This is a genomic window from Amycolatopsis suaedae (genome assembly GCF_004214935.1).
Classification (GTDB): domain Bacteria; phylum Actinomycetota; class Actinomycetes; order Mycobacteriales; family Pseudonocardiaceae; genus Amycolatopsis; species Amycolatopsis suaedae.
Genome location: NZ_SFCC01000018.1, coordinates 1 through 57,671 on the forward strand (window position 1 = coordinate 1; position 57,671 = coordinate 57,671).

A 57,671-nucleotide genomic window follows, 5' to 3' on the forward strand; every position below is an offset into this window, starting at 1 on the left:
CAACAACGGGCGTCAGTGGCTTTACGAGCCAAGCCCTCCACGATCTCCGTCCACACACATCATCACTGTGGCCTTCACGACCTTCCCGCCCGGCGGTCGCGGCCTCACCAGTCACATCCGGCCCAACAGACCCAGCAACCTCCCCCAATGTGGCATTGGGGAACTTGAACTCCCCCAATGCCACATTGGGGGCACACAGCACCCGAACTCTCCCGGGCCCTGCGCCCGCATGCCGTGAGTGCCCCCTTCACGGCATGGCGAGGACCGCGGTCGTCTGGGCGGCGTGCAGCCGGGCGTAACGCCCGCCGGCCGCGAGCAGTTCGTCGTGGGTGCCGCGTTCGACGATGCGGCCGGACTCCAGGACGAGGATCAGGTCCGCGTCCCTGATGGTGGACAGCCGGTGGGCGATCACGAAGCTGGTCCGCCCGGCCCGCACGGCCTTCATCGCCCGCTGGACGTGCACCTCGCTGCGGGTGTCGACCGAGCTGGTCGCCTCGTCCAGCACGAGGACCGGCGGATCGGCGAGGAACGCCCTGGCCACGGTGATCAGCTGCCGCTCCCCCGCGCTGATCCCGGCCGACTCACCGAGCACGGTGTCGTACCCGTCGGGCAGCGTCCGCACGAACCGGTCCACCCGGGTGGCCCGGGCGGCGGCCTCCACCTCCGCCCGGGTCGCGCCCTGCCTGCCGTAGGCGATGTTGTCCGCGATGGTGCCGTGGAACAGCCAGGTGTCCTGCAGTACCAGGCCGATCAGCCTGCGCGCGTCCTCGCGGCGCAGCGTGGCGATGTCGGTGCCGTCGACCAGGATGCGGCCACCGTCCACTTCGTAGAACCGCATCAGCAGGTTGGCGAGCGTGGTCTTTCCCGCACCGGTCGACCCGACGAGCGCCACCGTCCGGCCGGGCTCGATGGTCAGCGACAGGTCCTCGATCAGCGGTGTGTCCGGTGTGTACCGGAACGACACCCGGTCGAACACCACCCGGCCGCGGCCCGGTGACGGCCGAGGCGGATCGGGCGGATCGGGTTCCTGCTCGGCCGCGTCCAGCAACGCGAAGATCCGCCCGGCGGCGGCGAGTCCCGCCTGCGCGTCGCCGACGATGCCGGCCGTCATGCCCACGTCGGTGCCGAACCTGCCGCCGTAGAGCGCGAACGCCTGGACGTCGCCGATGGTGAGCGAGCCCGCCACCACCCGCAGCGCCCCGACGACGGCGACCACCACGTAGGTCAGGTTGGTGATCAGGTACATCACCGGCTCGGCCGCCTCCGCGGCGACCTCACCTCGCAGCCCGGCGGCACGCACGGCGTCGTTGTGCCGGTCGAACTCCCGCTTCACCCGGCCCCGGCGGCCGAACGCGGCGATCAGCGAGTGCGCGGTGTAGGACTCGTCGACGTGTGCGGTCAGCGCACCGGTGGCCGTCCGCTGCTCGTCGAACCGGGCCCGCGCGTGCCGGGTGATCCGCGCGGTGAGCAGGCCGGCCAGTGGCAACGAGCAGAGCACGAGCACGGCGAGCAGCGGCGAGTAGACGAACATCATCACCGCCCCGCCGACCATCGTGAACGACCGCACGGTGAACTGCTCCACCACCTGCTGCAACGACTGCTGGAAGGTGTCGACGTCGTTGGTCAGCCTGCTCATCAGGTCGCCACGGGAGTGCCCGTCGAAGTACCGCAGCGGCAGCCGGCCGAGCTTCGCCGACGCGTCGCGGCGCAGGTCGAACACCACCCGCCGGACGACCACGGCGGCCAGCCACGCCTGCACACCAGTGAGGATCGCGCCCGCCGCGTACAGGACGAGCAACAGGACCAGCACGTCCCCGAGCGCGCCGAAGTCGACCCCGTCCCCGCGTGCACCGGCGACGACCAGGTCGGTCGCCCTGCCGAGGATCGCGGGTGCGGCCAGCGCGCTCATCGTCGCGCCCCCGATCCCGGCGACGACCAGCACACCCAGCAGCCACCGGTACGGGGCCAGCCGGGCCAGCACCCGACGCGCGGTCACGGGGCACCCAGCCCGGCGTGCTGCGACGACGCGATATCGCGGTAGGTCTCGCAGGTGGCGAGGAGTTCCTCGTGCGGGCCGCAGCCGACCACCCGGCCGTCGTCGAGCACGACGATCCGGTCCGCGTGCCGGACCGTGCTCACCCGCTGGGCGACCACGAGCACCGTGGCCGCCGCGGTCTCCGCACGCAACGCCGCCAGCAGGGCGGCTTCGGTGTCCGGGTCGAGCGCCGAGAAGCAGTCGTCGAACAGGTAGACCGCCGGCCGGCGCACCAGCGTCCGGGCGATGGTGAGCCGCTGCCGCTGCCCGCCGGAGAGGTTCGCGCCGCCACCGGCGATCTCCGCGGCCAGGCCGCCGGGCAGGTTCTCGACGAGTTCGCGGGCCTGCGCCACGCCGAGCGCACGCCAGAGTTCGGCGTCGGTGGCGTCCGGGTCGCCGAACCGCAGGTTGGCGGCGACGGTGCCGGAGAACAGGTGTGCCCGCTGCGGTACCACACCGACGGTCGCCGTCAGCTCCGCCGGGTCCAGCTCCCGTACGTCGACCCCGTTGACCAGGACCGCCCCCTCGGTGACGTCGGCTCCGCGGAGGACGAGGTTGAGCAGGGTGGTCTTGCCGCTGCCGGTACTGCCGATCACCGCCACCGTCTCCCCCGGCCCGGCCCGCAGGTCCACCCCGTGCACCGACGGGAGTTCCGCGCCGGGATAGCGGTAGGTCACGCCACGCAGCAGCAGGGTGCCGCGGGTGCGGCCGGGCCGGGCGGGTACGGGCGGCGTCAGGTCCGCGACGGTGTCGAGCACCTCCCGGATCCGCCGTGCCGAAACGCTCGCCCTCGGCACGACCAGGAACACGAACGTCGCCATGGTGATCGACCAGGTGATGTACACCAGGTACTCGACGAACGCGTTCACCGTGCCGATCCCGATCTCACCGCCGTCCACCCGGACCGCGCCGAGCCACACGACGGCGACGGTGCCGGCGCCGGAGGCGAGCGAGACGGCGGGGAACATCACCGCGAACAGCCGCCCGGCCCGCAGTGAGTGACCGAGCAGCTCGGCGTTGGTGCGCCCGAACCGCTCGCGTTCGTGGGCGTCGCGGGCGAAGGCCCGCACCACCCTGGCCCCGGACACCTGCTCGCCGACGATCCGGTTCAGCCGGTCGACCGCGGGCTGGATCCGGCCGTAGACCGCGGTCAGCCTGCGCTGCGCGGCCCAGACCAGCACGGTGATCACCGGGATGAACGCCAGCAGCACGAACGACAGCGGCACGTCCTGGGACAGCGCGAGCGCGACGCTGCCCAGGCAGATGGCAGGCACCGCGGCGAGGGTGGTGAGCCCGTCGAGTGCCACCGTCTCCACCTGCTGCACGTCGTTGGTGCTGCGGGTGGTCAGTGACGACCCGCCGATCCGCTCCACCTGCTGGGCGGACAGGCTCTGGACCCGGTGGAAGACCTCCGCCCGCAGGTCGCGGCCCAGCGCCAGGGCCGCCCGTGCTCCGCAGAGGACCGAACCGAGCCCCGCCCCCGCCGCCGCGGCGGCGACCAGGACCATCAGCGCGCCCATCCACAGGATGTGCCCCTCGTCGCCGGCGACCACCCCGCGGTCGATGACGCTGGCGTTCAGCGTGGGCAGCAACAGCATCGCCACCACCTCGACCAGCTGGAGCAACCCCGCGAGGACGACCATTCCCCGGTAGGGGCGCAGGTAGCGGCGGAGCAGGCTGATCAGCACGGCGTCACTCCACGCCCGCGGCGCCGGTCACCGGCGCGATGCCGGCCAGCGCGGGCAGCGCGAGGACGGCGTCGGCGGCGGCAACGCGCCCGCCCGCCTCGCGCAGGAGGGTGGCGAGGCGGCTGGCGCGGCGGCGGTAGGAGTCGTCGCCGAGCACCGTTTCCAGCTTGCCGGTGATGTCGTCCGGTTCGGTGCGGTGCGGCCGGTCCAGCGTCAGGCTCACCCCGGCACTGCGGCCGCGGGCCGCCACGTCGTGACAGTCCGTCCACAACGGACGGATGACCATCGGCTTGCCGAAGTACAGCGCCTCGTGGAAGCCGTTGCTGCCCCCGTGGGTGAGGAACACCTTGATGCTGGGGTGGGCCAGGACGTCGAGCTGGGACGGCAGCCAGGACTCGATCCGCAGGTTCGCCGGCAGGTCGCCGGCAGGGGGCAGCAACTCCTGCTGCCGCTCGCTCAGCCGCCAGAGCACGTGGTGCCGGCCGTCCAGCCGGCGGGCCACCTCGACCAGCGCGTGTACGTCGTCCCTGGTGAGCTGCGTGATCGTGCCCAGCCCGACGTAGACCACCGAGGGATGCGCGTCGAGCCAGGCGGTGACGTCGTCGTCGCCTGCCGATTCCGGCAGCGGCGGAAGCATGGCGCCCACCAGGCGCATCGTCGGCGGCAGGTCGAGCGGGTACTCCAGCTCGGCGACCGAGTAGGTCAGCACCAGCTCCGCTACGTCGGCGGACACCCGGGGGCGCTGGGCCTCCGGTGAGATGTCCAGCTCACGGCACAGCCGGGTGTACGCGCCGAACCGGTCGCGCATCGTGGAGCCGAACAGCATCGTCAGGCAGCGCAGCTGGAACAGCCGGTTGGCCAGCCGCTGGCGAGCGGTCATCGGGTACGGCAGGCCGGTGTTGGGCGCCGGGAAACCCTTGGGCAGGCGTGATCCGAACGGCAACGGCAGGTGCCAGCTCATCGCGTGACTGGGCAGGAACGGGTTGCTCACCACGAACGGGATCCCCCTGCTGACCGCGAGCGCGATCGGGACCATGCTCATGGTGTCGATGACCATCAACGCCGGGCGCAGCTCGTCGACCGCCGCGCGCAGGGCCCGCATGCCCTCCGCCTGCCGGCCGGGCTGGTACATCAGCTCGACACCGGCACGCAGGGAGCGAAACCGGTCCGGCTGCGCGGCGGCACGGAAGGTCTCGGCATCCATCGTCGACGGCGTCAGCCCGGCCGGCGCGCGGCCCATGGACACGAACTCCACCCCGCCGAGCCGTTCCACGTCCGCCCGGCGGGTCTCGTCGGTCGCGAAGGCCAGGTCCGGCACGCCGCGCCGGGCGAACTCACCGGCCAGCACCAGCAGCGGGTTGAGCAGGCCGCTCTCGGGCATGCTGACGAACAGGATCGGACGCCGAACGGAGTTCATGAGCCACAGCGTCGCGCCGCCGGTGCTGGGAAAACCCCAGTTGCCCGGGCGGTGTGGGAAAACGCCCAGTCACCCTCGGCTAACGTGAAGCGCGGACGCTGTCCGGCAGGACGGCGCTGCGCCGCAGGATGCTCCGCCCGCAGGAAGGGGAGACGTGGCCAAGCGCGCGTTGATCACCGGGATCACCGGCCAGGACGGCTCCTACCTAGCCGAACACTTGCTCGGCCTCGGGTACCAGGTGTGGGGCGTGCTCCGGCACGACAGCGACCCGGCGGCCTCCCGGATCGCGCACCTCGTCGGCGACCTGTCGTTCACCAGGGCGGAGTTCGACGACAGCGCGAGCCTGCTGTCCGCGGTCGAGCGGGCGCGGCCGGACGAGATCTACAACCTGGCCGGAACCTCCTACGTGCCCACCACCTGGCGGCACGCGGAGCTGACCACCGAGGTCAACGGCATGGGCGTGCTGCGCATGCTGGAGGCCATCCGCGTCGTCTGCGGGCTCGACGAGTCGACGGCAGGCGGCGGCATCCGCTTCTACCAGGCGTCCTCGTCGGAGATGTTCGGCAAGGTCACCGAGACACCGCAGCACGAGACGACCATCTTCCACCCGCGTAGTCCCTACGGGGTGGCCAAGACCTACGGTCACCACATCACCCGCAACTACCGGGAATCCTTCGGCATGTACGCCGTGTCCGGCATTATGTTCAACCACGAATCACCCCGGCGTGGCAGCGAGTTCGTCACCCGCAAGATCACCCTGGCCGCCGCCAACATCAAACTCGGCCACCAGGACAAGCTGCACCTGGGCAACCTCGACGCCCAGCGCGACTGGGGCTACGCCGGCGACTACGTCAAGGCCATGCACCTCATGCTCCAGCAACCCACCCCGACCGACTACGTGATCGGCACCGGCACGTTGCACTCGGTCCGGGAGACCGCCCGCATCGCGTTCGAGACGGTCGGCCTGGACTGGCGCGACCACGTCGTCGTCGACCCCGACCTGATCCGCCCCGCCGAAGTCGAGACCCTGTGCGCCAACCCCGCCAAGGCCCACGCCGAACTCGGCTGGAAACCCAGCCTCACGTTCGAGGAACTCATCCAGACGATGGCAGAGGCGGATCTACGCAGGCTGAGTACCGGCTGAAGCACGAGGTCAGGACAGGGCACGCGATCCGAGGATGAGGTCGGCGGCCGCCCGCACCCCACCGGTCCGCCGCTGCAGCTCGCTGAAGTACCCGGCCCGTTCCCGGAACGAGTCTTCCTCGAGCAGGCGGCGCAGCTTGTGGTGCACGTCGTCCGGATCCACGGTGTCCGGGCGGTCCACGGTGAGCCCGGCACCGCTGTCCACGGCACGCACGGCGTGGTCGTAGCAGTCCAGCCACAGCGGGCGGGACAGCAGCGGTTTGCCGAAGTACAGGCCCTCGTGGAAGCTGTTGCTGCCGGCGTGGTTGAAGAACACCTTCACGTTGCGGTGAGCGAGCACGTCGTACTGGGAGGGCAGCCAGCTCTCGATGCGGAGGTTCGCCGGGAGTTCACCGGCCGGCGGCAGGAACGCCTGCTGCTCCCTCGGCAGCTTCCACAGCACCTGATGCCGGTCCCCCAGCCTGCGGGCCACCTCCACCATGGCGGCGACCTCGTCGCGGGTCAGCCGGGTGATCGTGCCGAACGCCACGTAGACCACCGACTCCTGGGCGTCGAGCCAGCGGGTCAGGTCGTCGTCCCCGGACGTCTCGGGCAGCGGGGGCACCATGGTGCCGAGCATGTGCAGCTTGTCCGGTACCGGGAACGGGTAGTCGAGCTCCAGCAGCGAGAAACACAGGATCATCTCGGCCGCGTCGAACGGGGCGTTCTGCGGTCGCGCCGCCCGGTCGACGCCAAGCCGGTCCATGGCCTTGCCGTACGCGACGGCCTTGCGCAGGATCACCGGGTCCAGGACCAGCGTCCGCATCCGCAGCCGGAACAGCCAGTGGGCGAACCGCTGTGCCCGCGTCATGTCCCGGGGCATCCCGGACTGCGGCACCGGGAAACCCTTCGGCAGGTTCGCCTGGCACAGGTCGCTGGGCAGGAACGGGGCCGTGATGACGAACGGGATCCGGTGTGTGATGGCGACCAGGAACGCGTGGTGGCACAGGCTGTTGATGACCATCAACGCGGGCTTGATCCGGGCGACGGCCTCGCTCAGCCTGCTGTACTTGTCGGCGACGTACCCGGCGTCCATCCCCGCCCTGACCCTGGCCCGGTAGGCGACGAACCGGGACCTTCCGGTGACGGCCCGGTAGGTGGGCTCGTCCCACATGGTGGCGGCCAGAGCCGGATCGACGTCACCGAGCGACACGAACCCGACCTCGCTGCGGGCGGCGAGCTTCTCCACCTCCACCCTGCGGTTCTCGTCCGTGGCGAACCACAGGTCCGGCACTCCCCTCCTGGCCAGCTCGCCTGCCACCGACAGACTCGAGTTCATCAGCCCGGTGGACTGGGTGCAGCAGAACAGAATCGGCTTGCGGGTCATCGCGGCGCCTTCCCCGTGGCTGTCCGGTGCGGGTAGAAACCCCGGCCGCTCTTGCGGCCGAGGTAACCGCCCTCGATCATGCGCAGCAGCAACGCCGGTGGTGCGTGCAGCGGTTCCCTGGTCTCGTCGTACATGGCCTCGCCGACGGCGGCGATGACGTCCAGTCCGATCAGGTCGATCAGCGCCAGCGGCCCCATGGGGTGCCCGCACCCGAGGGTCATGCCGCGGTCGATGTCCTCGGCCGTGGCCACGCCGGACTCCAGCATCCGGACCGCCGACATCAGATACGGCACGAGCAGCGAGTTGACCACGAACCCGGCCTGGTCCTTGGCGTAGATGACCTTCTTGCCCAGTACCTCGGTGAGGAAGGCGGCGGCACGGGCGAGCGTCGCCTCACCGGTCGCCAGCGAGGCGGTCAGTTCGGCCAGCGGCATCACCGGAACCGGGTTGAACAGGTGTACCCCGACCACTCGTTCCGGGGCGCTGGTCGCCCTGGCGAGCTTCATGATCGGCAGCGCGGACGTCGTGGAGGCCAGCACGGCGTCCCGGTCCGGCACGACCTCGTCGAGTACCGCGAAGACCTCCAGTTTGGTGGCGAGCTGCTCGGTCACCGCCTCCAGCACGAACTGCCGGTCGGCGAGGTCCTTCGGGTCGGTGGAATAGGTGACCCGCGCGATGGCTGTCGCGCGCTCGTCCTCGCTCAGCTTTCCCTTGCCCACCAACCGGTCCAGTGAGGACTCCAGGCGGGCGGCGCCACGCTGCGCGGACTCCGCGCTCGACGCGACGACGAGCACGTCCAGCCCGGCACGCGCACACACCTCGGCGAACCCGGTACCCATCTGGCCGCAGCCGACGACCCCGACGCGTTCGACGGTCATGCCGACCACCGTGCCAGGCAGGCGCCGACGGACATGCCCCCGCCGAACCCGGCGAGCAGGACGACGTCACCCGCCGCGACCCGGCCGGACCGGACAGCGTCGTCCAGTGCCACCGGAACCGAGGCGCTGCCGACGTTGCCGTAGCGATCGACCACGAGGTGGGTGTGCGCGCCGCTCAGCCCGCACCGGTCGACCAGCTGACGCAGCAGCACGCCGTTGGCCTGGTGCGGCACGAACGTGTCCACATCGGCCAGTGTCAGCCCGGCGTTGGTGACCAGCTTGTCCAGCAGCGGCGGCAGGGTGTCCATGACGAAGTCACGCACCTGCCTGCCGCGCATGGTGAAGTAGTGCCCGCCCTCGGCGACGGTCCGCGCGGTCGTGGGTACCCGGCTGCCGCCCGCCTCGACCTTGATCAGATCCTGGGCCTCGCCGTAGCTGCTCAGGTCGACCGCGAGGATCCCGGCGGGCTCGGGCACTTTGCCGAGCACCGCGGCACCGGCCCCGTCGCCGAGCAGGACGGAGGTGCGGCGCTCACCGAAGTCGAGGATGCGGGAGTAGACGTCGGCGCCGATGACGAGTGCGTGTGTCCCGGGACGGGCGGCGACCAGGGAACGCGCCAGTTCCACGGCGTAGACGAAACCGGCGCAGACGGCGTTGACGTCGAAGCACGCCGCGGCGTGCGCCCCGATGAGGCGCTGCACGAGGCACGCCGTCGGCGGCTGCGGGAAGTCCCCGGTCGACGTCGACACGATCAGGTAATCCACGCGGTCGGCCGGCAGGCCCGCGTGCTTGAGCGCACGCCGGGCCGCGGCGGCCGCGAGGTCGGAGGTCGCCTCGTCCGGCGCCGCCCAGCGGCGGGTCTCGATCCCGGTACGGCTGAGGATCCACTCCGGGGTCGCGTCGGTGACCAGTCCGGCGATCTCGGAGTTGGTGACCACCCGCTCCGGCAGATAGGACCCGGTACCGAGGAATCCGACGGCCATGCGTTCACACCTCTCCGGGGCCGGGGCTGCGGCCCCGCAACGGGTTGAGCCGGTCCTCGCCGATCCGCGCGCGCAGCCGCGGGTCGGTCACGCCGAGCCCGGTCCGGGGTGCGCCGCACAGCACCGCGATCTTGCCGATGTGCTGGTTGGTCTGCACGACGCGGGCGGCCTCGGCCACGTCCGACAGCGGGTACACCGCGGACATCGTCGGCACCACGGCGCCCAGTTCCAGCAGCCGGTTGGTATCCCACTGCTCCTGCAGGTTGGCGACGTGACTGCCGATGATCCGCTTGAGCTTCATCCACAGGTACCGGTTGTCGAACAGGTGGTGGTAGCCGGTGCTCGACCCGCAGGTGACCACGACGCCGCCGCGGCGCACGACGAACACGGAGACGCCGAACGTCGCGCGCCCGACGTGTTCGAAGACGATGTCCGGGTCCCTGCCGACGCGCTCGCGGATGATCCCGCCGAGCCGCCTGCCGACCTCGATCACCCGTGCCGGGTCGTCCGCCACGTCGGCGGTGAGCCCGATCTCCGACCGGTCGATCACGATCTCGCAGCCGAGTGCGCGCAGCGCTTCGGCCTTCTCCGGGGAACCGACCACCCCGACCGGGATGCCGCCGCCGTTGCGGACGAACTGGACCGCGTAGCCGCCGAGGCCGCCGGCCGCGCCCCAGACCAGCACGACGTCGCCCTGCTTCATCCGGGCGCCCCGGTCACTGACCAGCATCCGGTAGGCGGTGCCCGCGCACAGGGTGTTGCACGCCGCCTCCTCCCAGGTGAGGTGCGCCGGCTTGGGGACGAGCTGGTTGACGCGGACCACGGAGTACTCGGCGAGGCCGCCGAAGTTGGTCTCGAAACCCCACGCCCGCTGCTCGGCGCCGAGCATGCCGTCGGCGTGGCTGGCGGGCTCCTGGTCGTCCACGTAGGCGGGGCTGACCACGACGTGGTCGCCGACCTTCCAGTGCCGCACACCGGATCCGACGCGGACGATCACGCCAGCCCCGTCCGAGCCGACCACCTGGTGCGGCAGGTCGTGCCGGGACGCCCAGCCGCCCTGCCGGGCGAACTGGCTGAGGAAGCGGAAGGTGGGGATCGGCTCGAACATGGCCGACCACACCGTGTTGTAGTTGATCGAACTGGCCATCACCGCGACGACGACCTCGTCCGGCGCCAGCTCCGGCATCGGCACCCGGCCGACGCGCAGCGACTTGCGGACGTCCTTGTCCTCGACCCCGCGGAACATGTCGGCGTCCTCGGCCTTCAGGTGGGCCGCCAGAAACTCCGCCGGCAGGGGAAGGCGTTCGATCCGCTCGGGGCTCGCGCCCGTGAGCAACGCCTCGGACAGTTCGCTCGTGGTGGCCTCCGACAGAACACCCGGCATGTGACAACTCCTCGCCTGGTTCGACTCGCCTGCATCGGCACAGGGCGAACTCCGGTTCCATGAGGATGACCGCTGATGCCTGGAGGAATCCCTAGTTTCGATCGCGTTCAATCATGGCAGTGGCGTACCGATGAATGTACGCAGTCGGTGTCTTCACCCGAGGTCGGCAAGCTGGCCCGCGGTGCCGGAAGGGGAAAACCCGTGTCAAAACGTGCGTTGATCACCGGTATCACCGGCCAGGACGGCTCATACCTCGCCGAGCACCTGCTCGGTCTCGGATACCAGGTATGGGGCATGATCCGCGGCCAGGCGAATCCGAGGAAATCCCGTATCAGCCAGCTCATGGCGGATCTGTCCTTCGTGGACGGAGACCTGATGGACGAGGGCAGCCTGGTGTCCGCGATCGATCAGGTACAGCCCGACGAGGTGTACAACCTCGGGGCGATCTCGTTCGTTCCGCTGTCCTGGCAGCAGGCGGAACTGACCACCGAGATCAACGGCATGGGCGTGCTGCGCATGCTGGAAGCGATCCGGCTGGTCAGCGGGCTGGACAAGTCCCGCACCAGCAACAGCAGCGACATCCGCTTCTACCAGGCGTCCTCGTCGGAGATGTTCGGCAAGGTCGCCGAGACACCGCAGCACGAGACGACCATCTTTCACCCGCGTAGTCCCTACGGGGTGGCCAAGACCTACGGTCACTACATCACCCGCAACTACCGGGAATCCTTCGGCATGTACGCCGTGTCCGGGATCCTGTTCAACCACGAGTCGCCGCGCCGCGGCACCGAGTTCGTCACCCGCAAGATCACCCTGGCCGCCGCCAACATCAAACTCGGCCACCAGGACAAGCTGCACCTGGGCAACCTCGACGCCCAGCGCGACTGGGGCTACGCCGGCGACTACGTCAAGGCCATGCACCTCATGCTCCAGCAACCCACGCCCACCGACTACGTGGTGGGCAGCGGCACCATGCACTCGGTGCGCGACGCCGCCCGCATCGCGTTCGAGACGGTCGGCCTGGACTGGCGCGACCACGTCGTCGTCGACCCCGACCTGATCCGCCCCGCCGAAGTCGAGACCCTGTGCGCCAACCCCGCCAAGGCCCACGCCGAACTCGGCTGGAAACCCAGCCTCACGTTCGAGGAACTCATCCAGACCATGGTCGAGTCGGACCTCCGCCAGGCCGAGCGGGAACAGAAGTACGCCGAGCTGACGCTGAGTTCGGCCTGGTAGCCCTGCCGGCTTCCCCGTGCCCCCGGGGAGACAGAGAGCCCGCCCGTTGCCCACCGGGTGGGCTCTCTGTGTGTGGCGCCCCGGTTCACCTGATGCCGGGCCATGACTAGTGGCCCGCACCGGAAATCCGCTGAATAGTTCGCCGGTCCAGCTTCCCGCTGGCGGCGTTGCCGGTCCGCCCGAGTACGGTCCAGTACGAGGACGAACCGGCGCCTTGCCAGCGGAAACCTGGACTCGCCGACTTATGCACCGGATTTCCGGTGCAGGACACTAGGGTTTTGCCCGCCGTGCGGCGGCTTCACTGGGATCGTGACGATCACCGAGAACACGACGACCTGGCTGCGCCGCTACCACCCCGCGCCGCGCAGCACCCGGCGGCTGGTGTGCTTCCCGCACGCCGGCGGATCCGCGAGCTTCTTCCACCCCGTGTCGGCCCGGTTCGCCCCCGCGGTGGACGTCGTGGCAGTCCAGTACCCGGGTCGTCAGGACCGCAGGCACGAACCGTGCGTCGAGGACATCCGGCTGCTGGCCGACCTGATCGCCGAAGAGCTGCGGGCACAACCGGCCAAGCCGACGGCGTTCTTCGGCCACAGCATGGGCGCAGCGGTCGCGTTCGAGACGGCCTGGCGGCTGGAACGGGCCGACCACGGTCCCGCTGTCCTGCTGGCGTCCGGCTCGCGGGCCCCGTCGCTGCCCCGCGACGACGGCGTGCACGACCTCGACGACGACGGCGTGCTCGCCGAGCTGCGCCGGCTGGAGGGCACCCACGAGGCACTACTGGCCGACGAGGACCTGCTGCGGATGGCGCTGCCCGCCATCCGTGGCGACTACCGGGCCATCGAGTCCTACTCCACCACCGCCGACCGCGGTCTCAGCTGCCCGATCACCGTGCTGGTCGGCGACCGGGACCCGAACGTGAGTCTGGCCGAAGCCGCCCGGTGGCGCGAGCACACCACCGGCGAATTCCGGCAGCACGTCTTCCCCGGCGGCCACTTCTACCTCGTCGAGCACGCCGCCGAGGTCGGCGACCGGATCGGCGACGCACTGGCGGAATGCTGACGACGCCGATCCCGCCGGGCGATCAGGCCAGGTGTCCCGCCGCGGCCGTCCGGACGTCCTCCACCAGCCGGGCGGTCTCCAGGGCACCGGTCAGCCAGCCCTGCTCCTCGCTCGCCACCGCCCCGCGCAGCGCCGCGTCGGCGAACGACGAGACCGACAGCCGGAACTGGTGAGCCGGCGGCAGGAAGAACCGCTCGTCGTGGTCCTGTTCCTCGACGACGACGGCGGGCCGGTGGTCCGGCGGCGGGGTGAACGCCCTGTCCAGGCTGAGCGACGCGGTGCTCCCCCACACCTCGTACCGGCACCGGTACGAGTGCTGGAAACCGAACCGCAGGTCGACGAACACGCCGCCGCGGGAGACCAGCATGGCCTGCCCCGCCACGTCTACGCCCAGCCGCTCGTCCACCCGCAGCGCGGCGCCCGCGACCGACAGCCCGTCGCCGAACAGCAGCCACGCCAGCCGCAGCGGGTAGACCCCGAGGTCGAGCAGTGAGCCGCCGCCCAGTGCGGCGTCGTAGCGGATGTCGTCGGACGGCAGCGGCGGGATGGTGAACGCCACGCTCAGGGTGCGGACCGCGCCGAGCCGTCCGGCCGCCATCAGCTCCCGTACCCTGGCGTGCTGGGGATGGTGCAGGAAGGCGAAGTTCTCCCGCAGCACCAGGCCCCGCTCGGCAGCCAGGTCGATCAGGTCCTTGGTGGTGGCCGGGTCGCCGGTGAGCGGCTTCTCGCACAGCACGTGCTTCCCGGCCAGCAACGCCCGCCTGGCCCACTCGTGGTGCAGCCGGTTGGGCAGGCTGAGGTACACCGCGTCGACGTCCGGCCGCTCGATCAGCTCGGCGTAACCACACGGCTCGGCACCGAACGTCGCGGCGAACCGCTCCGCCTTCTCCGCCGAGCGGCTGGCGACCGCGGCCAGCCGGACGTTGCCGAGCGAATCCAGTGCGGGAATCGTGCGCCGCCGGGCGATGGCCGAGCAGCCCAGCACACCCAGCGACAGCCGCCCGGTCACCGCAGGCCCCGCAGGCAGGCGACCAGGGTCCTGGCCTGGACGTTGACGTAGTTCGAGTGCATCAGCAGGCTGTTGAGCTGGTGCAGGGTCAGCCACTGGAAGTCCGGCCGGCCGCCGTCCGGGAAGTCCTCCGGTGTCTCGATGATCTGGTACCGGTTGCGGGCGTGGTAGAAGCGCCCGCCCTCCTCGGACAGCTCGGCGTCGAACCACACCTGGCCCGGATCACGTTCGCGGACGTAGTCCAGGAACGGCGGGTGCAGTTCCCCGGGCAGTCCCGCGTAGTTGGCCGGAATGCACTGCACGGTCGGCGCCAGCTCGATGGTGCCGCGATACCCGGGCTCGACCCGTGCGCTCACCAGCGCGTGCAGCACCCCGGCGACGCGTTTGACCAGCAACGCGATCGAGCCGACACCGACGGGTTCGATCAGCGGCTGGGTCCAGCCGGCCACCTCGCGGCTGTCCGCCCGCACCGAGACCGCCATGACCCGGAAGAAGCGGTCCTCCTGGTGGCGGATGACGTCCTCGGTACGGCGCCACTCCCGCACCTCGTTCAGCCCGAGCAGCTCGGTCCGCACGTCGTGCTGCGCCTCCCGCGACGTGATCCAGCTCATCGCCTCGGTCCTGGTCCGCAGTCCACCGCGTGCCGGGTCGCAGGAACTGACCAGTGCCGACATGAACTCGCCCCGGTCGCCCCGTGCGCCTTCGAAACCGCCGGGCAGGCAGGCCAGCACGGTCCGGGTGTCCATGTTGACGGTGTTGTCCTCGGCGAGCAGGACGTGCAGCTGGCCGAGCGTCATCCAGCAGAAGTCGTCGCCGACCTCGACCGGCCCGTCCACCTCGACGATCATGTTCCGATTGCGCTTGCGGTAGAACCAGGCGCCCTGCTCGGACTGCAGCACGTCGGCGAGCACGTTGCCGTGGTGCAGGTTCTGGAAGTACTCCAGGTACGGCACGGTGTTTCCGGCGTGCACCCTGAGGTAGTTGCTCCGGGTGGCCTGCACCGTCGGGGAGATCTGCGCCCCGTTGACGTTGCCCGGCTCGGCCTTCGCCTGCATGAGGCAGTGCGGTACGCCGTCGATGTCCCGGATCAGGATGCCGAGGATGCCGATCTCCGGCTGGTTGATGATCGGCTGTGTCCACTGCCGGACGTGCCGGTAGTCCGAGTGGACCCGCAACCCCTGGATGCGGAAGAACTTGTGGCTGTCGTGACGCAGGTCGCCGGAGCCGTCCTCGAACCGCCAGGATCGCAGGCCGGCGAACGGGATGCGCTCGACGTGGTGGAGCTGACCGGCGCGACGCCGCGCGAGCCAGGAACGGATGTCGGCAAGGGAGTTGACGCCACTGTCCACGGTGCACGCGGACAGTGCCAGCCGGCCCGCCAGTGTGTCGTCGGGTACTCGCAGGACGGATCCTTCGACCGTTGCCATGAATCCACCTCCCGTCAGCACCAGTTGTATCGGGAAAGATGTAGGTTTAACCCCAGCTTGTCGCGCCGTCCACACCGGACTCGACGCTGTGGTTCACCGGGTGGAGACGAGCGATTCCAGCTGACCGGCCACCGCGGCCGGGGCGGGCATGGCGTGTGCCGCGGCGGCGAGCCCGCGGGCCGACTCGGCGAACGCCGGTTCGGACAGCAGGCGGCCGAGCTTCGCCTTGATCGCGGGGACGTCGGCTTCGTAGTTGCGCACGGACAACCCGCATCCGGCGCGTTCCAGCCTGCCCGCCGACCACTTCTCGGCGTTCTCCGCGATCGTCAGCATGAGCTGGGGAACCCCGCAGACCATCGACGTCAGGATCGAACCTCCGCCCGCCGCGTGGATCACCGCGTCACAGGTGGGCAGCACCAGGTGCAGCGGCACCTCGCTGAGCCGGTGCACCTGCCCGGGCAGTTCCGCCGTGCCCACGTCGGATTCGGCGGCCAGCAGCAGCACTTCCGCGCCGAGTTCGGTCGCGGCGGTGACCGCCTGTTCCACCTTGTTCGCCACCGGGCCGAAGCCACGTGTGGTGGTGCGCCCCCACACCACGCACACCCGGGGGCGGCCGCCACGCTCGGGCAGTTTCTCCGGGACGGTCCCCGGCCCGTTGTACGGAACGAACCGGATCGGCAGCCGGGCGCCGACGCTGTTCAGCCCGAACTCGCCGGGACACGGGTCGAGAACGTGGGTGAGCTGCCGGTCCAGCACCGAGGCGATCTCCGCCGACCCGAACGGGCTGTCCGGGCCGAACGAGTCCCTGGCGCGGGAGTTCCGGCTCGGGTCGCCCTCACCGAAACCACCCGTGGTGCACAGTGGTTCCTCGGTGCCGGTCGGTCCCCACAGGTGCACCACGCTGAGGGTCCCGGCCGCGTGCGCCGCCAGCGGTCCCTCGGCGCTGAGCGGGTCGTGGACCACCAGGTCCGGCCGCCACTCCCGGCCGTAGGCCTCGGCCGTCTCCGCGTCCTGGCGCCACCGCCTGCCGTAGGTGTCCACGGCGGCCGGCCACCAGCTGCCCATGTCGAAGGTGTCCAGGTCCAGCGGTTCCCCGGTGTCGGGGTGCAGTGGCCGGGCCGGGTAACGCCAGGTGCCGTGGTAGGCGCTGAAGAGGTTCATCAGCCTGGTGGACCACACCATCGGTGAACCCAGCAGGCGCGGGTCGGGGTGCAGGCCGGTCCGGAGGACCGTGTCGGCCTCCTGCGGGCTGCACAGCACTCGCACATCGTGTCCGGCACTACGCAGAGCCCAGCCCAGCGGCACCATCGGCATGAAGTGTCCCGGCCAGGCGGAGATCGCGATCAACACTCGCATCCTGTGATGCTAGGTAGCCCGAGTATGGGAAAAACCCAGTCCTGCGCACGGAAGCATGAGGGCATCGTATCCCGCCACCCGGGGAGGAAGTGCTGATGAGCGACCACGGCGCGGAGCTGAAAGCCCGGGTGCTGCAGCTCGTGCGCGACTACGACAAGGAGGTCGCGGAGCGACCGTTCCAGCCGGGTGTGACACCGATCTGGCCGTCGGGGGCCACACTGGACGCCGACGACCGGGTGGCGATGGTGGAAGCCGCGCTGGACCTGAGAATCGCCGCGGGAACGTCGGCGAGAAAGTTCGAACGGGACTTCGCCAGAACCCTCGGGCTGCGCAAGGCGCACCTGACGAACTCGGGGTCGTCGGCGAACCTACTGGCGATGACCGCCCTGTGCCAGCCGGAGCTGGGCGAGCGGCGGCTGCGGCCCGGGGACGAGGTCGTCACCGTCGCCGCGGGATTCCCCACCACCGTCAACCCCATTGTGCAATGTGGACTGAAACCGGTCTTCGTCGACATCGAGCTGGGTACCTACAACACCACCGCGCAACGGGTGGCGGACGCGATCGGGCCGAGGACCAGGGCGGTGATGATCGCGCACGCACTGGGCAATCCGTTCGAGGCCAGGGAGATCGCCGACCTCTGCGACGAGCGCGGCCTGCTGTTCGTCGAGGACAACTGCGACGGGGTGGGGGCCAGCTACCGGGGCGAGCTCACCGGAGGCTTCGGCGACCTGAGCACGGTCAGTTTCTACCCCGCCCACCACATCACGGCCGGGGAGGGTGGCTGCGTGCTCACCGACAACCTCGCGCTGGCGCGACTGGTGGAGTCGCTGCGTGACTGGGGCCGGGACTGCTGGTGTGAGCCGGGCGAAAGCGACACCTGCCACAAGCGGTTCGGCTACCGGCTCGGTGATCTGCCGCAGGGCTACGACCACAAGTACATCTTCTCCCACATCGGCTACAACCTGAAGACCACCGACGTCCAGGCGGCGCTGGCGTCCTCACAGCTGACCAAGCTGACCGAGTTCGGCGAGGCCCGCAACCGGAACTGGAACCGGCTGCGCCGAGGCCTTGAGGGCGTGCCGCACCTGCTGCTGCCCGAGGCCACCCCGGGCAGCGAGCCGAGCTGGTTCGGCTTCGTGCTCACCGTCGCCGAGGACGCCCCGTTCGACCGGGCCGAGATCGTGCGGTTCCTCGAATCCCGCAGGATCGGCACCCGGCTGCTGTTCGCGGGCAACCTCACCCGGCACCCGGCCTACCTCGGTCAGGACTTCCGGGTGTCCGGCACGCTGGCCAACAGCGACGTGGTGACCGAGCGGACCTTCTGGATCGGCGTGTTCCCGAAGATCACCCCGGAGATGACCGACTACATGGTCGCCACCATCCGCGAGTTCGTGGGAGGTCACCGGTGACCGCGGTGGTCCGGCCGCTGGCCGTACTGGGCGGCACGCCGGCGTTCGCGGAGAAGCTGCACGTCGGCAAGCCCAACATCCTGAACCCGCAACGGGTGCTGGACCGGATCAGGCAGGCCATGGACAGCTACGTGCTGACCCACTCCGGGCCGCTGGTGACCGAGTTCGAGCGGCGGATCGCCGACGCCGCGGGCGTGACGCACTGCGTCGCGCTGTGCAACGCCTCGATCGGCCTGCAGATCATGGCCAGGGTGCTGGGGCTGCACGGCGAGGTGATCATGCCGTCCTACACGTTCGTCGCCACGGCGCACACCATGCGCTGGGAGGGGCTGACCCCGGTATTCTGCGACGTGGACCTGGCGACCGGGCAGCTCGATCCGGAGGAGGTCCGGCGGCTGATCACGCCGCGGACCACGGCCGTCCTCGGTGTACACCTGTGGGGCAACCCGGCGCCGGTCGACGCACTGGCGGACATCGCCGCCGAGCACGGGCTGGCCCTGTTCTACGACAGCGCGCACGCCTTCGGCAGCGCGCACCAGGGCAAGCCGATCGGCGGATTCGGCCGCGCCGAGGTGTTCAGCTTCCACGCGACCAAGTTCCTCAACGCCTTCGAAGGCGGCGCGGTGGTCACCGACGATCCGGACCTGGCCGCCCAGGTGCGTGCCATGCACAACTACGGCCGCGACAAGGCCGGTGCGGTGCGAGGACTGGGAACCAACGCCAAGATGACCGAGCCGGCCGCGGCGATGGGCCTGGCATCGCTGGAGGGCAAGGAAGAACTGATCCGGGTGAACACCGAACGGCACGCGCACTACGCGGCCGGGCTGGACGGCGTACCCGGCATCAGCCTGCGCCGCCCGGAGCCGGGCGACCGCGTCAACCACTCGTACGTGGTGATGGAGGTGGACAGCCGCGCCGCCGGGCTCTCCAGGGACCAGGTGATCACCGCCCTGCACGCCGAGAACGTCCTGGCCCGCGACCATTTCCACCCCGGCTGCCACCGCACCCCGCCCTACGCCGAGGCCGGGCGGCTGCACACTCCCCGCCCGTTGCCCCGCACCGAGGCGCTCAGCGCGCGGGTGGTGCTGCTGCCGACCGGCCTGGGCGTCTCGGTGGAGCAGGTCGACGAGGTCTGCGCGGTGATCCGCGCCCTGGTCGACCAAGCGCCGGCCGTGCGCCGCACCCTAGCCCGCTGACGTGGGCCTGGTGTGATGCCGTGAAGGGGGCCCTCACGGCGTCTCATGCCGTGAGGGCCCCCTTCACGGCATGTTCGGGTGTCGGCCGGGCGAGTTGATGGGCTCGAGCGCAGAACTCACGACGTGGACCGGATTCTCAGCGGGTGCCGGTCACCCGTTCCGGGGCGCGAGTCGTACGTTCCGGGGCGCGAGTCGTAGGTTCTGACGCGCGAGTTGTACGTTCCCGTTCGCCTGGTTCCGCTGTCCGGCACGTCGGTTCCAGATCGCCGTACTCGCCTGGCGAGCGGGGCTACTCGCGGCGACCTTGCCGCTCCCCCGTAGCCTCTCGAGAAAGCAACACAAAACCACGGGCGACGAGCCGGGGTGGTTACTTCACGTAGTCGGGGAGCACCCTGGGTGGCCAGGCGCCGACCCCGAACAGGCCCATGGAGTAAGCGCGGGAAACCAGCGACGGACGATTCTTCGCTTTCAGCTTGCGCAGCAGGTTCGTGACGTGGTATTCGACGCCGCCGCGGCTCAGATAGAGCATCGATGCCAACTGGACGGTCGACACACCGGCAGCCACGCCTTCCAGAATCCGCGCGTCGATATCGGTCAGAATCTTCTTTCCGCTCGAAATCATATGACCTTTGTGATCGGTCTTTTCCGGGCGGAGTATCACCATGACCTGCTGGACACGACCGACCTCACCGGACACCGCGATGCCGACCAGTTCGGCGCCGAAGGTACAGCTGCCCGGGCGCAGGCCGATGACCTTGTCGGAGAACCGGTTGCGTTGCCCGTCAACAAGTCTGCGCAGCTGGTCGACCATGGTGCCGCGCACGCTGGGGTGCAGCAGAGCACCGAGCTGCAGACCTCCGATCTTCGCCTTGTCACTTCCGAAAAGACGAAGGAAATCCGCGTTGGCGTCCGTGATCCGGAGCGCGCAGTCGAGCGTCGCCACGCAGAGCCCGGACTGGTCGAACAGTGAACGGACAATGTCGCGGGCGTCGACTAGTTCGTGAACAGAGGAGGTCCGCCGGTCGGATTCAGGCAACGCGACATCGGTCATTTCAGTGGACATAGCAAGCAGTCCCCTCTGCGTGGAGTTGACGATCTGGTTCGATCGCCGGATCAGAAAGGCGAGAACGTGTTAGGAGCTTATGAACCCAGTCACAAACAAGTCAACAATATACCAACACAAACCCTTAAGACCGGGGTCGACCCCACATGCGGTTCGGAGGGTGCGGTCCTCCATACCACCGAGGTTCGGTCCCGCCGGGCAGCCGCAGCCGTCCGAACCTGCTGGAAATGGGCAGACACCGGTCAGTGCCGGGCGCCGAGCTTCGCGACCAGCTCCCTGCGGCCGCTCACGGCCAGCTTGCGGTAGGCACTGGTGAGGTTCTTCTCCACCGCACGGCGGGTGACGCCGAGTTCGTCGGCGATCCGCTGGTTCGTCCAGCCCCGCACGACGAGGTCGACCACACCGTCCTCGGCCTTGGACAAGCCGGCCCGGCCCGACCGGGAGACCTCGAGCACCGGACCGCACAACTCGGTCTCCACCTCGGCCCACCGGCAGTCCAGGTCGGCCGCGACGGCGTCGGCCTCGGCACGGATCTCCCCGGCCTCCCCGGTGCCGGGCAGCCGCCGGGCCAGCAGGATCCCGGCCCTGGCGTACTCCAGCCGGTCCGCGGATCCGGCCAGCGTTCGCCGGGCCGCCCGGAGCAGGCCGGTGCCCTCCTCGCCGTCGGTCAGCATCCCGAGCAGGCACAGTGCCTTCCCGTGCGCGGCCGGTGCGCCCCACGCGCGGGCGTCGTCGAGTTCGGCCCTCGCCAGTGACAGCGACGCCTCCCGCTCACCCTGGCGGTGCAGCAACGCGGCCGCCCACGGCCGCCACGGGTACAGGGCCGGGTTGATCCAGCCCCAGCGGGCCAGCCGCTGCCCGCAGTCGAGGAAGCGGTCCACCGCGCTGGCCAGGTCGCCGCGGACGGCGTCGAGCAGCCCGCGCAGCATCCGGTCCAGCAGCGCCGCCCGCGGGTCAGCACAGTCCCGGATCGCCGCCAGCACGGCGTCAGCCAGCTCGGTGTCCTGTGTGGACAGTGCGACGGCCGCCCTGGTGCGGGCGGCCAGCAGGGTGACCTCCGGCCAGGACTCCCCCGCCTGCTCCTGCGCGGTCGCGGCCAGGTTGACCGCCTCGGCGGAACGTCCGGCGGCGTGCAGCGCGGCCGCCAGCGACGCGGCCGCGGACGCCCGCTCCCCCGGGTACGGGCGACGCTCGGCCGCCGTCCAGGTGTGCCGCAGCCAGGGCAGCAGGTCGTCCAGCGCGTCGGCCGCGACCAGCGCGGGCACCAGCAGCGGCATGGCCGTGTAGGCGTTGTCCGGCGCACCCGGCTCGTATTCGAGCACCTCGGCACCGAGCCTGGCGACCTCCGCGGCCGGGAGACTGCCCCCCACCGCGGCGGCGAACACCAGCACCGACACCAGCTCACGCCCAGCCGGGTCCGCCAGCGGCAGCCCGCCGGCCTCCAGCTCACCGAGCCGGTGGACCGCGTCGGTCAGCCGGGTGGCCCGGTGGATGTCCAGCGCCCGCAGCCGCGCCTCCAGCCGCAGCGCACGGGACCCGGTCACCGGGCCCGCCCGGCCCGCGGCCGAGCGGACGAGGTCGCCGAGGGCGGGGACCGTGCGGGCGAGGGCGGGCGGGATACGCAGCACGGCGTCGACCCGGTCGTCCGGCGACTCGGTCTCCAGCAGCGCCTGCGACACGTGGGAGACGGCGGCGCCGAGATCCAGTCCGCGCTCGGCCGCGGCCAGGTCGACCAGCAGCCGGGCGCGCCGGGTACCGCCGTGCGGGCAGGACAGCAACGCGCAGCGCAGGTACCGGGTGGCTGCCTCCGGGTCGCCGCTGTCGAGTGCCGCGCCTGCGGCCAGGCGCAGCACGTCGACCTGCCACTCCTCGGTGACCGAGGTCAGCGCCACGAGCTGGTCGGCGACCTCGGTGGCGCCGGCGCCCGCCTCGTGCAGCAGCAGCGCCGCCCTGCCGTGCAGGCGCCCGCGCTCGGCAACCGGGAGCGTCGCCGCGATCGCGTCGGCGAGACCGGCGTACGCGAACCGTGGCGGGCCGCCCGGGGCCAGCAGGCCGAGGCCGTCCAGCGTGTGCAGTGCCGACTTGAACTCGATCTCGTCCAGACCGGCCAGCTCGGCCAGCAGCGCGGGCTCGGCCGGCGCCGCCCCCAGGACGGCCATGGCCCTGGCCAGCTCGCCCGCGTGTTCGTGCTGGGTGGCCAATGTGGACAGTCGATGGCCGGTCAGCAACCGCTGGATGTCGCCGGCCGGCTCCACGCCGGCCAGGCCGTCCGCCACCGTCAGCACGGCGGCCGGGTTGCCGCCGGTGATCCGGTGGCAGGTGGCCGCCAGCTCCGCGGAACCGTCGCCCAGCAACGCGCCGACCGCGTCCACCGACAGCGGGCCCGGCCGCACGTGGCGGGCCGCCGCCAGCACGTCCTGGAGCAGCGTGGAGTCCGCGCACGGCACGCCCTCGGTCACGGTGCAGGCCAGCAGCACCGGCGTCCCGGTCAGCCGTTTGGCGAGAAAACCCAGTGCCGTCAGCGACAACCGGTCGGCCCACTGGAGATCGTCGACGAGCACCCGCACCGGGCGGTCCTCCCCGAGGTGGCCGAGCAGGGCGGACAGGCCGGCCAGCACGGTCTCGGCAGCCGGTGTGCCGGGTGAGTCGAGGTCCCGCAGCGGTGCGGCGGGTCCCCGGAAGTAGTGCCTGAGCCGGCTCTCGCCCAGCCCCGCCAGCAACGGCCCGCAGAGCTGGCTGACCACGCCGAGCTGGTAGTCGCGTTCCAGCACCGTGCAGTCGGCACGCAGCACCCAGGCATCGGCGTCGGCGAGCGTGCCGAGCAACGCCGACCGGCCGATGCCGGGCGGGCCGGTGATCGCCAGGGCGGACCCGGAGCCCGCGGCGGCGAGCAGCGCGAGCTCGGATTCCCGTTCGAGCAGCACGCCTCAATCCTCCCGCGTGCCGTTGACCAGCCGGGCGAGCTGTTCCCGGCCGGCCAGCCCCAGCGCGCGGTAGACACCGGTCAGCCGGGACTCGACGGTGCGCCTGCGCAGTCCGAGCAGGTTCGCGATCTCGGCGTTGGACCGGCCCGCCGCGACGAGCGCGGCGATCCGGTTGTCCTCGCCGGTCAGCGCGGGAGTGCCGTCCCCCTCGCTGGCCCGCGCGGCCCACAGGCTGGTCTGCGCCAGCACCACCGGACCGCCCCACCGCCGGGCCAGCCGCACCGCGCGGCGCACGGAAGCGGCGGCGGCTTCCCGGTCACCGGTGGCGTGCTGCGCCGCCGCGGTGAGGATCTGCCACGGCAGCAGCGCCGGGTTGGTCCAGCGCAGGGTGGTCAGCACCCGCCCGGCCTCGGCGAAGTGCCGCAGGGCGGTGTGCGGGTCGGCGACCTCGACGGCGAGCATGCCCCGGACGAACAGCAGGCAGGCCCAGCCGAATCCGCGTTCGGCCTCGTCCGGCGGTTCGGCACGCAGGGCCGACTCCGCCTCCGCCGTCCGGCCCCGCGCCAGGTGCACGGCGCCCTCCAGCGCCCGCGGCCACGCCCGCGACCGGGGCAGCTCGGCGAGTACCTGCTCCAGGTGTTCCTCCGCCCGTGCGGCGTTGCCTGCCCGCAGGTCGTGCCAGCAACGTTCGCCCAGCGCCAGCGCGGCGACCGCGGGCACGCCCGCCCGGCGGGCGTCGGCGGCCAGCTCGTCGAGTGCCGCGCCGCCCTCGGCGAGGTCGTCGCAGTACAGCAGGGCCCGGCAGGCATGCAGGCGGGCTCCGAACAGGCCGTCCCGGCCACCGCAGACCGCACTGCGCGCCAGGTCCCGCGCCCGCGTCCGGTCCCGTCCTGCGGTGACCAGCCGCCACGCCACGGCGGTCCGGGCCACGCCGGCGGGCTCCTCCGGCAGGGCGGGCAACGTGGGTACGGGCAGTGCCTGCTCGCCGCCGCAGTGGCTCTCGGCGAGGGTGCCGAGCGCGGTCAGCGCGTCGTCCGGCTCGCCCGACCGTGCGACGGCGGTGGCGATCACCCGGTGCGCCGTCGCGGGGTCGGTGTGCAGCAGCAGCCGGTCGGCGGCGACGAGCACGGTGTCCGGCGCGACCTCCGAGGACGACAGCACGACCCGCTGGAGGCGCCGGGCCGCCGCGGCGACGTCGACCGCTGCCTCGACGCCGGCCAGTTCGACGAGCAGGCGGGCCTGGACGTCGGCCGAGCACGGTTCCCGCAGCGCGCGGCGCAGCAGCGCCGCCGCGTCGGCGTGACGGCCTGCCGCCCGGTGGGCCGCCGCCACCACGCTCAGTGCCTCGGGCGCCCACGGCTCGCCGACGGGCGGGGCGGCCAGCAGCAACTCGGCCTTCGTACGTGCGGGCAGCGCGGCCCGGTTGGCCAGCGCGGCGGCCCGGCCGGCCAGCCGCGCCCGCTCGGCAACATCGAGCGCGGCCAGCGCGGCGGAAGCCACCGCGGGGTCGGCGACCCGCGGCCGGGGGTCGCGCACGACCAGCCCCAGCCGGACCAGTGCGTCCAATGTGGACTCGGAACCGTCGGCGAGGCGGAGCACCAGTTCGCTGTCCAGGTGCCCGGCGGCGACGGCCACCGCCCGCAGCAGGGCGAGCACGTCCGGCGGCAGCCCGGCCAGCAGCGCCGACTCGACGTCGTGCGCGTACCGCTCCAGCCGCGGCAGGTGCTCGGGACTCGGGTGCAGCCGTCCGACGGAGAACCGGTCGAGGACCTGGTGCAGCACCGCGGGACTGCCCTTGCTGGCGGCCGCGGCCCGTTCGATGAACGTCGGCGCCACCGGGCCCCGGTAGCGTGAGGTGACGAGCTCGCCGACGCCGCGGGTGCTCAGCGGCCGCAGCTCGACGTGGATCCCGCCGCGCTCGCCCGCCGTCCCGGCGGGTGCGCCGGTGACCAGCAGGATCGGTGCCTGCCGGACGCGGCTGGTCATCGCGGCGAGCCAGGCCCGCGAGTCCTCGTCCGCCCAGTGCGGGTCGTCGACGGCCAGCAGCAGCGGGTGGGTACTGGCCAGACCGACGAACTCGGCACACAGGCCGGGCAGCCCGGACGCGTCGGCGCGGACCGGGAACCCGGCCGCGGTGAGCCCGGCGGCGAACTGCGAGACCACCCCGTAACGCAGCCCGCGCTCGGCGGGCGAACAGCGGGCGGTGGCGGCGGCGAGGCCGAGTTCCCTGCCGTGGGTCACCATTTCCCGCAGCAGCGTGCTGACCCCGCTGCCCCGCGGGCCGGTGACCAGCACCGTTCCCGAGCGGCCGAACAGCAGCGCGGTCACCGCCTGGTGCAGTCGTTCCAGCTGGGTGCCGCGTTCGACGAGCGCGCAGGATTCCCTGCCGGTCCACCGCGGGGTTCGTTCGCCCGGTGCGGCGGCCGCACCGGGAGGATCCAGGACGGTGACGCGGACCACGCGCTCAACCGTAGGAGTGATCGTGTGGCTTTGCAAGCCGGTCTATTGGTTTTGCGTGCTTTTAATTGCGACTTTCGGTGGTTCTGACTAATCCTGGAGGATTCCGGCATTCACCAGCGCACCGATCCACGAACACATGTCGTCGCGAAGCACCCATGGATCGACCTCCCAGATGCCCGCCAGCGCGACCGCCGCGTCGCCGACGTTCCAGTGGTGCGAGGTCAGCGCGATCCACATGGCCGTGGCCTCGGTATCCCCGGTCAGCTGGGTGGCCGAACCCGGAACCGACAGTTCGAGCGAACCGGTGGGGTCCACCTGTACCTGTAGTCCCGCCACCGGTCGCATCCCAGCTGGCTCCCATCCGGTGTGTGCCCGTGTCATCGGTGTCATCCCCGTATTTGTCCCACGCCGGTCACCCGGAATCACCTAGGAGCCGGGCCAGGTCGGAACGGCCGGTCACGGCGAGCTTGCGGTAGATGTTGGTCAGGTGCCATTCGACGGTGCGCTGCGAGACGAGCAGCGTGTCGGCGACCTCCCGGTTGGTCGTGCCCAGTGCCGCCAGCTCGGCGACCCGCCGCTCGGCGCTGGTGAGCAGGCCGGTGACGCTGCCGTTCGTGCGGTGCAGCCGTCCCCTCGCGGCCAGCAGCCTGCCGCGGGCGACCGCCGCCAGCTCGCCGTAACCCGCACGCGTCGCCAGGTCGGTGGCCAGCCGGTAGTGCTTGCGCGCACTGCCGGGATCGCCGTCCCGGCTGCGGACGTCGCCGAGGCGCAGCTCGGCGCGGACCCGGTAGCCGGGCGCCAGGCGAAGCTCCTGGGTGGCCTCGGCGAGCAGGCCTGCCTCGTCCGCTCCGGCCAGGACCGACCGGGCCATCGACAACATCCCCCTGGCGGTGGGCGTGTCCCAGCCGGCCACCAGCCGCTCGCCGTGGCGGACCATCCCCTGCACCAGCCCGGGACTGCCGAGGTCGGCACCGAGCAGCGCCGCCTCCAGCCACCAGGGCGCGAAGACCGGATTGGCCGACTCCCACTGGTCCGTCTTCACCCCGCAGGTCATGAAGCGGGTCAGCGCGTCCTCCGGGCGGCCGTCGGCGAGCGCGAGCCTGGCCCTGGCCATCAGGTACACCGGGTACCGCAGCAGCGATCCGGCCACCTCGGCCGGTTCGACGGTGGCCAGCACCTCCGCGGCCTCGGCGGAGGCCCCCCGCCGGATCAGCACGGTCGCCAGGACGAGCGGCTGCACACCGGGCATGGCGGACGGCACACCGTCGGTCAGGTCGTGTGCCCGCCGGGCGTCGGCCAGTGCCGCGTCCGTCGCGTCGCCACAGAACGCGCGGACGCTGAGCGCGTTGGCCAGATCCCACGGGGCTTCCCGCGGATCGAGGGCGTCCACCGCGCGGTCCAGCGCCTCGCGGGCGACGTCGGTCTCGTCGGCGAGATGGAGCACGAGTGCCGCGCCGGCCCGGCCCCGCGGCGTGTCCTCCGCCAGCGCCGCCCTGGCCAGCTCGACGGCCGTCCCGACCGGCCCGCCGTCGAGCATCGCGTCCATGGCCGCCATGGCACGGCTCTCGCGGTGCGCGGCGGCACGCGTGGTAGGCACGTCCCGGTCGCGGACCCTGCGCCGGGCCACCGCGAGCGCCGACTCGTCGTGCCAGCCCAGGCCGAGCAGGGCGGAGTCGAGCTGGATCCGCAGGTCGTGATCGGGTTCGGCCGCCCCCGCGACGATGGCGGCGTCGAACTCGTCCGACGTCCGGACGAGCAGGCCGACCACCTCGTCGACCGCGGGCCCGGCGGGCGCGACCCGGCCGAGCTGGACCGCCGCCTTCGCCCGCAGCCGGACGTCGCCCGCGGTGCCGACGACGTCCCGCAGCACGGCGTAGGCGGCGTTCGGGTCCTGCCCGCCGAGGACCCGGGCGTGGTCGATCGCCGCCTCGGCGTCGCCGGGATCGGTGTCGACCAGCCGCCGCAGGTAGCGGGCCGCGGCGCCGAGGTCGCCCTGCCGTTCGGCCCGGGCGGCGGCCTCGGCCAGCGACCGCCGCATCCACGGCTCGGGCAGCCCGGGCAGCGCCATCAGGTGCTCGGCAGGCGCGATACCGAGGTAGTTGAGCAGGCGCGCGGCACGTGCCCGGTACTCGGCCGGCACCGCCGTCAGCGCCGCGGCCCGGGTGTCCGGGTGGGTGAGGGCGGTCCGCCCCGTACCGATCAGCCCCTCCGCACGCAGGGCGGGCAGGGCCGCGGCGACCTGCCCGGCCGGCACCGAGCAGAACCCGGCCAGCAGTTCCTCGTCGGCCCGGCCCAGCACGGCCACCGCCTCGGCCAGCTCCCGGACCGGCCGGGGCAGGCCGTCGATCCGCGCCGCCAGCAGGCCGGGCCCTAGCCGCCCGGCTCGCCGGGCGGCCGCGGCGCCCGGCCGCAGGCCCTCGGCGTGCAGCCGGGCGAGCAGGGCGGCGGCGACGCCGGGGTAGCCGCCGCTGTGCTCGGCGATCGCGCAGGCGAACGCCCGGTCGGGCTTCGGCCACCAGCGTGCCGCCAGCTCCGCGACGCCGTCCTCGGTCAGCGGCCCCAGCGGCACGCGGCGTCCGGCGGCACCGGCTTCGGCCCGCCACGCCGGCAGGGCGCCGCTGCGCTCGGCCAGCACCAGCAGCACCGGCAGGCGTTCCGCCCTGCGGACGACCAGCCGGAACGTCTCGAACGACCGGCGATCACACCGGTGCGCGTCGTCGACGAGCAGCACCAGCGCCGTCGCCCCGGCCAGTTCCGCGACCCGCCGGGAGGCCAGCAACGACACCGGCACCGGGCTGGCGGCCAGATCGCGGCCGAGCAGGCCGCAGACGGCGGAGTAGTCGGCGGCAGGCTCGACGCAGGTCCACCGCCGCAGCACGGCGTCGCCGACCGAGCCGGCGAACGCGTCGAGCACCGCGGTACGACCGGCGCCCGCCGGGCCGTCCAGCCGGATCACCGCCGCCGCGCGGTCCCGCCGGCACCGCGCCAGGGCCGCCCGCAGCCCGGCGAGTTCCGCCGCCCGGCCGGCGAGGCCGGCAGCGGCGACGTGTCCGACCACGGCGATCCCCTGCCCTACGTGTCCGGCTGCGCTGCCCGATCCGCCGGCCACGATACCCAGGGTTGCCCGTAGAGAATTTCTTAAGACCGCGCCTCCACGGTGGTGCCCCGCCAACCGCCGGAGAGCCAATGGAGCCGATCAACGTCGTGGTCTGGGCACCCGACCCGCTGACCAGGGCGGGGCTGTGCGCGTACCTGCGCGCACGGCCCGGGGTGAACCCGCTGCCGGCTCATGAACTGGCCCGCGCGCGGCTGTTCCTCGCGGCGGTCGACCGCTTCGCCACGTCGGCGCTGCGGGTGCTCGACCACGCCGCGGGGGTGCCCGCGCTGGTGCTCACCCGCGTCGTCGACGCCGAGCTGCTGCCCGAGCTGGAGCGTCTCGGCGTGGCCGGGCTACTGCCGTTCGACGCACTGGAAGGAGAACAGCTGATGGACAAGATCACCTCGGCCGCGGCCGGCCACCGCGGCTCGCCGTTGCGCATGCCGAAGGGCGGCGCGCCCGCCGGGGGCCGCGAGCTGACCCCCCGCGAGCTCGCGGTGGTCCGCCTCATGTCGGAGGGCTGGAGCACGAGCGACATCGGGCACAAGCTCGGCTGTTCCGAGCGTGCCGTGAAGGGCGTCGTCGCCGACGTCGTGGCGGTGCTGCGGTCGCAGAACCGTCCGGAACCGATGACGAAGGCGATGCTCTCCGCACTCGGCTGACCCCCCTCAGCGACACTCGGAACGCGCCCGGCGTGGCCCATCCGCAAGAATGGCCCGCGGACCGGTTCCGAGGAGACGGGGTGCGCGATGGCTGGCAGGCGGGCGTGGACGGCCGTGCTGGCCGTACTCGCGGTCCTGGGGGCGGTGCCGGCCTGCTCGGCCGGGCCGGGTGAGCGCACCCGGCTGACCGTCGCGACGTTCGGCGAGTTCGGCTACGAGGCCCTCTTCGACGAGTACGAGTCGCTACACCCGGACATCGAGATCGTCGGCAGGGTCGCCGACTTCGAGAGCCACCACCGGGGGCTGGTCACCCAGCTCGCCGGAGGCGGCGGCGCCGCCGACATCGTGGCCATCGAGGAGCAGTACGTTCCGCGCCTGCGGCAGTCGAAGGACAAGCTCGTCGACCTCGGCCGGTTCGGCGCCCACGAGCTGCGCGGGCAGTGGGCGCCGTGGAAGTGGGACCAGGGGGTGACCGACGGCGGGAGGTTCGTCCTCGGCCTCGGCACCGACATGGGCGGGCTCGCGTTGTGTTACCGGCGCGACCTGTTCGAGCGCGCCGGGCTGCCCACCGACCGCGCCCAGGTGGCCGCGCTCATGCCGACCTGGGAGGCCTACCTCGACGTCGCCGGCAGGTTCGCCGCGGCCGGAACCGGCGCGAAGTTCGCCGACTCGGCCGGCACCGTCTACGCGGCGATTCTCAACCAGGCCCCGGAGAACTACTTCGCCGCCGACGGCGACCGGTTCATCGCCGACACCAACCCGAACGTCCGCAGGGCGTTCGACATCGCGGGCACGCTCGGCGAACGCGGGCAGACGGCCAGGGTCACGACGTTCACCCAGACCTGGAACGCGGCGATCAAGCAGGGATCGTTCGCCACCATCGCCTGCCCGGCCTGGCAGCTCAAGCTCATCCGGGAGGCGGCGGGGCCCGCCGACGCGGGCAAGTGGGACGTCACCACCGTGCCCGGCGGCGCGGGCAACCAGGGCGGCTCGTTCCTGAGCCTGCCCGCCCAGGGCGAGCACCAGCAGCAGGCCTACGACCTGGCCCGCTGGCTGACCGCACCGGAGCAGCAGAAGAAACTGTTCCTTTCCGAGGGCATCCTGTCCAGCCAGCCCGCCGTGTACCGCGACCCGGACGTGCTCGGCAAGACCGACCCGTACTTCAGCGGCGCACCGACCGGGCAGCTGTTCGCCAGCTCGGCCGACCGCCTGCGCCCGGTCTACCGCGGTACCGCCGACGCCGAGGTACGGCCGGAATTCGGCAGGGCGCTGGGCCGGATCGAGGACGGCAAGCAGACCATCGCGCAGGCGTGGGAGGAGGCCGTCCGCCTGGCCCGCGAGGCCGCCGGATAGCCGATGCGCAGGCTCACCCCGCTGCTGTTCGTCGCACCGTTCTTCGCGCTGTACGCGGTGTTCGGCGTGTTCCCGCTGTTCTACACCGCCTGGATCTCGCTGCGGGACTGGCATCTGCTGAACGGCGACCAGGGTTTCCTCGGCCTGGCCAACTACGCCGACCTGCTGGGCGATCCCGGTTTCTGGCGGGCACTGACCAACACGGTCAGCATCTTCGTGCTGGCCGTGGTCCCGCAGTTGCTCGCCGCGCTGGGTATCGCGGCCCTGCTGAACCGGCCGCTGCGCGGCGGGATGTTCTGGCGTACCGGGATCCTGCTGCCGCACCTGGTGTCGGTGGTGGCGGTCGCGCTGGTGTTCAGCCAGTTGTTCGGCCGGGACTTCGGGCTGGTGAACTGGGTTCTCGGGCTGTTCGGGGCGGACCCGGTCTCCTGGCAGTCGCACACCTGGTCCTCGCACCTGGCGATCGCCACGATGGTGATGTGGCGGTGGACCGGCTACGACGCGTTGATCCTGCTGGCCGCCATGCGGACCGTGCCGGACGAGCTGCGGGAGGCAGCCGAGCTGGACGGCGCGTCGCGGTGGCGGGCGTTCTGGTCGGTGACCGTGCCGGCGATCCGGCCGACGCTGGTCTTCGTCGTGATCACCTCGACCATCGGTGGCCTGCAGCTGTTCACCGAGCCGCTGATGTTCGACGACACCGGCACCGGTGGCGGCGGCAACGACCGGCAGTTCCAGACGCTGGCGATGTACCTGTACGAGAAGGGATTTCTCGCCTTCGACGCCGGCTACGCGGCCGCCGTCGGCTGGGTGCTGGTGGTCCTGTCGGTCCTGCTGGCCGTGGTCAACGTCCGCCTGGTACGGCGCTTCACCGGCGGTGGCCCGTGAGGCGGGTGGCCCCGATCCTGCTGGCCGGGGTGCTGGTGGTGTCGATGTTCCCGCTGTACTGGTCGGTGGTGGTCGCCTCCCGCGACGAGTCGGTGGTCGGCGACCGGGTGCCGGAGCTGGTGCCCGGCGGGCACCTGCTGGACAACATCGGCCGGGTGTTCGACACCGTGGACTTCTGGCTGGCCATGCAGAACTCGCTGATCGTGGCGACGACGGTGACCGTGGCCAACGCGCTGCTGTCCAGCCTCGCCGGGTTCGCCTTCGCCCGCCTGCGTTTCCCCGGCCGCGACTCGCTGTTCCTGCTGGTGATCGGGACGGCGATGGTGCCGGCGCAGCTCGGGCTCGTCCCGCTGTACCTGGTGGTCGGTGAACTCGGCTGGTACGGCAGGCTGGAGGCGGTCATCGTGCCCGCGCTGGTCAGCGCGTTCAGCGTGTTCTGGATGCGGCAGGCGTGCGAGGAGGCCGTCCCGGCCGAGCTGGTCGACGCGGCCACTGTGGACGGCTGTTCCCGGTGGCGGATCTACTGGAACGTCGCGCTCCCGCAACTGCGCCCGCACCTGGCGGCGCTGTCCACGCTGACGTTCGCCGCGGCCTGGAACGACTTCTTCTGGCCACTGGTCGTGCTGGACCCGCACGAGTACCCGACCGTGCAGGTCGCGCTGGCACGGCTCGCCAGCGGCTACTTCACCGACCACTCGCTGATGCTGGCCGCGGCGACCCTGGCGATCCTGCCGGTGCTCGTGCTTTTCCTGTTGTTGTCCCGATATGTTGTGACCGGGTTGACGAAAGGGACGCTCGATGACGCGCGCCATGCTCCAGTTTCCCAGGGACTTCCTCTGGGGCGCCGCGACCGCCTCGTACCAGGTCGAGGGCGGCGCCACCGCCGACGGCAGGGGTAGTTCCATCTGGGACGCCTTCACCAGGGTGAACGGCGCGATCGCCGACGGCGCCAGCGGCGACGTCGCCTGCGACCACTTCCACCGCTACGCCGAGGACGTCGCGCTGATGGCCGAACTCGGCCTGCCCGCGTACCGCTTCTCGATCGCGTGGTCGCGGGTGATGCCCGACGGCGCGACGCCGTCGCCGCGCGGGCTCGACTTCTACCACCGGCTGACCGACGAGCTGCTGGCCAACGGGATCGAGCCGGTGGTCACGCTCTACCACTGGGATCTGCCGCAGGCGGTCGAGGACGACGGCGGCTGGCTCGACCGCGACACCGCCGCCCGCTTCGCCGACTACGCCGCGCATGTCCACAGTGGACTCGCCGACCGGGTCGACCGCTGGACCACGATCAACGAGCCGTTCTGCGCGGCCTTCCTCGGCTACGGCAGCGGCGTGCACGCCCCCGGCCGTACCGACAAGGCCGCCGCGCTGGTCGCCGGGCACCACCTGATGCTGGCGCACGGCCGGGCGATGCGGGCGCTGCGCTCCCAGGCGCGGCCGGGCGACTCGCTGTCCATCGCGTTGAACTTCTCCCCCGCCATCGCCGACGGCGACACCGCCGCGCACCGGGAGGCGGCCCGCAAGTTCGACGGCATCCACAACCGGTTCTTCCTGGACCCCTTGCTGGGCAAGGGTTATCCCGACGACGTACTGGCCGACGTCGAGCACCTGCCCGGCCTGCGCGACGCGATCGCCGACGGCGACCTCGAGGTGCTGGCCGAACCGATCGACTGGCTCGGCGTGAACTACTACGCCCCCACCAGGGTCACGCCGCTGGACGACCCGAGGGCGGCCAGCAACTGCCCGCTGCCCGGCCTGCTGGGCATGGATGTGCTGCCCCCGCGGGGAAAACTGACCTCGTTCGGCTGGGAGCAGGCGCCGGACTCGTTCACCGACCTGCTGTGCTGGCTCGACGAGTACACCGGCATCCCGCTCGTCGTCGCGGAGAACGGCGCCGCGTTCACCGACACGGTGTCCGCCGACGGCGCCGTGCACGACCCGGAACGGGCCGACTACTACACCGAGCACCTGCGGGCCGTGCACCGGGCGGTCAGCAGGGGCGCCGACGTGCGGGGCTACCTGGCCTGGTCACTGCTGGACAACTTCGAGTGGGCGATGGGCTACACGCAGCGGTTCGGGCTGGTGCACGTCGACTTCGACACGCTGCGCCGCACGGTGAAGGACAGCGGCCGCCACTTCAGCCGCATCATCGCGGCCAATGCCGTGCCGGCCGCGAGCACGTGAAGGCCACCTTCATCACGTGAGACGTCAGGGCTCCGGCAAAGTCCGGGTGCTGTGTGCCCCCAATGTGGCATTGGGGTACTTGAACTCCCCCAATGTGGCATTGGGGGAGTTCGCCGGTGGCCGGGGTTGTCTCGTTCGTGGCGACCGGTGAGGCTGCCGAGCCTGCTGTGACCACTGAGGCTGCCGGGGCCGTGACACCGGGACCGCAAAGCTCGTAAAGGCCACCTTCATCACATGAGACGTAATGAAGGTGGCCTTCACGTGCTTCGGCGGCCCACGTGACCGGCCACGCCGGCGCGCGACGGGGTGCCCAGCTTGTCCAGCACCCTGGCGACGTGGGCCTGCACCGTGCGTCGCGGCAGCACCAGCTCACCGGCGATGTCCGGATTGGAGTGCCCGCCCGCCACCAGCGTCGCGATCCGCACCTCCAGCGGGGTGAGCGCCGCCCAGCCCTCCCCCTCGGCGTGCCGGACCCGGCCGCCCCAGCGGGACTGGACGCGCTCGACGTCCCACCGCGCGGTGAGGTCGGCGAAGATCTGCGCGGCCGTCGCGAACGCCGCGCCGGACAACGCGGTCCGGCCGTTGCCGCTGAGCAGCCCGCCCGCGTCCTCGGCGGCCAGCGCGAACTCCAGGCGACGGCCGGCGCGGCGGAAGTGCCGGGCGGCCCGCAGGACCGGCACCGGGTCACCGTCGATCAGCCCACGGCACCACAGCGTCGCCGCCCACGCCCGCGCGGGCGTGACCTCCTTGGCCGCCTCCTCCTCGCACACCACAAGCGCCCGGACAGCCGAGGACGGATCACCGGCGGCCATCGCCAGCCGGACGTAGCCGGGCAGCCACTGGTGCCGCAGCATCATCTGCGCGTAGGTCGGATCGAGCACGGGTTCCAGCAGGCGCAACGCCTCCAGCAGGTCGCCCCGTTGCTCGGCCACCAGCGACTGGGCGGCCAGCAGGAAGTCCAGGCTCTCCCGCTCCGACGTGCTCGCCGCGCCGTAGTCCTCGGCACGTTCCAGGTGCGCGGCCGCCTGCCCGGTTTCCCCCCGGCGCGCGGCGATCAGCGCGGCGACACCGTGCAGCAGCAGTGCCGCCGGACCGGGCTCACGCAGCCCGTTCAGGGTGATCACCGACGTCTCCTCGGTGACGGTGTCCAGCTCGGCCAGCGCCTGGTCCCACCGGCCGGTCCAGTAGTGGTGGACGGCGGCGGAGACCTGCAGTCCCGACGGCAGGTCGTGGGCGGCGGCGACGGCTCTCGCGCACTGCAGCGACTCCTCGGCCTCGTCGAGACGGTCCAGGTTCTGCAGCGTGAACATCCGGTTGTCCAGCAGGTCGACCCGCAGGCCGGCCAGTTCGGCGGAGTCCCGCGTGCGCGCCAGCGCGTTGTCGACGGCCGCCAGGGCTTCCTCGTGCCTGCGGTGCACCGAGTGCACGAGCCACAGCGACTGCCACGCGTGCGCGGACAGGTAGTCGTCGTCGCCCGCCAGCCGCAGTGCTTCCGTCGCCTGCCGCCGCATGCCGTCGAGATCGTCGAGACCACCCCTGCGGAAGTTGGCCAGCAGGTGCCGGTCGCGCACCCGCCACAGGTCAGGGACGTCCGGGTCGTCCTGCGCCGCGGTGATGACGGCGATGGCCTCGCCCGCCCGGCCGCGCCGGTACAGGCTCGCGGCCAGCACGTGCCGGGTCTCGGCGACGTGGTCGGGTTCGGTCGCGCGCTCCAGTGCCGCCCTGGCGGCCTCGACCGGCAGGCGGTCCAGCCGGAACAGCAACCTGACGTGGGCCAGTTCCAGCCGCTCCCGCCGCGGATCGTCCTGGCCGCACACCCGCAGCGCCCGCTCCAGCAGGTCCAGCGCGACCGCCGGGGCGCGGTTGGCCAGCGGGTCGTGCCACCGGGTCAGCCAGGTGACCAGCCAGTCGTCAGCGTCCCCGGACGCGGCGGCGAACTGCTCGGCGACCCGGAGCACCGGGGCGCCCGCATCGGCCAGCCGCCGCGCGGTCAGCCGGTGCAGTGCCGGCCGCTGATCCTCCGGGATGCTCTCGTACAGCGCCTGCCGCAGTGCCGGGTGGCGGAACGCGGGCTCGTCCGGGCCGTCCGCGATCACCCCGGCGGCCACGGCCTGCTCGAAGACCGGCACCAGTTCGGCCACGCCGAGCCCGGTGACGGCGGCGACGTCCCGCACGCCGAAGCCGACGCCGAGCAGCGCGGCCCGCCGCAGGACGTCCAGCGTCCGCTCGGGGAGCCCGGCCAGCCTGCGCCGCACGGCAGCCAGCACCGACGGCGGCGGGTCGAACTCCACCGACTCCGGCAGGTCGACGACGGCGCCGCGGCGGACCAGGCCGTGGGACCGGACCAGGCTGGCCACCATCTCGGCGACGAACAGCGGACTGCCGTCGGCCCGGGCGACCAGCCCGGCGAGCCTGCGCCCGGGTGCGCCACCGGCCGCCAGCCGAACCAGGTCCGCGACCTCGGACTCCGGCAGCGGGCCCAGCAGCACCACCTCGCCGTCGTGGTCGTCGACGCCCCGCCGCAGGCGCGCGTGCCGGTCGTCGCCGGGCAGCGGGCGGGTGGCCGCGACCAGCAGCAGCGGAAGCTGCCTCGCCGCGGCACACAGCCTGCGCCACAGTTCCAGGCTCGCCTCGTCCGCATGGTGCAGGTCGTCGGTGACCACGACGAGCGGACCCCGCTGGCACTGCCGGTCGACCAGCGCGAGCAGCCGGTCGGCGACCGTCGCGGGATCGGCGCCGGTGTCGAGGGCGAAGCAGTCGAGGAACACCTGCAGCGGGAACCCGCGCCTGCGCTCGTCGGCGACGCCCCAGGCGATCTGGCAGCCGCGGTGGCCGGCGTCGGCGAACGCCTCGATCAGCAGTTCGGACTTGCCGATGCCCGGTTCACCCTCGATCCACACGGCCCGTCCCCTGCCGGCGGCCACCTCGCCGACGACCTCCCGCAGGCGGTCGACCTGGGCGGCTCTGCCGACGAACGCCCGGCCAGGCCTGCCGAGGGCGTTGGCCACCGAGCCGGGCAGGACGGACAGCGGGGCTTCGGTGTCCGCGGGACGCCCGTCCAGTGCCGGGTCCCGCGCGACGACGCGTTCCCGCAGCCGGCGCAGGCGTGGCCCGGGCCGCACGCCGAGCTCACGGTCGAGGGTGCGCCGCACGTCGGCGAACACCTCCAGCGCGTCGGCCTGCCTGCCCGCCCGGTACAGCGCGAGCATCAGCGGCTCGCGGAGTTGTTCGCGCAGCGGGTACTCGCGGACCAGGCCGGTCAGCTCGGCGACGACCTCCGCGTGCCCGCCGCCCGCCAGCACGGCGGCGGCCCAGTTCTCCACCGCGGTCAGCCGCAGTTCGGTGAGCCGGGTGCGGTTGCCCTCGGCGAACGAACCCGCGACACCCGCGAGCGGCTCGCCCCGCCACAGGTCGAGTGCGGCACGCAGGGTCGCGGCGGCCTCGCGGTGGTCACCGGCCTCGTGCCTGCCGCGCCCGCGTTCGCAAGCGCGTTCGAACACCGCCACGTCGAGCGCGTCCTCGTCCAGCCGCAGCACGTACCCGGCCGGGGTGGTCGCCAGCGGTGAGTCGGCGCCGCGCCTGCGCCCCGGATCCAGTGCACGGCGCAGCCCCGAGACGTAGGTGTGCAGGGTGGCAGCGGCGCCGCGGGGCGGGGTGTCCTCCCACAGCGCGGCGACCAGCTCGTCGTGCGGCACCGGACGGCCGGGGCGCAGCGCCAGCACGGTGAACAGCCCGGTCGGCCGGGGCGAGCCGAGGCTGACCGGCTGGTCACCCCGCCAGACCCGCGGCGGTCCGAGCAGCTCGACCCGCAGGGCGTCAGGCACCGGCGGCCTCCCCGTACGGCGCGAGCCGTCGCGTGGCACGGCGGACGTCCCAGGCCGCGCCCAGCCGGGTGTACCGGTCGAGCGCCGCGTGCAGTGCCGCGCGGGCCTGTGCCCGCAGGCCGCGTGCGGCCAGCAGCTCGGCGGCGTCCTCCCTGGCGAACGCCTCCTCCAGCCGGTGCCCGAATCCGGCGTGGGCTTCCGCCGCGGCCAGCACGGTTCCCGGGTCGCCGTCGGCGAGGCCCCTGCAGTGCAGTGCGACGGGCGTGTGCCCGCTGCTCTCGGCGACGCCGAGTGCCCGGCTCACCAGCTCCGGCCTGCCGCCCGCCCGCGCCAGCCGCACCAGCATGGGCAGCCAGTGGTGGGCCGACGCGCCCAGCGGGCGCTGCTCGATCAGCAACGCCAGCACGTCGGCAGCCTCCTGCGGGCGGCCCGCCTGCTCGGCGAGCTGCGCGGTGGCCGCCAGCAGCAGGTCGTCGGTGTCGGCGGGCCCCGGTGTCTCGGTGGCCGACCGCAGCTGCTCGCGGGCCTCCTCCGGCCTGCCCTGGTGGCCGCGGACCAGCGCGGTGAGCGCCCGCACGGCACCGGCCGGCAGCCCGGCCCAGTCGCCACTCCAGTAGTCCCGCAGCGCGTCGCTGAGCCCGTGCCCGGCGCCGCCGCCCGCTTCACCGTCCAAACCGGACTCCACTTCGGACAGTGCGGAACGCAGCCGGAGCCGGACGTCCGCGTCGAGCAGGCCGTCGGCCAGCACGTCCCGCAGCAGGCGGACGGCCAGCGCCGGGCTGGCGGCGAGCACGTCGTCGAGGTTGTCCTGCAGCCACCGCGACACCCAGCGGTCGACCTCACGTGCGGCGGCGAGCTGCCCGGCCACCCTGACCACCGGTGCCCCGGACTCGGCCAGCGCCTGCGCGAGCTGGCGGTGCGACGGTCCACGCAACGCGGCCGGGGTCCGCTCGTAGCAGGCCTGGTAGACGACGGGGTGCCGGAACGCGACCTGCCCGCCGCGTTCGATGATCACCCCGGCGAGCCGGGCGTGGTCGACGTGCCCGCGCAGCACGGCCGGTTCCAGCCCGGTGGCGGCGAGCAGCTCGTCGAACCCGAACTCCTGGCCGAGCAACGCCCCGCGGGCCAGGGTGTCCCTGGCCGCCGCCGGGAGGAAGTCCAGCTCGCCCGCGATCCGCCGGGCCGGTGCGGGTACCGCGACCGGGACGTCGTCGCTGAGCCTGGCCTCGCCACCGCATACGGTGACCCAGCCGCGCTCGGCCGCCTCGCGCAGGATCCGGTCGACGTAACGCGGGTTGCCGCCGCCGTGGTCGATCAGCAGCTGCAGCCGGTAGTCCGGCTCGGCACCGAACCGGTCGACGGCGAGCCGCGCCGACTCCGCGCCGGACAGCGGCCCGAGCTGGAGCTGCTCCGCGCCGTCTGCGGGCCAGGGCGACCGCGCGGCACCGAGGGCCAGGACTCCGGCGTCCCCGCCGGCCAGCCGCCGCCAGCGGTCCAGGGTCCGCTCCCCCGCCCGCTGCAGGTCGTCGGCGATCACCAGGACCGGGCCGTCCGGCGCGGCCACCGCGTCGATCGTCGTCACCCGCACACCGCGGTCCCGTGCCATCGCCGCGGCCTCGGCGAGCAGGCTGGACTTGCCGCTGCCGGGTTCGCCGGTGACCACGACCGCGCCGCCCTCGCCCTGTTCCAGCCGGGTGAGCCGGTGCCGCAGCCCGGCCAGTTCCGCCCGGCGGCCTGCCAGTGGCCGCCTGCGCGGGGCGCGGATCCGTGCGGTGGCCCGCAACCGGTCCCGGCGTTCGAGGCAGAGCCGCCGCAGCTCGGCCAGCCGGGCCCGCTGCGCCTCGGCGAACGGGCCGGGCAGGCCGTCCAGCGGCTCGCCCCGCCACAGCGACAGTGCCGCGTCCAGCAGGCCGGCCGCCTGCTCGGGCGGGGCCTGCTCGGCACGCTGACGCAGGCTGTCGAACAGCCACAGGTCGACGGCGTCGCCCGGCAGCCGCAGCGTGTAGCCGGCGCCGGTGGAGGCCAGGATGTCCCTGCCGGTCCGGCCGGGCACGGCGGCGAACGCGCGGCGCAGCGACGAGACGTAGGTGTGGACGCTGCCGGTGGCGCTGACCGGCGGCTCGTCGCCCCACAGCGCGTCGATCAGCTCGTCCCGGGACACCACCTGGTCCCGGGTGGCGGCCAGGATCGCCAGCACCGTGCGCCGGTGTGCCGATCCCAGCGGCAGGTCCCGGCCGCCGACGGCTGCCGTCACCGGACCCAGCAGGCGGATCCGGAGAACGGGCGCGTCGGTCTCGTCGCTCAGGCCAGCACCACCGTCGGTCCCGCGTCGCCGATCTCGGCGGCGACGGTCGTGTCGATGCCGTCGTCGGTGATGAACGTGTCGATGTCGCGCAGCGTGGCGAACTTGGCGAAGTAGTCGTTGCCGACCTTGGTGTGGTCGGCCAGCAGCACCGTGCGCCGCGCCGCCGAGACGGCTGCCCGTTTGACCATCGCCTCGGCGAGGTCGGGCGTGGTGAGGCCGCGCTCCAGGGACACCCCGTTCGTCGCCATGAACGCGACCTCGACGTAGGTGTCCTGCAGTACCTGCAGTGCCCACGCGTCCACGGAAGCCAGGGTACGGCTGCGCAGCCGCCCGCCCACCAGCATCACCGTCAGGTTGGGCCGCGAGGACAGGGACAGCGCGATGTTGACCGAATGGGTCACCACGGTCAGGTCGCGGTCGCTGGGCAGCGCGTCGGCCAGGCGCGCGGTGGTGGTCCCGGCGTCCAGCAGGATCGTGCCCTCGGAGGGCAGCTGGGTCAGCGCGGCCTTGGCGATCCGCTCCTTCTCGGTGTTCATCACCGCCTCCCGCGCGGCGATCGCTGGTTCGAAACCCAGCCGCTCCACCGGGATGGCGCCACCGTGCACGCGGCGAACCACTCCGCGCCGCTCCAGCACCGTCAGGTCACGCCGGATGGTCTCGGTGGTGACCGCGAAACTCGCCGCCAGCGCTCCCACGTCCACCCGCCCCTGTGAGCGCGCGCGATCGAGGATCACCTGCTGACGTTCCTCCGCGTACATCAACCACCGCCCTGGGGGTCCGCGCCGGGTCTTGTGAGTTTGTGTGGCTTGCGGATGCGATTACAACAGATTCTATGGGTATACGGAACCTTGACAACATTCTCAGCGGCGCAGGGCCGCCAGCTCCGCGGCGATCTCACGGTTGACCGCGTCCTGCTGCCCGGTCAGGTAGAAGTGCCCGCCGGGGAACTCCTCCAGCCGGTACTCACCGGTGGTGTGCCTGCGCCAGCGCGCGGCCTCGGCCAGCGGCGTACGCGGGTCGGCCGAGCCCACCAGCACGGTGACCGGGCAGGCAACGGTGACGTCCTCGGCACAGGTGTAGGTCTCGATCGCGCGGTAGTCGCTGCGGATCGCGGGCAGCGTCATCCGCAGGATCTCGTCGTCGCCGAGCCTGGTGAGGTCGGTTCCGTTGAGCGAGCGCAGTTCGGCGACGATGCCGTCGTCGTCGCGCTGGTGGACGTTCTCGCGCAGCGGCGAGGACGGCCCGCGCCTGCCCGAGGCGATGAGCCGCACCGCGTCCCCGGTGCCGTCCCGTTCCATCCTGCGGACGACCTCGAACCCGATCACCGCACCCATGCTGTGACCGAAGAGGACGGTCGGCAGGGCGGGCTCGGGCGCCAGCACCGCGTGCACGAGGTCGGCGTACTCCTCGATCGACGCCGGACACGGCTCGTGGCGCCGGTCCTGCCTGCCCGGATACTGCAGCACCACGACGTCCGCGGCACCGCTGTGGGCGAGCGCGACCGGGTAGTAGAAGCTGGCCGAGCCGCCGGCATGCGGCAGGCAGACCAGCCGGACCGGCGCGTCGCCGGTGGGCCGGTACCGGCGAATCCACTTGTCCGCCTGGATGTCCCGCACGGTGGTCACGACAACTCCTCCTCGGCAGGGCCGGTGGCTGGGCCCCCAGTAGACCCGGCGCAGTCCAGGGAAAACCGCAGTAGCGGATAGTCCCGTCCAATCCTTGACATCACAGCCGGGCCAGCTTGCGTTGCAGCACCGAGCGTTCCCGCTCGTTGCGGCACAGCTCCAGTGCCCGCTCCAGCTCCGTCCTTGCCTCGTCCGGCCTGCCGAGCCGGGTGAGCAGCTCGCCGCGCACGGTGGGCAGCAGGTGCGACCCGGCGAACGCCTTGGCGCCGGCCAGGCCGTCCACGATCGGCAGTGCCGCCGCCGGTCCGCTGGCCATGGACACCGCCACCGCCCGGTTCAGGTCGACCACCGGCGACGGCGTGAGCCGCCCCAGCGCCTCGTAGAGGATCACCACCCGGTCCCAGTCGGTCTCCTCGACCGAGGCGGCGACGGCATGGCACTCGGCGATCGCGGCCTGCAGGCCGTAGGCGCCCAGTCCCCGCCCGGCGGCTTCCGCCCTGGCCAGTGCCGCCCGGCCGCGGCCGATCGCCGACCGGTCCCAGCGACGGCGGTCCTGGTCCTCCAGCAGCACCGGCTCGCCGTCCGGCCCGGTGCGCGCGGGGAAGCGCGCGGCGGTCAGTTCGAGCAGCGCCAGCAGGCCGTGCGTCTCGGGTTCGTCCGGCATCAGCCGGGACAGCACCCTGGCCAGCCGCGCCGCCTCACCGGCGAGGTCGAAGCGGATCAGCTGGTCACCGGAACTGGCCGACGAACCCTCGGTGAAGATCAGGTAGACGACGTTGAGCACCGAGCCGAGCCGTTCGGTCCGCTCCTGCGCCGACGGCGCCTCGAACGGCACCTTCGCCGCCGCGAGCGTCTTCTTGGCCCTGGTGATCCGGGCCTGGACGGTCGCGGTCGGCACGAGGAACGCGGTGGCGATCTCGTCGCTGGTCAGGCCGCCGACCACGCGCAGGGTCAGCGCCACCCGCGCCTCCCGCGCCAGCACCGGGTGACAGGAGATGAACATCAGCGCGAGGACGTCGTCGTCGATCTGGTCGGGGTCCCACAACACGTCGTCCCCCTCCCCCGGCGCGCCGCCCTCGCCCAGGTCGCGGGCGAGGGCGGCGTACCGGTCGTCGAGTGCCGACCGCCGGCGGAAGCCGTCGATCGCGCGGCGCCTGCCGACGGTGAGCAGCCACCCCGCCGGGTTGCGGGGCACGCCCTCCCTCGGCCAGTTCACGAGTGCCTCGGCCAGTGCCTCCTGGGCGAGGTCCTCGGCCAGCGCGAAGTCGCCGGTGTAGCGCGCGAGCGCACCGACGATCCGCGCGGACTCGATCCGCCAGACGGCGGCGACGGCCTCCCGGCCGGTCGGGTCAGCCATGTCCACTCAGAGCTGGTTGGTTGCCTTGCGCCAGGCCAGCTCCTTCTGGACCCACTCGTTGTCCTGCGGGAACTCGTCGATGGTGGTCACCCTGCGGATCTCGGTCTTGAAGCCGGGCCCGGTGAGCGGGGTGCGCTTGGCCCACTCGACGGCCTCCTCGATGGAGTCGAGCCGGAGGATGTAGAACCCGGCGAACAGCTCCTTGGTCTCCCCGTACGGGCCGTCGGTCACGATCGGCGTCTCCGACGAGTGGTCCACCACGACCCCCTCCGAGGCGTCGGCCAGCCCTTCGGCCGCCACCAGGACACCGGCCTTGATCAGCTCCTCGTTGAACCGGCCGACCGTCGCCAGCATCTCGTCGAAGTCGACGTCGCCCATCTGCTCGAACGCCTCGTCGGTGGCACGCCAGATCAGCATGTACTTCATGACACTCTCTCCCTGAGTGGTCCGGGGCCCCACCTCGGGGCCCTGCAACGCGCCTAGGTCGAACGGGCAGCACACCGGATCGACACACCCGCCGAACTTTTTTCCGGCCGAAGCCTATGCGATCACCCGCCACCCGCAGCGTATCGTTTAACGATATTATCGAAATTCGATAGGATCGAGGTGTGCCGATGACCTGGAACCCGCTCAGGCTGCTGACGACGATGACCACGGTGGCGACGTGGTTGATCGGCGTCGGCGCACTGGCCGTGCTGATCGCGAACCTGCTGGCGGCGGGCTGGCTGCCGGGCGGCGGTGGCGGCCCCGGCTGCGTCGGCACCGGCGGCTACCACGGACCGCTCCAGGACGGCGCACGGCTGACGGCTGGCGGTGACAGCGTCTGCGTCGACTCCCCCGGCGTGACCCAGCGGCTGGCCGACGTCGGCGACCAGCTGCCACCCGTCCTGTTCATGTTCGGCGCGGTCTGGCTGGCGTTGCGGTTCCTGCGCACGGCGGCACAGGACGGCCCCTACGACGCCACCATTCCGGGAAAGCTGACGACGCTGGGCTGGTTCCTGCTGGCAGGCGGACCGTCCGCCATGCTGCTGGCCGCGGTGGCGAGCGCCGCCCTGCGGGCGGACCTGCTCGCGGACGCACCGGCCTCCGGCTGGCTGGGCCAGTGGTGGTCGACGATGCCGTGGTGGTCGGTAGTCGCGGGCCTGACCGCCCTGCTGTTCGCGCACATCCTGCGTATCGGCGTGCGGATGCGTGAGGACCTGGAGGGCACCATCTGATGCCCGCGGTGATCACCGTGCACCTGGACGAACTGCTGGCTGCGCGGAACATGACGCTGGCACAGCTGGCACGCGAGGTCGACATCACCGTGGTCAACCTGTCGGTGCTCAAGAACGGCAGAGCGAAGGCCATCCGGTTCTCCACGCTCGCCCGGCTGTGCGCGGCCCTCGGCTGCCAGCCGGGTGACATCCTTCGGTGGCAACCGGACTGACATTGTCCGGATCGTGTCCTCCACCCGGCCCCTTACTCGGAACAGTGAAAGTCTGGTAAGACATTCGAGGGCGTTATTTCCCCATTCCGCACTTTCATCCTACGAATCGAGAGAGGCCCATGGACACCCCTGCCAGAACGCCGACCCAGACCCTCAGAACCTGGTTGGCCGACAAGTACGGTGACCCCTTGTCGAATATTCCTGACGGGATCGTGTTGTCCTTGATGACGGTGGCCGCCTGCGAGCGTGGCGTGCACGTTCCCGACGACATCATCTCCGCGTGGAGCAGCGAACTCGTCCTGGCGCGGCGAACGGTGCAGAAGGCTGAGCTCGCGTTCATCGATTACACGATGGCGAACAACTGGGACAGGGAGACGGTGGCCCGCCGGCTCCAGTTACAAGACAGTGGCGAGTTTCACACGGAACATCTCATTTAGTTGAACATTCGAATTGACTAATCAGTGCGCAATTGCGCGCGATGCCGGGCCCCGTCCAGCACGAGTGCGAGACCGTCGGCGAACTCCCGGTCGAAGTCCCGGCCGGACGGCCCGGCGGCGCCGAGCCGCTCCATCTGCGCACGGGTTTGCTGTTCGATGGTCAGCCCGATGACCAGTTGCCAGATCGCCGTCCGCACCGCGCCGGCGTCCCGCTCGGACAGCCCGCCCCGGCGGGCGGCCTCGACGAGGTAGCCACCGATCGCCGCGGTGGACAGCCCGCCGGCCTGGCCGGCCGACACCAGCTCGGCGCCGTCGGTGACCGCGAGCAGCGCGGCACGCAGGTCACCGGCGAGCCGTTCCAGCTGGCGGTCCCACCGCGTGCGCGACGAGCGGGGCGTCACCCCGGCGAGCACCAGATCGGCCAGCGCCGTGAGCAGGGCCTGCTTGTTCGCGAAGTGCCAGTAGAGCGCGCTCGGCTGGACGTCCAGCTCGGCGGCCACCCGCCGCATCGACAGGTCGGCGAGACCGTACCGCCGGAGAATCCCCAGAGCCGTGCTGAGCACGTCGTCGCGACTGTTGGCCACCCGCACACCCTATGCCGCCGGGCTCGGTATCCGAGGTACCCTGAACACCATTCAGGTGAACACCATTCAGGAGAGGTGACCGGATGCAGCTCGCTGAACTGGGAGAACGCGCCAGCCGGGGTGAGTCGATTACCCGCGAGGAGGCGCTCGCGGTGCTGACGACGACCGACGACCAGCTCCTCGACGTGGTGGCGGCCGCGTCGAAGCCCCGCTTCGCCTTCTTCGGCAACCGGGTACGGGTCAACTTCCTGGTCAACCTCAAGAGCGGGCTGTGCCCCGAGGACTGCTTCTACTGCTCGCAGCGGCTGGGGTCCGGCGCGGAGATCCTGAAGTACTCGTGGCTGCCGCCGGAGGAGGCCGTGGCCAGCGCCAAGGCCGGGATCGCGGCCGGCGCGCAACGCGTGTGCCTGGTCGCCAGCGGCACCGGGCCAAGCAACCGCGAGGTCGGCAAGATCCGTGAGATCACCGAGGCCATCAAGGCCGACCACCCGGGCGTCGAGATCTGCGCCTGCGCGGGATTCCTCAAGGACGGTCAGGCCGAGGCCCTCGCCGAGTCCGGTGTGGACGCCTACAACCACAACCTCAACACCGCGAGCTCGCACTACGCCAACATCTGCACCACGCACACCTACGACGACCGGGTGGACACCGTCGACCGGGCGCGGGATTCCGGCCTCTCCCCGTGTTCCGGCTTCATCGCCGGCATGGGCGAGACACCCGAGCAGCTGGTGGACCTGGCGTTCGCCCTGCGTGAGCTGAACGCGGACTCCATCCCGGTCAACTTCCTGCTGCCGTTCGACGGGACCCCGCTGAAGGGCACGAACAACCTCACCGCACACGACTGCCTGCGCATTCTGGCCATGGTGCGGCTGGTGAACCCGCGCAGCGAGGTCCGGATCGCCGCCGGGCGCGAGCTGCACCTGCGCAGCATGCAGGTCCTCGGCCTGCACATCGCCAACTCGATCTTCCTCGGCGACTACCTCACCAGCGAGGGCCAGCCGGGCAAGGCCGACCTCGACATGATCGCCGACGCGGGCATGGTCCTGGAGGGCATGAAGGACGCCGAGCCGGTCAAGCCCACGGACGTGACCATCCGGCGGCGCGGCGCCGGAACCGCGGCCCTGCCCAACACCTGAGCCATGCTCACCACGGAACTGGCCACCACCCGGCTGCTGGAGCTGGACCGGCAGCACGTGTGGCATCCCTACGGCCCGATGCCCGGCACCACCCCGCCGCTGCTGGTCGAGTCGGCGTCCGGGGTCCGGTTGCGGCTGGCCGAGCCGGTCGCCGGGCAGCACGAGCTGATCGACGGCATGGCGTCCTGGTGGGCGGCCATCCACGGCTACCGGCACCCGGTGATCGACGCCGCGGTCCGCGACCAGCTGGACCGGATGAGCCACGTGATGTTCGGCGGCCTGACCCATGAGCCGGCCATCCGGCTGGCCCGCACGCTCGTCGACATCACCCCGGAGCCGCTGCGGCACGTGTTCCTCGCCGACTCCGGCTCGGTGTCGGTCGAGGTGGCGATGAAGATGTGCCTGCAGTACTGGCAGTCCCGCGGCCGTCCGGGCAAGCGGCGGCTGATGACCTGGCGCGGCGGCTACCACGGCGACACCTGGCATCCCATGTCCGTCTGCGATCCCGACGGCGGCATGCACCACCTGTGGCGGGGCGCGCTGGCGCGGCAGGTGTTCGCCGACGCTCCGCCGCGCGAGTACGACCCCGGCTACGTGGATCACCTGGACGAGCTGCTCACCCGGCACGCGGGCGAGCTGGCCGCGGTCATCGTCGAGCCGGTCGTGCAGAACGCGGGCGGCATGCGGTTCTACCCGCCGGAGTACCTGCGTGCCCTGCGCGAGCTGACCAGGGCACACGACGTGCTGCTGATCTTCGACGAGATCGCCACCGGGTTCGGCCGGACCGGGACGCTGTTCGGGGCCGACCGGGCCGGGGTCAGCCCGGACGTGATGTGCCTGGGCAAGGCACTGACCGGTGGCTACCTGACGATGGCGGCGACGCTGTGCACCGGGGAGATCGCCGCGGGCATCTCCGCCGGTGAGGTGCCTGTACTCGCGCACGGGCCGACGTTCATGGGCAACCCGCTGGCCGCGGCCGCCGCGAACGCCTCGCTCGGCCTGCTGCTCGACGGTGACTGGCGCGGCGACGTCGCCCGCGTGCAGTCCAGGCTGACCGAGGGCCTGGGGCAGGCCCGCGGCCTGCCCGGGGTGCGGGACGTGCGTGTGCTCGGCGCCATCGGCGTGATCCAGCTCGACCACCAGGTGGACACGGCGGCCGCGAGCCGGGCGGCCGTGGAGCACGGCGTCTGGCTGCGGCCCTTCCGCGACCTCGTCTACACCATGCCGCCCTACGTCACCGGCGACGACGACCTCGTCCGCATCGCCTCGGCGGCCGTCGCCGCGGCGGTGTCGAGTGCGGCGGCCAGCTCGTCGTAGGTCGGTGCCAGCCTGCGCAGGATCGCGGCCACCGTGGCACCGTCGCGGGTGACCAGCGGATACTGCAGCGACCCGACCAGCCGGGCCTGCGTCCCGGCGACGCGGGCGGCGTCGTCGAGACCGGCCCGGCTCAGGCAGGTGGCCGCGTCGGCGAGCCTGCGGGTCCCGACCCGGACCGCGAACGCCACCAGGTGCTCGCGGACCTCGGCGAAGTCCTCCCTGCCCTCGGCCAGCTTCGCCAGCCCCTCGGCGGCCGCGCCGTTGCCGGCGCTGTCCGGCGGCATGTCCGTGCCCGCCGTCATGGACAGCCAGCGCCGCGCGGCGGGCAGCGCCGCCCGGATGGCGTCCACCTCGGCGACCTCGCGCACCCTGCGGAAACCGGTCCGCATCGTGTAGGCGGTGCCGTAGGTCAGTGAATCCGCCGCCCAGGCGGCCGTGAACAGCGGTGTCGGCAGCTCGGCGTAGGGGTAGCCCTGCGGGTCGTGCAGCACGACCCGCTCGTCGTCGGCATCGAGTACGACGACGTAGTGGTCGGCGCCGATCGGGCCGGTCATCTTCGGCTGGTGCCGCAGGTGGCCCATCTCCACCGGCCCGGCCCAGACCGGGCCGTCCGCGAGCGCGGCCCGCAGCCGGTCCATCGCGTCGGCGGCGGACGCGCCGTGAGTCACCGTGCTGGTCCAGCCGAGGATCCGCTGGGCCTCGTCGAACCCGGCCTCCGGCACCCAGCCGTAGGGGTCGAAGAACGGCAGCGTGCCACCGACCAGCTGCATGCCGAACGGACTGCCGGTGGCGAACTCGATCACGGCGGTCGACGGCGCGTGGTCGCCGAACATCATGGCGAACGAGTTGGCGTAGCAGTACGGGCCGGATCCGGTGTAGGGAAAGTGGTTCATGCCTGCCACCGTGCGACCTCACACGGTGGCAGGGTCAAGAACCGCTCAGGCGGTGGTGCGGCGGCCCATCATGCCGGGCAGCAGTCCCAGTGCCACCATGCCGACGCCGAGGCCGAGGTGCAGCCAGTTGTCCGCAGCGTTCATCGGGACGAAGTTGGCGGCGGTGTCGTGGCCGACGACCATGCCGTACAGCCACAGCACCAGGTAGATCACCCCGCCGCCGACGAGGAACGACCGCGCCCCGCCTGCCGTGCGGGCCATGGCCAGCCCGGCGACACCGAACAGCAGGTGCACGATGTTGTGCAGAATGGACACCTGGAACACGCCCAGCAGCAATGCCTGCGAGTCGTGCCCGGCGAACGTCATGGTGTCGTAGTTGGTGGTGACCCCGGGGATGAACCCGGCGATGCCGACGAGCAGGAACACCACCCCCACGGTCATCGCGATCGGCTGGAGCACCGACCTGTTCGCGGTCGCCTGTGGATGAGCCATCTGTCTGTCTCCTTTCCGTTGGCCGGCGGGCTCACCGCGAGCCGCTACCGGGTTCGGCCATCCGCCGCTGCTGCCTGGCCTTGGCCTGGTCGGGCAGTAGCCGTCCGGCTGCCTCCTGCAGCACGTTGCCCGCCGAACCGGCGACGACCTTGTCCTTGCCCTCCATGAGGGCGCGGTAGGCCTCCGTCGCCACGTCGGCGGGGTCGTCCTTGTCGCCGGTGGCGACCTTGGTGTCCCGCATGCCTGCCCGGTCGAAGAACTCGGTGTCGGTCGGGCCGGGCAGCAGCGCGGTCACCGTGACGCCGTGCTCGGCCAGCTCCTCGCGCAGCGCACCGGCGAACGAGGTGAGAAACGCCTTGGAGGCCGCGTAGGTGGCGTAGAACGGGCCGGGTGAGGCGCCCGCGATCGACGAGGTGAACAGCACGCGTCCCGCGCCCAGCCGCACCATGGCGGGTACGAGACGTTTGGTCAGGTGCACCGCCGAGGTGACGTTGAGGTTCACCACGCGGAGCTGGTCCTCCAGCGTCGTCTCGTCGCCGGCGAACGCGCCGGCCGTGGCCACGCCGGCGTTGACGATCAGCGAGTCGACCGGCCGTCCCGCCGCCGTGACCTCCTCAACCAGGTGTTCGACGCCGTCGTACCCGGCCAGGTCGGCACGCACCGCGCGGACGGCGACCCCGGCGCCGCGCAGCCCGTCGGCCGCGACCTCGATGCCCTCGTCCTCGGCCGCGATCAGCAGGTCGAAGCCGTTGCGGGCGAAGGTCGCGGCCAGTTCGAGCCCGATCCCGCTGGACGCGCCGGTGACCACGGCCAGCGGCCTCTCCGCGGTTGTCATGGGGATCCTTCCCTGTGTCGGTTACCAGTGACCCCCGGTTACCCACCCGGTACGCGGGCAACCATCTACGTTTGCCCGGCCTTCGCTGAGGTACAGGGTGCTCATGTGGTTGCTGAGACTGCCGGGTGTCTACCGGCCCCAGGCCGATACCCGGTTGCTCACCGGCGCGCTGCGCCAGGCGTGTGTCTCACCCGGCGGCCGGGTGCTCGACCTGTGTACCGGTTCCGGTGCCGTCGCACTGGCTGCGGCCAGGGCAGGCGCCCGCGAGGTGGTGGCCGTCGACCACTGCCGCCGTGCGGTGTGGAGCGCGGCGGTCAACGCGGCGATACGTGGCCTGCCCGTTCGCGCCCGTAGGGGTGACCTGCTCGAAGCTGTCCCGGATGGACGGTTCGACCTGGTGCTGGCCAACCCGCCGTACGTCCCCTGCCCGCCGGAACCCGGCCCGCGGCGCGGGCAGGCGTGGGACGCGGGTCCGGACGGCCGGCTGTTCCTCGATCCGCTGTGCAGCGGGCTGTCCCGGATGCTGACGCAGCGGGGAACCGCGCTGATCGTGCACTCCGCACTGTCCACACCGGAACGTTCGATCCGGCAGCTGCGCGACTCAGGACTGAAGGCCAGCGTGGTCGCGCGGGCGTTCGTCCCGTTCGGGCCGGTCAACCGGAGCCGGGTGTCCTATCTGGAAGAGGCCGGGTACTCCCTGCCCGGCCAGCGAACCGAGGAGCTGGTGGTGATCCGTGCCGACCGGACCGAACGAACCCCGTAGGCTGCGGCTGACCCGGGAGGGCCCGATCCTCGTCGAGGGGCCGGTCGAGGTGACGGCGCCGGAAGGCACGACCGTGCGCTGTGACCGGTTCCAGGTCGCGTTGTGCGGCTGCCGCCGGAGTAAGCGTTACCCGCTCTGCGACACCAGCCACCGCCGCCGGACCCAGTGACCCGCAGGGCCCCGGCGAAGTCGGGAGTCGTAGTCGTGGGCGATTGCCGTGAGGGCCCCCTTCACGGCATCAGACGCCACCACATCCGCCCTCACCCCGGCACACCAGCCACCACGAACGAGACAACCCACCTAGCACCAGAGCACGTGAAGGCCACCTTCACCACGTCACACGTAATGAAGGTGGCCTTCACAAGCTTGACCCCACGCGGGGCGACCGGCGCCACGGGAGAACCGGCGTCCACATCGTGAGTTCTGCGTTCCGGCCCGCGAGTTCTGCGTTCAGGGCCACCCACCTGGCCCTGCCGCATCGGTCCGTTCACCGGCACCATCGTGCTCGGCGTGAGTCCTGGTGATCAGGCTGATCGGCCCGCGTCGTCACTCTCCTTTGTGGACGGTGGAGCGGTTGTGCCGCTCACCCCGCTCGAGGCGTGGCTCGACGAGCGCGACGGCTTCGAGGACGGGCGCCTGGCACGGGCCGAGCGGTCGCCCGGGGGCCGTCCTGGAGAACTACCTGCGGTTCGGTCCGGTGTTCCGACTGGTCGCCGACGAGCTGACCGTGGAACACGTCGCGACCGAGCGTCGGCGCACCCCCTGATTGTCAGGGTGGTGGGTCGTGTGCGGTGTTGCGGATGGGTCTTCGTTTCGGGTCGTACCAGGTGGGTGGGATCCATTCGATGGCGCCGTGGTGCAGGCGCATGGTCCAGCCGCCGTGGTGGAGCAGGTGGTGGTCGCGTTCGCAGGTGAAGCCGAGCCCAGCGAGGTTGGTGGGGCCGCCGTCGGCCCAGTGCACCGTGTGGTGGGGCACGCACCATTTCGGCCCCCGGGTACACCCCGGCGCGGTACACCCCTTGTCCCGCAGGGCCAGTGCCCGCCGCTGGGCCGGGGTCGCGGTCCGCACCGCCCGCCCCAGGTCGAGGACCTCGCCTTGGCTTCCGAGGACGGCGGGCACGACCCGGGCGTCGCAGCACATCTTGCGTAGCTGGTCCACGGTCACCGCGCCGTAGCCATTCAGGAACACTGTCCCGGCCCGCCGCTCCAGTTCCTCCAACCCGACCGTCACCGTCACTACCGCCCGTTCGGCGGCCTTGACCGGCAGGTCGGGAGCGCGGGCGGCCAGGTCGAACACCGCCGCCACCGCGTCGCCGTGGCGTTCCGCCGTGGTGCGCTGATCCGGCAGGCCCTGCACGGCGGCGTCGGGTTTGGCCAGCGGGACCAGCAACGCTTCGGCCAGGGCGGCGGTCTCCGGATCGAACTCGCCGGTGAACCGCATCCGGCCTTCCCGGGTGAACGTGTACCGGAACTCCCGCCGCGGCCGCGCCAAATCCCGGTCCCGATCGGCCGGGGGCCGATCTTCCAGATCCCAGTGGGCCAGCAACCGACGGCCCGCTTTGCGCACGTTCGCCGGGGGCGCCTGCCTGGCCAGCTCGACGAGGGTCGACTCACTCGCGGACAGTTGCTCGGGAGTGACCGAGGCGGGAGCTTTGGACAGCACCTGCTCAATCTCCCGCACATGCTCAAAGCTAATGTCACCAGCGGCCAGTGCGGCCCGCAACACCGGGAACTCCGCAGTAGCGGCCGCGACCCGGGCGCGGGCTTCCCGGCGGGAGACCCGCATCCCCCGCTCCAGCAGCGCCGCCGTATCCCGAAACCCATTACTCCCCGCCAGACCGCGTTTGTCCGCCTCCGCCACCAACTCCAGATTCCTGGCGTACTCCCGCGCCAACCCGGCCTCGGACGCGACCAGTGCAGCCGACAACTCCCCCTCCGAGAGCTGCCACGCCGGAATCAACCCCTCAACACCCACACCCCCATTCCAGAAGAACACCTGTTCGAATAAATCACTCTCCCGTGGGACAAATTGGGCGATTCCATTCCTTAGCCTTCGGACCAGGACACAGGACACCGCTCGCCCACCTTGACGTCTTGCTCTTGGCTTCACCAGACCAGTTCCCGACGTGACCGCAGGCGGGGCACGCCACTGCCACACCCCTAGCCGCGCAGTGACGTACTGCCCTCCTGCCAGGCGGACAGCATGCGCTCCCCCAGCCGCTGCTCCAGCACTTCGGTCGCCTGGATGCCGAACACCACGTCGGCGGCCAGCTCCGGTTCCCGGGCCAGCAGGTCGTCCAGCACGTCCCGGCGCATGATCTGCTCGTGTACGGCGTCGGCCTCGATGTGCTCGGTGTAGAACTCGACGCAGGCGGGCTTCGCGCCCAGCCGCCGCAGCGCCGCCGCCATGCGACGGGCACTGGGCGCGGTGGTGATCTCGGCCGCGGCGAAGTGGCCGACCAGCGCGCCACGCAGCCCGCGGTGCAAACCACACAGTGACATCAGGTTCACCGTGGCCAGCATCTCCGCCGGCACCTGCTCAAGGTAGGCCAGGTAGCCAGGATCCATCCCCGCGGCGGCGAGCAGGTCGGCGAACAGCTGGGCGTGCACGCGCTCGGCCCGGCCGCCGCCGAACTCGTCGAACTCGACCGCGACCAGCGCCGCCTTGGCCCTTCCGGACAGCCTCGGGATCACCCACGCGTGCGGGTCGGCCTCCTTCAGATGATAGATCGACCGGTGCGCGAAGAACTCCCTGACGTGCCACCATTGTCCCCGCTCGGCGAGGAAGTGGCTGACGCCCGATCCGTCGACCGGTTCCACCAGCAGCTGGTCGACGGTCCCGGTGACGTCCTCACCGCCGTCCACATCGGACTTCAACCCGGCGAGGAACGCCCGTTCCAGCTCGGCCCGCAGGCGCAGCAGGTCCGGGTCCCACTCCCACGCGTCGTCCACCCCGGCCCAGCCGCGGTAGTGCAGTTCGTAACACAGGTGCAGCGCCAGCTGCAGATCTTCGCCGTACGGGTCGTCGTCGACTTCCGGGAATCCAATTGAACCGCCGGTCAGGGCCCGCAGGACGGCGGCCGACAGCGGGCCGCGGTCGGCGGGGAGCTTCGGGGAAGGCATGTCACGGGGTACCCACCATGGCCGCCCGGAACACCGCCCGCAGCCCGGGCCAGCCGCCGGCCTCGCGTTGCCGCCGGGCGCCGGACACCGCGGGCAGCACCATGTCCCTGTCCTCGGGGAGCAGGAAGTCACGCAGCTCGGCCAGCCTCCTGCCCGCCGACACGCGGCACGCCCGCAGCGGGTCGACGGCGGGGCCGTCCATCCCGTAGCGGGCCGCTGACCACACCGCCGCGGCGGCGACCTGCGGGTCCAGCTCGGGTGGGTCCTCGTCCAGCCTGGCCAGGGCCGCGGCGACGAGGGCACGCGCCAGCTCCGCCTGCGCCACGGCGTCGGCGACGGTCAGCGCGGTGTCGGCCACCCGGAACTCCACCGTGGGCCAGCGCGGCGACGGCCGGGCCAGCCAGAATGACATGCCAGGGTCGATCAGCGTCCCGCAGTCCACCAGCCCGCCGACGGCCGCCCGGTACTCGGCCGCGGACGCGAACCGCGGCGGGATACCCGACCCGGGGAACCGCGCCTGGGTGATCATGCGCCAGCTGCCGTACCCGGTGTCGGTTCCCCGGTCGAACGGCGAGTTGACCGACAGCGCCAGCAACGTCGGCAGCCAGGGCCGCAGGTGGTTGATCACGGCGACCGCCGTGTCCGGGTCGTCGACACCGACGTGCACGTGACAGCCACACACCTCGTAGCCGGTGACGACGCCCGCATAGCGCCGTTCGATCCCGGCGAAGCGGGCGCCCGGCGTCGCGGGCGCGGGTGCGCCGGGACAGGGCGGGGTCCCGGCCGGGGCCACCAGCACCCCTTCCCGCTCGGCTGCCGCCGCCAGTGCCCGCCGCCCCGCGGCGAGCTGACCACGCAGGTCGCCGAGGTCGGCGCACACGCCGGTCACCGACTCGACGACGCTGGCCCGCAGTTCCGGCCTGCCACCCGGCCAGTCGGCCCCGGCCAGCACCTCTGCACCCCTCGGCACGGTGGCGCCACCGCGCGGGTCGAGCAGGAGGAACTCCTCCTCGACGCCCACGGTGAGGCTCACGCGGGTGGCAACGGCTTGGTCGCGGGCCCCTGGATCACCTCGCCGTCGACGGTGAACCGCGAGCCGTGACACGGGCAGTCCCAGGTGCGCTCGGCGTTGTTGAACCCGACCAGGCAGCCCAGGTGGGTGCAGTGGGCGCGGCGGGTGTGCAGTCCGCCGCCGTCGTCGCGGTAGCCGCACACCATCGTGGCGCCGACCCTGGTTACCCTGCCCTCCCCCGCAGGCAGGTCGTCGAACTCGGCGGGCTCCCGCAACGCCCGCAGGTGATCGCCGACCAGGTGACGCGCCACGGTCACGTTGTTGCCGGCCAGCGAGGGCAGCGAACGCAGGTCCAGCCGGTTGGGGTCGTACAGCCGCACCGCCGGGTCGTCCGCACCGGCGCGGCCGGTCAGCAGCCTGCCGAGCAGCAACCCGGCGGCGGTACCGCCGCTCATCCCCCACTGCCCGAACCCGGTGGCCACCCACAGGTGCCGGGCCGCGGGATGGTACCTGCCGACGTACGGCACTTTGTCCACAGTGGACATGTCGTGGGCGGACCAGCGGTGGGTCACCTCGGTCATCCCGGTGTGCTCGGCGGCCCATTCGGCGAGCCGGCGGTACCGGGCCCGCACGTCGACCCGTTCACCGACGCGGTAGTGCTCGCCGCCGACGACCGCCATCGGCGTGCCGTCCCGCTCGTAGCCGCGGACCGAGTGGTGCGTCTGCGCGTCGAGGTACATCCCCTCGACCGGCGTGCCGACCGGGCCGGCGACCACCAGGTCACGCACCGGGTCGAGGCGGGCGAAGAACAGCCCGCGGTCCAGGATCGGGTAGTGCGTCGCCACGACCACGTCACCGGCCCGCACGTCACCCCGCGTGGTGTGCACCACGGGTGCCGGGTGCTCGTCGACGGCCGTCGCCCGGACCCCTTCCACCACCGTCCCACCGGCGGACTCGACCGCCGCGGCGAGGCCGAGCAGCCACCGCCGCGGGTGGAACCGGGCCTGGCCGGTGATCGTCACCCCCCCGGCCGCGGGCACCGCGAGCGGCACCGTGTCGTGGTAGGTCGCGGGCAGTCCGGCACGGGCGGCCGCGTCGGCCTCCCGGCGCAGCTCGCCGGTGTGCCGGGCGCCGGTGGTGTAGACGCTGCTGTCGGCACGTTCGAACTCGCAGTCGATCCGGTGGCGGGCGGCGGTGCGTTCCACCCAGGTGGTGGCTTCCACCTGCGTGGCCGCGTAGACCCTGGCCGCTTCCCTGCCCTTGTGGCGGGTCAGCGCGTCATACCGGACGCCGTGCTGGGCGGACAGCTTCGCCGTCGTGTGGCCGGAGACGCCCGCACCGACCGTGGCCGCCTCCAGCACGGCGACAGTGCGCCCCGCGGTGGCCAGTTCGTAGGCGGTGGTGAGCCCGGCGATGCCGGCGCCGATCACCACGACGTCCACTTCGGACGGCAGGCCGACGGTGTCGCGGGCGGGCGATGGGGCGGTGTCCACCCACAGCGACAGCGGACCGGGCAGCGCCGCGCTCATGCCGCGTCCCGGCCGGTCTGCTCGCACGCCTCGCAGATCAGATGGACCGCGACGAGGTGGCTCTCCTGCAGTTGTTCCGCCGTGCCGGGCAGGCACACCGCCTCGTCGGCGGCGTTGGCGACGGGGTTGGGCCCCGGGCCGGTCAGTGCCAGCACCACGGCGCCGGTCAGTCGCGCGGCGGTGGCCGCGGCGGCACCTGACCGGGACTGGCTGTCGGGCGCCAGCACCAGCAGCACGTCACGCCGGGTGACCTTCGTGCCGATCTCGGCCGGTATCCCGGCCCGGCCGAGGCGGTCGACCAGATGCTGGGCGTCGACCCGGGTGTCGCGTTCACCGGTGGCGACCAGCCGGCCACCGCGTGCGGCCCGCTCGACGACGAGGTGTCCCCAGCGCGTCAGCCGCGCCGCCTGCGCCCGTAACGCGACGAGCGCCGACTCCAGCGCGTCGAGGTGTGCCACACCGGCAGAACTACGCATGCGATCGGGGTAGCCCGTGACCGGGACGTCAAACCTGTTTAACCGGCGGCTCAGCGGAAAGCCTGAGCCGGTGGTGACAACCAGTGGTGAGGAGTGGTGATGGGGCGGCGCAACGTGTTCGTGATCGGCCTGGACGAGTCCAACCTGAGAACCCTCGAGGCGGTACCTGGCGCCAAGGATCTGGACTTCCGCGGCTTGCTGACCATTGAGGACATCCAGGTCGGCGAGATCCCGATCGCCGAGCTGCTGGAGCGGGCGGCGGCCGAGCTGGACGCCTTCGAGGGCGAGATCGACGCCGTCATCGGCTACTGGGACTTCCC

48 protein-coding genes (1 of these 48 running past the window's edge) are annotated in these 57,671 nt (G+C 72.0%); 18 read left to right on the top strand and 30 right to left on the bottom strand.

Going from position 1 to position 57,671, the window contains the following annotated elements; all coding sequences use genetic code 11:
* Window positions 1–247: 247 nt before the first annotated feature.
* The 3 genes from EWH70_RS29740 to EWH70_RS29750 are packed head-to-tail and all read right to left on the bottom strand — an operon-like array spanning window position 248 to window position 5,140.
* A complete protein-coding gene (locus EWH70_RS29740; protein ID WP_240687306.1) occupies window positions 248–1,996 on the bottom strand; it encodes an ABC transporter ATP-binding protein in 1,749 nt (582 codons plus the stop codon).
* Entirely contained in the window at window positions 1,993–3,723 is a 1,731-nt protein-coding gene (locus EWH70_RS29745; RefSeq protein WP_130478877.1) for an ABC transporter ATP-binding protein, read from the bottom strand. The genes EWH70_RS29740 and EWH70_RS29745 overlap by 4 nt, the downstream gene beginning before the upstream one ends.
* Window positions 3,724–3,727: 4 nt before the next feature.
* On the bottom strand, window positions 3,728–5,140 hold the full coding sequence (locus EWH70_RS29750) for a glycosyltransferase (protein ID WP_130478878.1): 1,413 nt from the start codon (window positions 5,138–5,140) through the stop codon (window positions 3,728–3,730).
* A 154-nt stretch (window positions 5,141–5,294) separates the two neighbouring features.
* On the opposite strand from EWH70_RS29750, the gene EWH70_RS29755 reads away from it, so the two are divergent.
* Window positions 5,295–6,284, top strand: coding sequence for a GDP-mannose 4,6-dehydratase (locus tag EWH70_RS29755; protein WP_130478879.1), 990 nt, complete (start codon window positions 5,295–5,297; stop codon window positions 6,282–6,284).
* 9 nt (window positions 6,285–6,293) lie between these two features.
* Here EWH70_RS29755 and EWH70_RS29760 read toward each other — a convergent pair whose 3' ends face one another.
* From EWH70_RS29760 to ccrA, 4 genes are read right to left on the bottom strand one after another with little or no spacing between them, the layout of a single operon-like run.
* A complete protein-coding gene (locus EWH70_RS29760; RefSeq protein WP_130478880.1) occupies window positions 6,294–7,649 on the bottom strand; it encodes a glycosyltransferase in 1,356 nt (451 codons plus the stop codon).
* Window positions 7,646–8,527: a 3-hydroxybutyryl-CoA dehydrogenase gene (locus tag EWH70_RS29765; protein WP_130478881.1), complete on the bottom strand. Its 882-nt coding sequence runs from the start codon at window positions 8,525–8,527 to the stop codon at window positions 7,646–7,648. The genes EWH70_RS29760 and EWH70_RS29765 overlap by 4 nt, the downstream gene beginning before the upstream one ends.
* Window positions 8,524–9,510: a 3-oxoacyl-ACP synthase III family protein gene (locus tag EWH70_RS29770; protein WP_130478882.1), complete on the bottom strand. Its 987-nt coding sequence runs from the start codon at window positions 9,508–9,510 to the stop codon at window positions 8,524–8,526. Before EWH70_RS29770 ends, EWH70_RS29765 begins: the two co-directional genes overlap by 4 nt.
* Window positions 9,511–9,514: 4 nt before the next feature.
* Window positions 9,515–10,894: a crotonyl-CoA carboxylase/reductase gene (ccrA, locus tag EWH70_RS29775; RefSeq protein WP_130478883.1), complete on the bottom strand. Its 1,380-nt coding sequence runs from the start codon at window positions 10,892–10,894 to the stop codon at window positions 9,515–9,517.
* Between the two features lie 201 nt (window positions 10,895–11,095).
* On the opposite strand from ccrA, the gene EWH70_RS29780 reads away from it, so the two are divergent.
* Both EWH70_RS29780 and EWH70_RS29785 read left to right on the top strand, forming a co-directional pair.
* On the top strand, window positions 11,096–12,127 hold the full coding sequence (locus EWH70_RS29780; RefSeq protein WP_130478884.1) for a GDP-mannose 4,6-dehydratase: 1,032 nt from the start codon (window positions 11,096–11,098) through the stop codon (window positions 12,125–12,127).
* Between the two features lie 309 nt (window positions 12,128–12,436).
* The gene (locus EWH70_RS29785; RefSeq protein ID WP_205669314.1) at window positions 12,437–13,186 is read left to right on the top strand and encodes a thioesterase II family protein; all 750 of its coding nucleotides are present in this window, start codon (window positions 12,437–12,439) and stop codon (window positions 13,184–13,186) included.
* Window positions 13,187–13,208: 22 nt separating this feature from the next.
* On the opposite strand, the gene EWH70_RS29790 is transcribed toward EWH70_RS29785, so the two are convergent.
* The 3 genes from EWH70_RS29790 to EWH70_RS29800 form a co-directional block, all read right to left on the bottom strand.
* Window positions 13,209–14,195, bottom strand: a complete 987-nt coding sequence (locus EWH70_RS29790) for a Gfo/Idh/MocA family protein (RefSeq protein WP_165436470.1) — start codon at window positions 14,193–14,195, stop codon at window positions 13,209–13,211.
* Complete coding sequence (locus EWH70_RS29795; RefSeq protein ID WP_130478887.1) at window positions 14,192–15,622, bottom strand: NDP-hexose 2,3-dehydratase family protein; 1,431 nt, start codon at window positions 15,620–15,622, stop codon at window positions 14,192–14,194. The genes EWH70_RS29790 and EWH70_RS29795 overlap by 4 nt, the downstream gene beginning before the upstream one ends.
* Before the next feature lie 93 nt (window positions 15,623–15,715).
* Window positions 15,716–16,978, bottom strand: coding sequence for a nucleotide disphospho-sugar-binding domain-containing protein (locus EWH70_RS29800; protein WP_130478888.1), 1,263 nt, complete (start codon window positions 16,976–16,978; stop codon window positions 15,716–15,718).
* 95 nt (window positions 16,979–17,073) lie between these two features.
* Here EWH70_RS29800 and rfbH point away from each other — a divergent pair, with 95 nt between their 5' ends.
* A complete protein-coding gene (gene rfbH / locus EWH70_RS29805; RefSeq protein WP_130478889.1) occupies window positions 17,074–18,387 on the top strand; it encodes a lipopolysaccharide biosynthesis protein RfbH in 1,314 nt (437 codons plus the stop codon).
* Window positions 18,384–19,583, top strand: coding sequence for a DegT/DnrJ/EryC1/StrS family aminotransferase (locus tag EWH70_RS29810; protein WP_205669315.1), 1,200 nt, complete (start codon window positions 18,384–18,386; stop codon window positions 19,581–19,583). Before rfbH ends, EWH70_RS29810 begins: the two co-directional genes overlap by 4 nt.
* Window positions 19,584–19,950: 367 nt before the next feature.
* On the opposite strand, the gene EWH70_RS29815 is transcribed toward EWH70_RS29810, so the two are convergent.
* From EWH70_RS29815 to EWH70_RS35995, 5 genes are all read right to left on the bottom strand, one after another.
* The gene (locus EWH70_RS29815) at window positions 19,951–20,634 is read right to left on the bottom strand and encodes a helix-turn-helix transcriptional regulator (RefSeq protein WP_130478890.1); all 684 of its coding nucleotides are present in this window, start codon (window positions 20,632–20,634) and stop codon (window positions 19,951–19,953) included.
* Window positions 20,635–20,888: 254 nt separating this feature from the next.
* A complete protein-coding gene (locus EWH70_RS29820; protein ID WP_130478891.1) occupies window positions 20,889–23,570 on the bottom strand; it encodes an AAA family ATPase in 2,682 nt (893 codons plus the stop codon).
* Between the two features lie 3 nt (window positions 23,571–23,573).
* On the bottom strand, window positions 23,574–26,030 hold the full coding sequence (locus tag EWH70_RS29825) for a helix-turn-helix transcriptional regulator (protein WP_165436471.1): 2,457 nt from the start codon (window positions 26,028–26,030) through the stop codon (window positions 23,574–23,576).
* A gap of 87 nt (window positions 26,031–26,117) precedes the next feature.
* On the bottom strand, window positions 26,118–26,366 hold the full coding sequence (locus EWH70_RS29830; RefSeq protein WP_130478893.1) for a hypothetical protein: 249 nt from the start codon (window positions 26,364–26,366) through the stop codon (window positions 26,118–26,120).
* A gap of 76 nt (window positions 26,367–26,442) precedes the next feature.
* A complete protein-coding gene (locus tag EWH70_RS35995; protein ID WP_205669316.1) occupies window positions 26,443–29,088 on the bottom strand; it encodes a helix-turn-helix transcriptional regulator in 2,646 nt (881 codons plus the stop codon).
* A 128-nt stretch (window positions 29,089–29,216) separates the two neighbouring features.
* Here EWH70_RS35995 and EWH70_RS29840 point away from each other — a divergent pair, with 128 nt between their 5' ends.
* From EWH70_RS29840 to EWH70_RS29860, 5 genes are all read left to right on the top strand, one after another.
* Window positions 29,217–29,789, top strand: coding sequence for a helix-turn-helix transcriptional regulator (locus EWH70_RS29840; protein ID WP_130478894.1), 573 nt, complete (start codon window positions 29,217–29,219; stop codon window positions 29,787–29,789).
* Window positions 29,790–29,876: 87 nt separating this feature from the next.
* Window positions 29,877–31,142, top strand: coding sequence for an ABC transporter substrate-binding protein (locus EWH70_RS29845; RefSeq protein WP_130478895.1), 1,266 nt, complete (start codon window positions 29,877–29,879; stop codon window positions 31,140–31,142).
* Window positions 31,143–31,145: 3 nt separating this feature from the next.
* Window positions 31,146–32,027, top strand: a complete 882-nt coding sequence (locus EWH70_RS29850; protein WP_130478896.1) for a carbohydrate ABC transporter permease — start codon at window positions 31,146–31,148, stop codon at window positions 32,025–32,027.
* Between the two features lie 44 nt (window positions 32,028–32,071).
* Window positions 32,072–32,926: a carbohydrate ABC transporter permease gene (locus EWH70_RS29855; protein WP_130479015.1), complete on the top strand. Its 855-nt coding sequence runs from the start codon at window positions 32,072–32,074 to the stop codon at window positions 32,924–32,926.
* Window positions 32,826–34,214, top strand: coding sequence for a GH1 family beta-glucosidase (locus EWH70_RS29860; RefSeq protein ID WP_130478897.1), 1,389 nt, complete (start codon window positions 32,826–32,828; stop codon window positions 34,212–34,214). Before EWH70_RS29855 ends, EWH70_RS29860 begins: the two co-directional genes overlap by 101 nt.
* 257 nt (window positions 34,215–34,471) lie before the next feature.
* Here the strand turns inward: EWH70_RS29860 and EWH70_RS29865 are convergent, their stop codons facing one another.
* From EWH70_RS29865 to EWH70_RS29890, 6 genes are all read right to left on the bottom strand, one after another.
* A complete protein-coding gene (locus EWH70_RS29865; protein WP_130478898.1) occupies window positions 34,472–38,038 on the bottom strand; it encodes a BTAD domain-containing putative transcriptional regulator in 3,567 nt (1,188 codons plus the stop codon).
* Window positions 38,031–40,292, bottom strand: a complete 2,262-nt coding sequence (locus EWH70_RS29870; RefSeq protein ID WP_165436472.1) for an ATP-binding protein — start codon at window positions 40,290–40,292, stop codon at window positions 38,031–38,033. Before EWH70_RS29870 ends, EWH70_RS29865 begins: the two co-directional genes overlap by 8 nt.
* A gap of 47 nt (window positions 40,293–40,339) precedes the next feature.
* Window positions 40,340–41,101, bottom strand: coding sequence for a DeoR/GlpR family DNA-binding transcription regulator (locus EWH70_RS29875; RefSeq protein WP_130478900.1), 762 nt, complete (start codon window positions 41,099–41,101; stop codon window positions 40,340–40,342).
* Between the two features lie 102 nt (window positions 41,102–41,203).
* Window positions 41,204–41,968 (bottom strand): thioesterase II family protein, encoded by a 765-nt coding sequence (locus EWH70_RS29880; RefSeq protein ID WP_240687307.1) that lies wholly within the window; start codon window positions 41,966–41,968, stop codon window positions 41,204–41,206.
* Window positions 41,969–42,068: 100 nt separating this feature from the next.
* On the bottom strand, window positions 42,069–43,325 hold the full coding sequence (locus tag EWH70_RS29885; protein WP_130478901.1) for an RNA polymerase sigma factor: 1,257 nt from the start codon (window positions 43,323–43,325) through the stop codon (window positions 42,069–42,071).
* Window positions 43,326–43,331: 6 nt separating this feature from the next.
* Window positions 43,332–43,751: a YciI family protein gene (locus tag EWH70_RS29890; protein ID WP_130478902.1), complete on the bottom strand. Its 420-nt coding sequence runs from the start codon at window positions 43,749–43,751 to the stop codon at window positions 43,332–43,334.
* A 188-nt stretch (window positions 43,752–43,939) separates the two neighbouring features.
* Here EWH70_RS29890 and EWH70_RS29895 point away from each other — a divergent pair, with 188 nt between their 5' ends.
* The 3 genes from EWH70_RS29895 (at window position 43,940) to EWH70_RS29905 (ending at window position 45,191) form a co-directional block, all read left to right on the top strand.
* The gene (locus tag EWH70_RS29895) at window positions 43,940–44,542 is read left to right on the top strand and encodes a DUF2975 domain-containing protein (RefSeq protein ID WP_130478903.1); all 603 of its coding nucleotides are present in this window, start codon (window positions 43,940–43,942) and stop codon (window positions 44,540–44,542) included.
* Entirely contained in the window at window positions 44,542–44,754 is a 213-nt protein-coding gene (locus EWH70_RS29900) for a helix-turn-helix domain-containing protein (RefSeq protein ID WP_130478904.1), read from the top strand. The genes EWH70_RS29895 and EWH70_RS29900 overlap by 1 nt, the downstream gene beginning before the upstream one ends.
* A 119-nt stretch (window positions 44,755–44,873) precedes the next feature.
* Window positions 44,874–45,191, top strand: coding sequence for a hypothetical protein (locus EWH70_RS29905; RefSeq protein WP_130478905.1), 318 nt, complete (start codon window positions 44,874–44,876; stop codon window positions 45,189–45,191).
* Window positions 45,192–45,208: 17 nt separating this feature from the next.
* On the opposite strand, the gene EWH70_RS29910 is transcribed toward EWH70_RS29905, so the two are convergent.
* Window positions 45,209–45,775 (bottom strand): TetR family transcriptional regulator, encoded by a 567-nt coding sequence (locus EWH70_RS29910; protein WP_130478906.1) that lies wholly within the window; start codon window positions 45,773–45,775, stop codon window positions 45,209–45,211.
* Window positions 45,776–45,858: 83 nt separating this feature from the next.
* Here EWH70_RS29910 and bioB point away from each other — a divergent pair, with 83 nt between their 5' ends.
* Both bioB and EWH70_RS29920 read left to right on the top strand, forming a co-directional pair.
* Window positions 45,859–46,911, top strand: coding sequence for a biotin synthase BioB (gene bioB, locus EWH70_RS29915; protein ID WP_130478907.1), 1,053 nt, complete (start codon window positions 45,859–45,861; stop codon window positions 46,909–46,911).
* A gap of 3 nt (window positions 46,912–46,914) precedes the next feature.
* Window positions 46,915–48,228, top strand: a complete 1,314-nt coding sequence (locus EWH70_RS29920) for an adenosylmethionine--8-amino-7-oxononanoate transaminase (RefSeq protein ID WP_130478908.1) — start codon at window positions 46,915–46,917, stop codon at window positions 48,226–48,228.
* On the opposite strand, the gene EWH70_RS29925 is transcribed toward EWH70_RS29920, so the two are convergent.
* From EWH70_RS29925 to EWH70_RS29935, 3 genes are read right to left on the bottom strand one after another with little or no spacing between them, the layout of a single operon-like run.
* Window positions 48,141–49,121, bottom strand: coding sequence for a hypothetical protein (locus tag EWH70_RS29925; protein WP_130478909.1), 981 nt, complete (start codon window positions 49,119–49,121; stop codon window positions 48,141–48,143). The genes EWH70_RS29920 and EWH70_RS29925 overlap by 88 nt on opposite strands.
* Window positions 49,122–49,166: 45 nt before the next feature.
* On the bottom strand, window positions 49,167–49,613 hold the full coding sequence (locus EWH70_RS29930) for a DUF4383 domain-containing protein (RefSeq protein ID WP_130478910.1): 447 nt from the start codon (window positions 49,611–49,613) through the stop codon (window positions 49,167–49,169).
* A gap of 31 nt (window positions 49,614–49,644) precedes the next feature.
* On the bottom strand, window positions 49,645–50,448 hold the full coding sequence (locus tag EWH70_RS29935) for an SDR family NAD(P)-dependent oxidoreductase (RefSeq protein WP_130478911.1): 804 nt from the start codon (window positions 50,446–50,448) through the stop codon (window positions 49,645–49,647).
* Between the two features lie 103 nt (window positions 50,449–50,551).
* Between EWH70_RS29935 and EWH70_RS29940 the strand changes: the two genes are divergently transcribed.
* Window positions 50,552–51,211, top strand: a complete 660-nt coding sequence (locus EWH70_RS29940; RefSeq protein WP_130478912.1) for a HemK2/MTQ2 family protein methyltransferase — start codon at window positions 50,552–50,554, stop codon at window positions 51,209–51,211.
* The gene (locus tag EWH70_RS29945) at window positions 51,183–51,380 is read left to right on the top strand and encodes a CDGSH iron-sulfur domain-containing protein (RefSeq protein ID WP_130478913.1); all 198 of its coding nucleotides are present in this window, start codon (window positions 51,183–51,185) and stop codon (window positions 51,378–51,380) included. The genes EWH70_RS29940 and EWH70_RS29945 overlap by 29 nt, the downstream gene beginning before the upstream one ends.
* A gap of 600 nt (window positions 51,381–51,980) precedes the next feature.
* On the opposite strand, the gene EWH70_RS29950 is transcribed toward EWH70_RS29945, so the two are convergent.
* The 5 genes from EWH70_RS29950 to EWH70_RS29970 form a co-directional block, all read right to left on the bottom strand.
* On the bottom strand, window positions 51,981–53,186 hold the full coding sequence (locus EWH70_RS29950) for an HNH endonuclease signature motif containing protein (protein WP_130478914.1): 1,206 nt from the start codon (window positions 53,184–53,186) through the stop codon (window positions 51,981–51,983).
* Between the two features lie 185 nt (window positions 53,187–53,371).
* Window positions 53,372–54,334, bottom strand: a complete 963-nt coding sequence (locus EWH70_RS29955; RefSeq protein ID WP_130478915.1) for an iron-containing redox enzyme family protein — start codon at window positions 54,332–54,334, stop codon at window positions 53,372–53,374.
* A gap of 1 nt (window position 54,335) precedes the next feature.
* Window positions 54,336–55,367, bottom strand: coding sequence for a carboxylate-amine ligase (locus EWH70_RS29960; protein ID WP_240687308.1), 1,032 nt, complete (start codon window positions 55,365–55,367; stop codon window positions 54,336–54,338).
* The gene (locus EWH70_RS29965; protein WP_130478917.1) at window positions 55,364–56,875 is read right to left on the bottom strand and encodes an FAD-dependent oxidoreductase; all 1,512 of its coding nucleotides are present in this window, start codon (window positions 56,873–56,875) and stop codon (window positions 55,364–55,366) included. Before EWH70_RS29965 ends, EWH70_RS29960 begins: the two co-directional genes overlap by 4 nt.
* Window positions 56,872–57,351, bottom strand: a complete 480-nt coding sequence (locus tag EWH70_RS29970) for a phosphoheptose isomerase family protein (RefSeq protein WP_130478918.1) — start codon at window positions 57,349–57,351, stop codon at window positions 56,872–56,874. Before EWH70_RS29970 ends, EWH70_RS29965 begins: the two co-directional genes overlap by 4 nt.
* Before the next feature lie 99 nt (window positions 57,352–57,450).
* Between EWH70_RS29970 and EWH70_RS29975 the strand changes: the two genes are divergently transcribed.
* Window positions 57,451–57,671, top strand: the 5' portion of a protein-coding gene (locus tag EWH70_RS29975; protein WP_130478919.1) for an ATP-grasp domain-containing protein. 1,051 nt of this gene lie beyond the right edge of the window; 221 of the gene's 1,272 nt are visible here — the first part of the coding sequence; it begins with the start codon at window positions 57,451–57,453; its stop codon lies off the right edge, out of view.

What these genes read in the sequence shown, in the direction of transcription:
- EWH70_RS29750 (WP_130478878.1), bottom strand. Translation starts at nt 5,140, where the DNA reads ATGAACTCCGTTCGGCGTCCGATCCTGTTCGTCAGCATGCCCGAGAGC.
- EWH70_RS29760 (WP_130478880.1), bottom strand. Translation starts at nt 7,649, where the DNA reads ATGACCCGCAAGCCGATTCTGTTCTGCTGCACCCAGTCCACCGGGCTG.
- EWH70_RS29765 (WP_130478881.1), bottom strand. Translation starts at nt 8,527, where the DNA reads ATGACCGTCGAACGCGTCGGGGTCGTCGGCTGCGGCCAGATGGGTACC.
- EWH70_RS29770 (WP_130478882.1), bottom strand. Translation starts at nt 9,510, where the DNA reads ATGGCCGTCGGATTCCTCGGTACCGGGTCCTATCTGCCGGAGCGGGTG.
- ccrA (WP_130478883.1), bottom strand. Translation starts at nt 10,894, where the DNA reads ATGCCGGGTGTTCTGTCGGAGGCCACCACGAGCGAACTGTCCGAGGCG.
- EWH70_RS29795 (WP_130478887.1), bottom strand. Translation starts at nt 15,622, where the DNA reads ATGGCAACGGTCGAAGGATCCGTCCTGCGAGTACCCGACGACACACTG.
- EWH70_RS29800 (WP_130478888.1), bottom strand. Translation starts at nt 16,978, where the DNA reads ATGCGAGTGTTGATCGCGATCTCCGCCTGGCCGGGACACTTCATGCCG.
- rfbH (WP_130478889.1), top strand. Translation starts at nt 17,074, where the DNA reads ATGAGCGACCACGGCGCGGAGCTGAAAGCCCGGGTGCTGCAGCTCGTG.
- EWH70_RS29815 (WP_130478890.1), bottom strand. Translation starts at nt 20,634, where the DNA reads ATGACCGATGTCGCGTTGCCTGAATCCGACCGGCGGACCTCCTCTGTT.
- EWH70_RS29840 (WP_130478894.1), top strand. Translation starts at nt 29,217, where the DNA reads ATGGAGCCGATCAACGTCGTGGTCTGGGCACCCGACCCGCTGACCAGG.
- EWH70_RS29845 (WP_130478895.1), top strand. Translation starts at nt 29,877, where the DNA reads ATGGCTGGCAGGCGGGCGTGGACGGCCGTGCTGGCCGTACTCGCGGTC.
- EWH70_RS29850 (WP_130478896.1), top strand. Translation starts at nt 31,146, where the DNA reads ATGCGCAGGCTCACCCCGCTGCTGTTCGTCGCACCGTTCTTCGCGCTG.
- EWH70_RS29855 (WP_130479015.1), top strand. Translation starts at nt 32,072, where the DNA reads ATGTTCCCGCTGTACTGGTCGGTGGTGGTCGCCTCCCGCGACGAGTCG.
- EWH70_RS29860 (WP_130478897.1), top strand. Translation starts at nt 32,826, where the DNA reads ATGACGCGCGCCATGCTCCAGTTTCCCAGGGACTTCCTCTGGGGCGCC.
- EWH70_RS29875 (WP_130478900.1), bottom strand. Translation starts at nt 41,101, where the DNA reads ATGTACGCGGAGGAACGTCAGCAGGTGATCCTCGATCGCGCGCGCTCA.
- EWH70_RS29885 (WP_130478901.1), bottom strand. Translation starts at nt 43,325, where the DNA reads ATGGCTGACCCGACCGGCCGGGAGGCCGTCGCCGCCGTCTGGCGGATC.
- EWH70_RS29890 (WP_130478902.1), bottom strand. Translation starts at nt 43,751, where the DNA reads ATGAAGTACATGCTGATCTGGCGTGCCACCGACGAGGCGTTCGAGCAG.
- EWH70_RS29895 (WP_130478903.1), top strand. Translation starts at nt 43,940, where the DNA reads ATGACCTGGAACCCGCTCAGGCTGCTGACGACGATGACCACGGTGGCG.
- EWH70_RS29900 (WP_130478904.1), top strand. Translation starts at nt 44,542, where the DNA reads ATGCCCGCGGTGATCACCGTGCACCTGGACGAACTGCTGGCTGCGCGG.
- EWH70_RS29905 (WP_130478905.1), top strand. Translation starts at nt 44,874, where the DNA reads ATGGACACCCCTGCCAGAACGCCGACCCAGACCCTCAGAACCTGGTTG.
- bioB (WP_130478907.1), top strand. Translation starts at nt 45,859, where the DNA reads ATGCAGCTCGCTGAACTGGGAGAACGCGCCAGCCGGGGTGAGTCGATT.
- EWH70_RS29920 (WP_130478908.1), top strand. Translation starts at nt 46,915, where the DNA reads ATGCTCACCACGGAACTGGCCACCACCCGGCTGCTGGAGCTGGACCGG.
- EWH70_RS29925 (WP_130478909.1), bottom strand. Translation starts at nt 49,121, where the DNA reads ATGAACCACTTTCCCTACACCGGATCCGGCCCGTACTGCTACGCCAAC.
- EWH70_RS29930 (WP_130478910.1), bottom strand. Translation starts at nt 49,613, where the DNA reads ATGGCTCATCCACAGGCGACCGCGAACAGGTCGGTGCTCCAGCCGATC.
- EWH70_RS29935 (WP_130478911.1), bottom strand. Translation starts at nt 50,448, where the DNA reads ATGACAACCGCGGAGAGGCCGCTGGCCGTGGTCACCGGCGCGTCCAGC.
- EWH70_RS29940 (WP_130478912.1), top strand. Translation starts at nt 50,552, where the DNA reads ATGTGGTTGCTGAGACTGCCGGGTGTCTACCGGCCCCAGGCCGATACC.
- EWH70_RS29955 (WP_130478915.1), bottom strand. Translation starts at nt 54,334, where the DNA reads ATGCCTTCCCCGAAGCTCCCCGCCGACCGCGGCCCGCTGTCGGCCGCC.
- EWH70_RS29965 (WP_130478917.1), bottom strand. Translation starts at nt 56,875, where the DNA reads ATGAGCGCGGCGCTGCCCGGTCCGCTGTCGCTGTGGGTGGACACCGCC.
- EWH70_RS29970 (WP_130478918.1), bottom strand. Translation starts at nt 57,351, where the DNA reads ATGCGTAGTTCTGCCGGTGTGGCACACCTCGACGCGCTGGAGTCGGCG.